This window comes from Pseudomonas tumuqii, from assembly GCF_013184545.1.
GTDB lineage: Bacteria > Pseudomonadota > Gammaproteobacteria > Pseudomonadales > Pseudomonadaceae > Aquipseudomonas > Aquipseudomonas tumuqii.
This window is the reverse complement of the sequence record NZ_JAAOJA010000009.1, coordinates 167,802-223,762: the sequence shown is the minus strand read 5'-3', so window position 1 is coordinate 223,762 and position 55,961 is coordinate 167,802. Positions and strand designations below refer to the sequence as shown.

The 55,961-nt window shown below is 64.4% G+C and carries 50 protein-coding genes and 1 pseudogene (2 of these 51 cut by a window edge); 30 read left to right on the top strand and 21 right to left on the bottom strand.

Annotation, left to right across the window (positions count from 1 at the left end; all coding sequences use genetic code 11):
* On the bottom strand, nt 1-375 hold the 5' portion of the coding sequence (locus tag G9C89_RS17420) for a DUF2946 domain-containing protein (RefSeq protein WP_172150288.1). 12 nt of this gene lie to the left of the window's left edge; the window shows 375 of its 387 coding nt (coding positions 1-375); the start codon lies at nt 373-375; the stop codon falls past the left edge of the window.
* Between the two features lie 319 nt (nt 376-694).
* Between G9C89_RS17420 and G9C89_RS25565 the strand changes: the two genes are divergently transcribed.
* The 3 genes from G9C89_RS25565 (at nt 695) to G9C89_RS17405 (ending at nt 3,283) form a co-directional block, all read left to right on the top strand.
* A complete protein-coding gene (locus G9C89_RS25565; RefSeq protein WP_390623836.1) occupies nt 695-862 on the top strand; it encodes a DUF2790 domain-containing protein in 168 nt (55 codons plus the stop codon).
* Nucleotides 863-1,155: 293 nt separating this feature from the next.
* Entirely contained in the window at nt 1,156-2,988 is a 1,833-nt protein-coding gene (locus tag G9C89_RS17410; protein WP_172150284.1) for a bifunctional diguanylate cyclase/phosphodiesterase, read from the top strand.
* A 115-nt stretch (nt 2,989-3,103) separates the two neighbouring features.
* A complete protein-coding gene (locus G9C89_RS17405; RefSeq protein ID WP_172150282.1) occupies nt 3,104-3,283 on the top strand; it encodes a hypothetical protein in 180 nt (59 codons plus the stop codon).
* Between the two features lie 185 nt (nt 3,284-3,468).
* Here G9C89_RS17405 and G9C89_RS17400 read toward each other — a convergent pair whose 3' ends face one another.
* The 3 genes from G9C89_RS17400 to G9C89_RS17390 form a co-directional block, all read right to left on the bottom strand.
* Complete coding sequence (locus G9C89_RS17400) at nt 3,469-4,659, bottom strand: Bcr/CflA family multidrug efflux MFS transporter (protein WP_172150280.1); 1,191 nt, start codon at nt 4,657-4,659, stop codon at nt 3,469-3,471.
* Nucleotides 4,660-4,781: 122 nt separating this feature from the next.
* Nucleotides 4,782-7,910, bottom strand: coding sequence for an efflux RND transporter permease subunit (locus G9C89_RS17395; RefSeq protein WP_315852830.1), 3,129 nt, complete (start codon nt 7,908-7,910; stop codon nt 4,782-4,784).
* 12 nt (nt 7,911-7,922) lie between these two features.
* Nucleotides 7,923-9,071: an efflux RND transporter periplasmic adaptor subunit gene (locus G9C89_RS17390; protein WP_172150278.1), complete on the bottom strand. Its 1,149-nt coding sequence runs from the start codon at nt 9,069-9,071 to the stop codon at nt 7,923-7,925.
* 146 nt (nt 9,072-9,217) lie between these two features.
* Here G9C89_RS17390 and G9C89_RS17385 point away from each other — a divergent pair, with 146 nt between their 5' ends.
* Nucleotides 9,218-9,844 (top strand): TetR family transcriptional regulator, encoded by a 627-nt coding sequence (locus G9C89_RS17385; RefSeq protein ID WP_172150276.1) that lies wholly within the window; start codon nt 9,218-9,220, stop codon nt 9,842-9,844.
* Nucleotides 9,845-10,033: 189 nt separating this feature from the next.
* Here the strand turns inward: G9C89_RS17385 and G9C89_RS17380 are convergent, their stop codons facing one another.
* Nucleotides 10,034-10,246: a heavy-metal-associated domain-containing protein gene (locus G9C89_RS17380; protein ID WP_172150274.1), complete on the bottom strand. Its 213-nt coding sequence runs from the start codon at nt 10,244-10,246 to the stop codon at nt 10,034-10,036.
* Between the two features lie 151 nt (nt 10,247-10,397).
* Here G9C89_RS17380 and G9C89_RS17375 point away from each other — a divergent pair, with 151 nt between their 5' ends.
* Both G9C89_RS17375 and cueR read left to right on the top strand, forming a co-directional pair.
* Entirely contained in the window at nt 10,398-12,785 is a 2,388-nt protein-coding gene (locus G9C89_RS17375) for a heavy metal translocating P-type ATPase (RefSeq protein WP_172150271.1), read from the top strand.
* Nucleotides 12,786-12,917: 132 nt separating this feature from the next.
* Entirely contained in the window at nt 12,918-13,316 is a 399-nt protein-coding gene (cueR, locus tag G9C89_RS17370) for a Cu(I)-responsive transcriptional regulator (RefSeq protein WP_172150269.1), read from the top strand.
* 112 nt (nt 13,317-13,428) lie between these two features.
* Here the strand turns inward: cueR and G9C89_RS17365 are convergent, their stop codons facing one another.
* Genes G9C89_RS17365 through G9C89_RS17355 form a run of 3 tightly spaced genes read right to left on the bottom strand, consistent with a single transcriptional unit; the run spans nt 13,429 to nt 16,524 of the window.
* Nucleotides 13,429-14,016: an HAD family hydrolase gene (locus G9C89_RS17365; RefSeq protein ID WP_172150267.1), complete on the bottom strand. Its 588-nt coding sequence runs from the start codon at nt 14,014-14,016 to the stop codon at nt 13,429-13,431.
* A gap of 16 nt (nt 14,017-14,032) precedes the next feature.
* Nucleotides 14,033-14,902 (bottom strand): acyl-CoA thioesterase II, encoded by an 870-nt coding sequence (tesB, locus tag G9C89_RS17360; RefSeq protein ID WP_172150265.1) that lies wholly within the window; start codon nt 14,900-14,902, stop codon nt 14,033-14,035.
* Entirely contained in the window at nt 14,899-16,524 is a 1,626-nt protein-coding gene (locus G9C89_RS17355) for a SagB/ThcOx family dehydrogenase (RefSeq protein ID WP_172150263.1), read from the bottom strand. The genes tesB and G9C89_RS17355 overlap by 4 nt, the downstream gene beginning before the upstream one ends.
* A gap of 69 nt (nt 16,525-16,593) precedes the next feature.
* Here G9C89_RS17355 and G9C89_RS17350 point away from each other — a divergent pair, with 69 nt between their 5' ends.
* Entirely contained in the window at nt 16,594-17,523 is a 930-nt protein-coding gene (locus G9C89_RS17350) for a histone deacetylase family protein (RefSeq protein WP_172150261.1), read from the top strand.
* Between the two features lie 293 nt (nt 17,524-17,816).
* Here G9C89_RS17350 and G9C89_RS17345 read toward each other — a convergent pair whose 3' ends face one another.
* The gene (locus tag G9C89_RS17345) at nt 17,817-18,749 is read right to left on the bottom strand and encodes a LysR family transcriptional regulator (protein WP_172150259.1); all 933 of its coding nucleotides are present in this window, start codon (nt 18,747-18,749) and stop codon (nt 17,817-17,819) included.
* Between the two features lie 222 nt (nt 18,750-18,971).
* Between G9C89_RS17345 and G9C89_RS17340 the strand changes: the two genes are divergently transcribed.
* From G9C89_RS17340 to G9C89_RS17305, 8 genes are all read left to right on the top strand, one after another.
* Nucleotides 18,972-20,039, top strand: a complete 1,068-nt coding sequence (locus G9C89_RS17340; RefSeq protein ID WP_172150257.1) for a 4-oxalomesaconate tautomerase — start codon at nt 18,972-18,974, stop codon at nt 20,037-20,039.
* 96 nt (nt 20,040-20,135) lie between these two features.
* Nucleotides 20,136-21,461 (top strand): OprD family outer membrane porin, encoded by a 1,326-nt coding sequence (locus G9C89_RS17335; RefSeq protein ID WP_172150255.1) that lies wholly within the window; start codon nt 20,136-20,138, stop codon nt 21,459-21,461.
* A 129-nt stretch (nt 21,462-21,590) separates the two neighbouring features.
* A complete protein-coding gene (locus G9C89_RS17330; RefSeq protein WP_172150253.1) occupies nt 21,591-22,574 on the top strand; it encodes a Bug family tripartite tricarboxylate transporter substrate binding protein in 984 nt (327 codons plus the stop codon).
* A gap of 53 nt (nt 22,575-22,627) precedes the next feature.
* A complete protein-coding gene (locus G9C89_RS17325) occupies nt 22,628-23,083 on the top strand; it encodes a tripartite tricarboxylate transporter TctB family protein (RefSeq protein WP_172150251.1) in 456 nt (151 codons plus the stop codon).
* Between the two features lie 3 nt (nt 23,084-23,086).
* Entirely contained in the window at nt 23,087-24,598 is a 1,512-nt protein-coding gene (locus tag G9C89_RS17320; protein ID WP_172150249.1) for a tripartite tricarboxylate transporter permease, read from the top strand.
* A 51-nt stretch (nt 24,599-24,649) separates the two neighbouring features.
* Nucleotides 24,650-25,636, top strand: coding sequence for a D-2-hydroxyacid dehydrogenase family protein (locus G9C89_RS17315; protein ID WP_172150247.1), 987 nt, complete (start codon nt 24,650-24,652; stop codon nt 25,634-25,636).
* Nucleotides 25,637-25,898: 262 nt separating this feature from the next.
* Nucleotides 25,899-26,384, top strand: a complete 486-nt coding sequence (locus G9C89_RS17310; protein ID WP_172150245.1) for an adenosine-specific kinase — start codon at nt 25,899-25,901, stop codon at nt 26,382-26,384.
* A gap of 60 nt (nt 26,385-26,444) precedes the next feature.
* Entirely contained in the window at nt 26,445-26,933 is a 489-nt protein-coding gene (locus G9C89_RS17305; protein ID WP_172150243.1) for a SixA phosphatase family protein, read from the top strand.
* Between the two features lie 65 nt (nt 26,934-26,998).
* On the opposite strand, the gene G9C89_RS17300 is transcribed toward G9C89_RS17305, so the two are convergent.
* The 3 genes from G9C89_RS17300 to G9C89_RS17290 form a co-directional block, all read right to left on the bottom strand.
* The gene (locus G9C89_RS17300) at nt 26,999-27,265 is read right to left on the bottom strand and encodes a hypothetical protein (protein ID WP_172150241.1); all 267 of its coding nucleotides are present in this window, start codon (nt 27,263-27,265) and stop codon (nt 26,999-27,001) included.
* Nucleotides 27,266-27,308: 43 nt separating this feature from the next.
* Nucleotides 27,309-27,707 (bottom strand): carboxymuconolactone decarboxylase family protein, encoded by a 399-nt coding sequence (locus G9C89_RS17295; protein ID WP_172150239.1) that lies wholly within the window; start codon nt 27,705-27,707, stop codon nt 27,309-27,311.
* A 214-nt stretch (nt 27,708-27,921) separates the two neighbouring features.
* Nucleotides 27,922-29,895: a DEAD/DEAH box helicase gene (locus G9C89_RS17290; RefSeq protein WP_172150237.1), complete on the bottom strand. Its 1,974-nt coding sequence runs from the start codon at nt 29,893-29,895 to the stop codon at nt 27,922-27,924.
* Nucleotides 29,896-30,522: 627 nt separating this feature from the next.
* Here G9C89_RS17290 and G9C89_RS17285 point away from each other — a divergent pair.
* Complete coding sequence (locus G9C89_RS17285) at nt 30,523-32,619, top strand: autotransporter family protein (protein ID WP_172150235.1); 2,097 nt, start codon at nt 30,523-30,525, stop codon at nt 32,617-32,619.
* A 118-nt stretch (nt 32,620-32,737) separates the two neighbouring features.
* On the opposite strand, the gene G9C89_RS17280 is transcribed toward G9C89_RS17285, so the two are convergent.
* Entirely contained in the window at nt 32,738-33,079 is a 342-nt protein-coding gene (locus G9C89_RS17280) for an FKBP-type peptidyl-prolyl cis-trans isomerase (RefSeq protein ID WP_172150226.1), read from the bottom strand.
* A gap of 52 nt (nt 33,080-33,131) precedes the next feature.
* A complete protein-coding gene (locus tag G9C89_RS17275) occupies nt 33,132-33,644 on the bottom strand; it encodes a MarR family winged helix-turn-helix transcriptional regulator (RefSeq protein ID WP_172150224.1) in 513 nt (170 codons plus the stop codon).
* Between the two features lie 81 nt (nt 33,645-33,725).
* On the opposite strand from G9C89_RS17275, the gene G9C89_RS17270 reads away from it, so the two are divergent.
* Both G9C89_RS17270 and G9C89_RS17265 read left to right on the top strand, forming a co-directional pair.
* A complete protein-coding gene (locus G9C89_RS17270) occupies nt 33,726-34,658 on the top strand; it encodes a DMT family transporter (RefSeq protein WP_172150222.1) in 933 nt (310 codons plus the stop codon).
* A gap of 5 nt (nt 34,659-34,663) precedes the next feature.
* Complete coding sequence (locus tag G9C89_RS17265; RefSeq protein WP_172150220.1) at nt 34,664-35,680, top strand: DUF4917 family protein; 1,017 nt, start codon at nt 34,664-34,666, stop codon at nt 35,678-35,680.
* Nucleotides 35,681-36,139: 459 nt separating this feature from the next.
* Here G9C89_RS17265 and G9C89_RS17260 read toward each other — a convergent pair whose 3' ends face one another.
* Entirely contained in the window at nt 36,140-37,342 is a 1,203-nt protein-coding gene (locus tag G9C89_RS17260; protein WP_172150218.1) for an NAD(P)/FAD-dependent oxidoreductase, read from the bottom strand.
* A gap of 67 nt (nt 37,343-37,409) precedes the next feature.
* Between G9C89_RS17260 and G9C89_RS17255 the strand changes: the two genes are divergently transcribed.
* Nucleotides 37,410-38,411, top strand: coding sequence for a GlxA family transcriptional regulator (locus tag G9C89_RS17255; RefSeq protein WP_172150216.1), 1,002 nt, complete (start codon nt 37,410-37,412; stop codon nt 38,409-38,411).
* 89 nt (nt 38,412-38,500) lie between these two features.
* Here G9C89_RS17255 and G9C89_RS17250 read toward each other — a convergent pair whose 3' ends face one another.
* A complete protein-coding gene (locus tag G9C89_RS17250) occupies nt 38,501-39,472 on the bottom strand; it encodes an AraC family transcriptional regulator (RefSeq protein WP_172150214.1) in 972 nt (323 codons plus the stop codon).
* Between the two features lie 165 nt (nt 39,473-39,637).
* Here G9C89_RS17250 and G9C89_RS17245 point away from each other — a divergent pair, with 165 nt between their 5' ends.
* The 4 genes and pseudogenes from G9C89_RS17245 to G9C89_RS25265 all read left to right on the top strand — a co-directional run.
* Complete coding sequence (locus tag G9C89_RS17245; protein ID WP_172150212.1) at nt 39,638-40,687, top strand: NAD(P)-dependent alcohol dehydrogenase; 1,050 nt, start codon at nt 39,638-39,640, stop codon at nt 40,685-40,687.
* Nucleotides 40,688-40,726: 39 nt separating this feature from the next.
* On the top strand, nt 40,727-41,749 hold the full coding sequence (locus tag G9C89_RS17240; RefSeq protein ID WP_172150210.1) for an alpha/beta hydrolase: 1,023 nt from the start codon (nt 40,727-40,729) through the stop codon (nt 41,747-41,749).
* A gap of 319 nt (nt 41,750-42,068) precedes the next feature.
* Nucleotides 42,069-43,280, top strand: a complete 1,212-nt coding sequence (locus G9C89_RS17235) for an MFS transporter (protein WP_172150208.1) — start codon at nt 42,069-42,071, stop codon at nt 43,278-43,280.
* 1 nt (nt 43,281) lies between these two features.
* Nucleotides 43,282-43,413, top strand: a pseudogene (locus tag G9C89_RS25265) (hypothetical protein); the annotation flags it as partial.
* Here the strand turns inward: G9C89_RS25265 and G9C89_RS17230 are convergent.
* Nucleotides 43,413-44,303 (bottom strand): LysR family transcriptional regulator, encoded by an 891-nt coding sequence (locus G9C89_RS17230; protein WP_172150206.1) that lies wholly within the window; start codon nt 44,301-44,303, stop codon nt 43,413-43,415. The pseudogene G9C89_RS25265 and the gene G9C89_RS17230 overlap by 1 nt on opposite strands.
* A gap of 143 nt (nt 44,304-44,446) precedes the next feature.
* Here G9C89_RS17230 and G9C89_RS17225 point away from each other — a divergent pair, with 143 nt between their 5' ends.
* Entirely contained in the window at nt 44,447-45,874 is a 1,428-nt protein-coding gene (locus G9C89_RS17225) for an MFS transporter (protein ID WP_172150204.1), read from the top strand.
* A 245-nt stretch (nt 45,875-46,119) separates the two neighbouring features.
* On the opposite strand, the gene G9C89_RS17220 is transcribed toward G9C89_RS17225, so the two are convergent.
* Complete coding sequence (locus tag G9C89_RS17220; RefSeq protein ID WP_172150202.1) at nt 46,120-48,258, bottom strand: NosR/NirI family protein; 2,139 nt, start codon at nt 48,256-48,258, stop codon at nt 46,120-46,122.
* A 90-nt stretch (nt 48,259-48,348) separates the two neighbouring features.
* Complete coding sequence (locus tag G9C89_RS17215) at nt 48,349-48,528, bottom strand: hypothetical protein (RefSeq protein WP_172150200.1); 180 nt, start codon at nt 48,526-48,528, stop codon at nt 48,349-48,351.
* 81 nt (nt 48,529-48,609) lie between these two features.
* On the opposite strand from G9C89_RS17215, the gene G9C89_RS17210 reads away from it, so the two are divergent.
* The 3 genes from G9C89_RS17210 to G9C89_RS17200 all read left to right on the top strand — a co-directional run bounded on the left by G9C89_RS17210 (nt 48,610) and on the right by G9C89_RS17200 (nt 52,184).
* Nucleotides 48,610-48,822 carry a DUF3079 domain-containing protein gene (locus G9C89_RS17210; protein ID WP_172150198.1) on the top strand — a complete coding sequence of 71 codons (213 nt, stop codon included), beginning with the start codon at nt 48,610-48,612 and terminating at the stop codon, nt 48,820-48,822.
* Nucleotides 48,823-49,120: 298 nt separating this feature from the next.
* Nucleotides 49,121-50,449 (top strand): TIGR03862 family flavoprotein, encoded by a 1,329-nt coding sequence (locus tag G9C89_RS17205; RefSeq protein ID WP_172150196.1) that lies wholly within the window; start codon nt 49,121-49,123, stop codon nt 50,447-50,449.
* A 328-nt stretch (nt 50,450-50,777) separates the two neighbouring features.
* On the top strand, nt 50,778-52,184 hold the full coding sequence (locus G9C89_RS17200; RefSeq protein WP_172150194.1) for a CSLREA domain-containing protein: 1,407 nt from the start codon (nt 50,778-50,780) through the stop codon (nt 52,182-52,184).
* 44 nt (nt 52,185-52,228) lie between these two features.
* On the opposite strand, the gene G9C89_RS17195 is transcribed toward G9C89_RS17200, so the two are convergent.
* Nucleotides 52,229-53,566, bottom strand: coding sequence for a DEAD/DEAH box helicase (locus tag G9C89_RS17195; protein ID WP_172150192.1), 1,338 nt, complete (start codon nt 53,564-53,566; stop codon nt 52,229-52,231).
* Nucleotides 53,567-53,737: 171 nt separating this feature from the next.
* On the opposite strand from G9C89_RS17195, the gene G9C89_RS17190 reads away from it, so the two are divergent.
* Genes G9C89_RS17190 through G9C89_RS17180 form a run of 3 tightly spaced genes read left to right on the top strand, consistent with a single transcriptional unit; the run spans nt 53,738 to nt 55,709 of the window.
* Complete coding sequence (locus tag G9C89_RS17190; RefSeq protein ID WP_172150190.1) at nt 53,738-54,340, top strand: LemA family protein; 603 nt, start codon at nt 53,738-53,740, stop codon at nt 54,338-54,340.
* Nucleotides 54,340-55,065, top strand: a complete 726-nt coding sequence (locus G9C89_RS17185) for a TPM domain-containing protein (protein ID WP_172150188.1) — start codon at nt 54,340-54,342, stop codon at nt 55,063-55,065. Before G9C89_RS17190 ends, G9C89_RS17185 begins: the two co-directional genes overlap by 1 nt.
* 26 nt (nt 55,066-55,091) lie before the next feature.
* Nucleotides 55,092-55,709, top strand: coding sequence for a TPM domain-containing protein (locus G9C89_RS17180; RefSeq protein WP_172150185.1), 618 nt, complete (start codon nt 55,092-55,094; stop codon nt 55,707-55,709).
* A 122-nt stretch (nt 55,710-55,831) separates the two neighbouring features.
* Here the strand turns inward: G9C89_RS17180 and G9C89_RS17175 are convergent, their stop codons facing one another.
* Nucleotides 55,832-55,961 carry the 3' end of a 3'-5' exonuclease gene (locus G9C89_RS17175; RefSeq protein WP_172150183.1) on the bottom strand. It continues 488 nt past the right edge of the window, so only the last 130 of its 618 coding nucleotides appear in the window; the start codon falls outside the window, past its right edge; the stop codon is at nt 55,832-55,834.

Genomic DNA, 55,961 nt, shown 5'->3' with positions numbered 1-55,961 from the left:
CGGGGAGGCGCGGGGGTTGGCCGAGGGCCACAGATAGCGGACGGGACGCGGGACCAGGGCCGGTGCAGCCAGCGGCGGGCGACTGGCCGCGAGCAGCCCGAGCAGGCCGAAGAAGGCGGCGAGGATGATGGCGCTAAAGGTCGAGCTGAGCGAGCAAGCGGAACCCGTGGCCGGGTTGAGGACGGGAATGCCGGAACCGGTCAAATCTGAGCCGGCGCCGAAATCGCCCGCGAAGGAGCAGTACTGGCCATCCAGGCCGCTGAGTTGCAAACCGGCCATCTGGCCGTGGCCGATGCTGCAGGCGAACGCGCTGAACAGGACGCAGCAATACAGCGTCCAGGCGATCAGCGAGCGGTCGGTGCGAGTCGGTTTCATCGGGCGACTCTAGCAGTTGCTGGCGGCGCAACACCAGCCACCCCCTGTGGTCGATTGCCGCAGTTGCGCCGGAGGCACAATCAACGGCGGTGAAACTATTCAATATCGTGGCCTTGCCGGCACGCCAGAGCCGCCGACCAGCGGCAGGTCAGGCGTGTAACGCCATGCCGGCTCATCGGTCAATTGAGACGTGAAGCATCCTTACGAGGTCAGCATCATGCAACGTCTCATTCCCCTCACTCTCGCTGCTGCTTTTGCCTGCGCTGGCGCAGCTTGGGCACAAACCCCACTCGACCAACAAGCTGAAGCAGTGCAAGCGGTGGACTATCACTACGGCATGTCCCTGGATATCCAGAAAGTCATCCATATCACCGACAACTCGGACAAGGTCGGCGTGGTGCCCGCGACCATCACCTTCCTCGATAGCAACGGCAAGCTGCACAAGGTCAACTACCTGGAACTGGGTCGCTACGACAGCAGCGACTGAACCCGCCCCCCGCTGGCGCCTGACCGAGCAGTGCAGGCGCCTGATGTCGGGTTGTTCGCCGGCATATGGGCTGCCAGCACTGCTGGCAGCCATTTCCCCAACAAGCGGTCGGCAGCCGACTAGACTGCAATTACGCTCAAAGCTTGTGAAAATATCGAGTGCAACGTCAGCAGCGGACGCCTGGGGGGAGCGGTCGCAGTAGGCGAGAGTTTTCACACGCTCTCAGGGCATGCGCTGCAGGGTGCGGTATGCTCCGCGGCCTCTCGCGAACCCGCGACTCATCGGTGGTAAGGATGCGTTCCGATCTAACAGTCCCGTTGCGTCTGGCCGGCGCCTACATCCTGTTCAGCAGCATCTGGATTCTTGCCAGCGACTCCCTGCTGCTGGCCGTGGTCAACGACAGCGTCTTGAGCAGCCAGCTGCAAACCGTCAAGGGCATGCTCTTCGTACTGCTCAGCAGCCTGCTGATCTTCTACCTCAACCGCCGTGACCGCCGCGCCCAGCGCGAGCTGCTCAACGCCCTGACGCGCAACACCCGCCTGCTGCAACAGACCCAGCGCAACGCCGCCCTCGGCAGTTGGGAATATGACGGGCGCCTGCACTGGAGCCCCGAGGCCCTGCAATTGCTCGGCCGCGACCCCGGCAGTGAATGCAGCAGCGTCGAGCAACTGCTCAGCTGGCTCTACCCCGCCGAGCGACCGGCCCTGCAGCGTGCCTTGCAGGCCCTGTTCGAACGGCACCAGCCGATGGCGATCAGTGCGCGCCTGCATCAACCGCAACAGCAACAGATCACCTGGCTGATGCTGCGGGGCGAGGCGGACGCCAACGGCCAGATCCTCGGCACCGTGCAGGACATCAGCAGCCAGAAACGCGACGAAAGCGCCCTGCGTGAAAGCGAGCAGCGCTTCCGCCAACTGTTCGAGCAAACCCCGCGGATTGCCGTGCAGGGTTACGACCGCGAACGCCGGGTGATCTATTGGAACCAGGCCAGCACCCAGCTCTATGGCTATAGCCTGCAGGAGGCCATGGGCCGGCGCCTGGAAGAGCTGATCATCCCGCCGGCCGCGCGCAACCAGGTGATCAGCGCGATCAACCACTGGCTGCTCGGCGGCCCGCCGATTGCCGCAGCAGAGCTGCCATTGCAACGCAAGGACGGCAGCCAGGTGTGGGTCTATTCCACCCATTCGATGCTGCGCAACAGCCGCGACCAGCTGGAGCTGTACTGCATCGACATCGATCTCAGCGAACAGAAACAGATCAATCTCGAACTGCAAGCCAGCGAGGCGCGTTACCGCGAACTGGTCGAGCAGCTGAGCGATGTGATAGTGCTGACGGACGCCAGCGGGCACCTGGGTTTTCTCAATCCGGCCTGGGAAAAGCTCAGCGGCTATGCCTGCTATGAATGCCTCGGCCGACCACTGACGCAGTTTCTCGACAGCGCCGACGCGGCGCGCTTCCACCAGCAGATCAGTGCCATCGACAAGGGCCAGCAAACCGGCGTGCGCGGCGAATTCCGCCTGCTCACCCGCCAGGGCCAACTGCGCTGGGTAGACATTCAGCTGAACCACAACCCGTCGAACGACATGCTCAATGGCAGCCTGCATGACATCCATGACCGCCATCAGGGCCAGCAACTGCAGCAAGCACGCAATGCGGTGCTCGATGAACTGCTCGCCCGCCGGCCCCTGGCGCATATCCTCGACGACATCAGTCGGCGCCTGGAGGATCTCAATCCGCACATGCAGGTGTCGATCATGCTGCTGGACCAGCAGCAGTGCCTGCATCTGGCCGCCGCGCCCAGCCTGCCCGAGCCTTATCGGCAGGCCATCGATGGCCTGCAGGCGCAGCTCGAACTCGGCTCATGTGGCCACGCCGCGTGCAGCGGCGAACTGGTGATCGCGGAAGACCTCGATACTCACCCCTACTGGCAGGCGTTTCGCACCCAGGCGCTGGCCGCCGGCCTGCATGCCTGCTGGTCGCTGCCGTTCAAGGACGACAACGCTCGGGTGCTTGGCACCTTCGGCATCTACTACGACCAGCCCAGGCGACCGAGCAAGGCCGATATAGACCAGGTCACCGAGTTCACCCGCCTGGCCAGCCTGGCGGTGCAACAGCTGCAACGATGAACGGCACGCGCCCGGCAAGGCAGCAATCGACCACCAGTCGCCCACTTGACTGCGGTCAGGAAAAATTCATCCGCGAGGACTAGACTGAGCCGCCTAACTAGTGGAGGTGTCGCTCATGAACATCCGTATTCAGCCGTTGCAGAAAGCCGCAGGTGCCTGCTGGCAAGTGCGTTTCGCCAGCCATAGCGTGACCTTCCGCAGCGAAGCCGAAGCCCGTCAGTTCGTCGCCACCCTCGAAGCGCGCCTGCAGGCCCCGCATCAATGGCCGAGTCAGGTGCAGCGCGCCGCCGGCTGAGTCGCAGAACCTAGTGCGGTCCGGGCGGCGGTCCGTTCGGCGCGCAGCGACAGCCCGTCGAGATTTGTGTCGCGCCGATAAGGTGCAACGCAGGGATATTGCCTGGTGGGTTGCTCGAGGTAATGGGCCAGCGCGCAGGGTGTTTGCAGACTCCCGCAGCAGGCGGGCGTTTTTTTCACAGCCGCTCACCAACCCGGATGGCCGCCCCGCCGCTCCGCCCAGCGCGTGAAGCGCGAGCAGAGCACGGCCAGCGCCGCGCAAGCGCAGATCACCAGGGCCATCGGCCAGGCACTGCCGTCATGCAGCACACCGACCAGCGCGGCGGCGCTGGCGGCTATGCCGAACTGCAGGCTGCCGAGCAATGCCGAGGCGCTGCCGGCATGTGTGCCCTGCCCGGCCATGGCGCAGGCCGAGGCATTGGGCAGGAGAATGCCGAGGCAGGCGATGCAGCCGAACAAGGGGATCAGCAGCGGCCACAACGCCGCCGGGCGCGAGGTCGCGACCGCCAGTAGCAGCAGGCCGCAGGCCAGGTAGAACCACACCGTGCGCCGCAGCCAATAGCCCGGCCCATGCCGCGCCACCAGCCAGGCATTGAGTTGCGCCACCAGAATGAAACCCAGGGCATTGCTGCCGAACAGCCAGCCGTAGTGCTCGGCCGGTATGCCGTACAAGTCGATGAAGACGAAGGGCGAACCGGCGATGTAGGCAAACATCCCGGCGATGGCCAGGCCGCCGGTCAGCGCATGACCGAGAAACGGCAAATCGCCGAGCAGCCGCCGGTACTCGCCCAGCGCGCCACGCAATGGCGCCCTCGGCAAGTCGGCCGCCAGGGTCTCCGGCAGCCACAGCGCCACGCCGAGCCAACTGAGCACGCCGAAGGCGAACAGGCAGACGAAGATCGACTGCCAGCCGAGCAGACTCAGGAGCAGGCCACCGGCCAGCGGCGCGAGGATCGGCGCCAGGCCCATGACCAGCATCAGCTGGGAGAACACCTTGGCCGAGGTGATCGGGTCGCACAGGTCGCGCACCACGGCACGGGTCACCACCATGCCGGCGCAGCCACCGAGGGCCTGGACAAAACGCGCGGCTATCAGCCATTCCAGGCTCGGCGCCAGGGCACAGACCAGCGAGGCCAGGCTGAACAGCAGCACCCCGGCGAGCAGCGGCGTGCGCCGGCCGAAACGATCGGCCAAGGGCCCGTAGATCAGTTGTCCCAGCGCCAGGCCGATGAAATAGGCGGCCAACGACAACTGCACATGCTCGACGTCGGTGGCGAAGACCCGCGCCAGGGTCGGGAAACTCGGCAGGTAGAAGTCGATGGCCAGGGGGCCGAACGCGCTCAAGGCGCCGAGGATCAGCAGAAGGCGTAATGGCATGGGGTTCCAGATAAGTAGGGGCACGTAGGGGCCGTTGTAGCCCGGATGCAATCCGGGGACATCCGGCGCCTGCCAAACCGCTCCCGGATTGCATCCGGGCTAAGGTCTGCACGGCCCCGGAATCAAACCGGGGCGGCGACCTTCTTGCGTCCCTTCGCGAGCTTTTCCGCCCACGACTCCACCAGCAGGTAGAACATCGGGATCAGGAAGATCGCCAGCACGGTCGCCGCGAGCATGCCGCCGATCACCCCGGTGCCGATCGAGTGGCGGCTGGCCGAACCGGCGCCGCTGCTGATGGCCAGCGGCACCACGCCGAGGATGAAGGCCAGCGAGGTCATGATGATCGGCCGAAAACGCAGGCGCGAGGCCTCCAGTGCCGAGTCGAAGATGCTCATGCCCTGCGCCCGGCAGAGTACGGCGAACTCGACGATGAGGATGGCGTTCTTCGCCGCCAGGCCGATCAGGGTGATAAGGCCGACCTGGAAGTACACGTCGTTCTCGATGCCGCGCAACCACACCGCGAGAATCGCGCCGAACACCGCGAAGGGCACCGCGGTGACCACCGCCAGCGGCAGGGTCCAGCGCTCGTACTGGGCGGCGAGAATCAGGAACACCATGATCAGGCCGAAGATGAAGGCCGTGCCGCCGGAGCCCTGGGTGGCCATTTCCTGGAACGCGGAGCCGGTCCAGCCGATGCTGTAGTCAGTGCCGAGGATCTCGTCGGCCACCTCCTGCACCGCCGCCAGGGCTTGCCCGGAACTGTAGCCAGGCGCCGGGCCGCCGAGGATCTTCGCCGCCGGATAGACGTTGAAGCGCGCATAGCTGTCCGGGCCGAGGATGCGTTTGACCGTGACCAGGCTGGACAGCGACACCAGTTCGCCGCCGATCGAACGCACATAGACCTGGGACAGGTCTTCCGGCTTGCGGCGGAACTCCGACTCCGATTGCAGGCTGACCTGGAAGGTCCGCCCGTACAGGCTGAAGTCGTTGACGTAATAGCTGCCGAAGGTCGCCTGCATGGCGGTGAACACATCGCTGACCGACACGCCGAGGGCGCGGGCCTTGGTGCGGTCGAGGTCGATGTAGTACTGCGGCACGTTGGCGCTGAAGGTGCTCTGCACCCCGGCCAGTTCCGGGCGCTTGCCCGCGGCCTCGATAAAGGCCGCGACCTTGGCCGCCAATTCCTGGGTGCCGCCGCCACTGCGATCCTGGATATAGCCCTCGAAGCCGCCGGTGGTACTCATGCCGGTGATCGGTGGCGGGTTGAAGGTCATCACCACGCCGTCCTTCTGCTGCGCGCCCATGGCCATGAATTCGCGGGTCAGGTTGCGCGCATCCAGCTCCGGCGTGGTCCGTTCGCTCCAGTCTTTCAGCGGCACGAAGGACACCCCGGCATTGCTGCGGGTGCCGAAGGTCAGCACGTCGAAACCGGCGAAGGTCACCACATTGTCCACCGCCGGGTGCGCCATCAACTGCCGGGTCACCTCGCTGGTGAGCTTCTCGGTACGGGTCAGCGAGGCGGCCGGCGGCAGGAAGTAGGCATTGATCACATAACCCTGGTCTTCGTTGGGCACCAGGGAGCTGGGCACCCGGCCGAACAGCACGGCCATCAGCGCGATCATCAGGCCGAACAGCAGCAGGCCCACCGCCGAACGCTTGAGGAAGAAGCGCACGCCGCTGGTGTAGCCGTCGGTCAGGCGCTCGAACAGGCGGTTGAACCAGCGAAACGGCGCGGCCGGCTGCTGATGGCCGGGCTTGAGCAACAGGGCGCACAGCGCCGGGCTCAGGGTCAACGCGACTATGCCGGAGATCACCACCGACACGGCGATGGTGATGGCGAACTGTTTGTACATCTCCCCGGCCAGGCCGCCGAGGAAGCCCACCGGCACGAACACCGCGCAGAGCACTAGGACGATGGCGACGATCGGCCCGGTGACCTCTTGCATGGCCTTGATGGTCGCCTCGCGCGGGCCGATCTTGTCGCTGTTCATCACCCGTTCGACGTTCTCGATCACCACGATGGCGTCGTCGACCACGATGCCGATCGCCAGCACCATGCCGAACAGGGTCAGCAGATTGATCGAGAAACCGAGCAGGTACATGCCGGCGAAGGTGCCGATCAACGACACCGGAATCGCCAGCAGCGGAATCAGCGTGGCCCGCCAGTTCTGCAGGAAGATAAAGACCACCAGCACCACCAGCACCAGGGCCTCGAAGAAGGTGTGGATCACCTCCTCGATCGACACCCGGACGAACTTGGTGGTGTCGTAGGGAATCTTGTAGGTGATGCCCTCGGGAAAGCGCTGCGACAGGCGCGCCAGGGTACTGCTCACGGCATCGGCGGTGTCCAGGGCATTGGCCCCCGGCTGCAGGTAGATGCCGAAGGCGGCATTCTGCTGACCGTTGAGCGAGGTCATCAGCGAGTAGTCCTGGGCGCCCAGTTCGATCCGCGCGACATCCTTGAGCAACAGGCTGGCGCCGGTCGCGTCGGTGCGCAGAATGACGTTCTCGAACTCCGCGGGATCGGTGAAACGGCCCTGGGTGGTCACCGTGTAGGTGAAGTCCTGTTCCTGCTCCAGCGGTTGCTGGCCGAAGCTGCCGGCGGCGAACTGCGAGTTCTGCTCGCGGATCGCGCTGACCACGTCGGTGGGCGTCAGGTTGTACTGCGCCAGCTTGTCCGGGCGCAGCCAGATGCGCATGGAATAGTCTTTCGAGCCGAACTGGCGGGCATCGCCGACGCCGGGCAGGCGCTTGAGTTCGTCGATCACGTTGATCAGCGCGTAGTTGCTGATGTACACCGGGTCGCGCGAGCCGTCCGGGGAAAACAACGTGACCACCTGGAGGATGTCGGAGGATTTCTTCTCCACCCTCACCCCCTGCCGGCGCACCTCTTCCGGCAACTTGGCCAGGGCGGCCTGGACCCGGTTGTTGACGTCGATGGTGGCCTGGTCCGGGTCGGTGCCGACCTGGAAGTAGATCGACAGACTCATGGCGTTGCCGCCGGAGTTGGACTGCTGGTAGATCATCCCCTCGACGCCGTTGATCGACTGTTCCAGCGGCGCCGCCACGGTTTCGGCGATGACCTGGGCACTGGCACCGGAGTAAGTGGCGCTGACCGATACCTGCGGCGGCAGGATCTGCGGGTACTGGGCAATCGGCAACGCCCCCATGGCCATCAGGCCGGCGAGAATGATGACGATGGAGATGACCGCGGCGAACACCGGGCGGTCGATAAAGAAGCGTGAGATCACCGGCGACGCTCCTTAGGACTGCTTGGCGGGTTGGACGGGCGCTTCAGCCACTTTCACCGGGGTATCCGGGCGTACCTTGGGCAGCCCTTCGACGATCACCCGGTCACCGACACTGATGCCCGACTCGACCACCCAGCGACCCTGCGCCGTGTGCCCGGTGCTGACCTGGCGCATGCGCGCGATGCCTGCGTCGTCCACCACATAGACGAAGGTGCCGCGCGGCCCCTGGGCCACCGCGCGCTCAGGCACGGTAATGGCGTTGGGCAGGCTGATGCCCTTGACCAGCACCCGCACGAACTGCCCGGGCAACAGTTCCTGCTCGGGGTTGGGCACCACGGCGCGGGCACTGATGGTGCCGGTACCGCGGTCGATCAGGCTGTCGGTGAAATCCACGTCGCCCGCCAAGGGGTAACTGTCGCCGTTGCCGAACTTGACCTCGACATTCAGCTTGCCGCCTTCCGGCAGCAGCATGCGGCCAGCCTGCACGCCCTGGCGCAGGCGCTCGGCCTCGCTGTCCGGGTAGGCGAAGTTGACGTAGATCGGATCGAGCTGGGTGATATTGGTCAGCAGGCTGGCATTCGGGTCGCCGGCCACCATCAGGCTGCCTTCGGAGACGGTTTCCTTGCTGGTCATGCCGGAAATCGGCGCCGTCACCGTGCAGTAGTCGAGGTCGATCTGCCTGGACTGCACGTCGGCCTCGGCGGCCTGGATATTGGCCTTGCTCTGCTCGAAATTGGAGATCGCGTTATCCAGCTCGCTCTCGCTGGCGAAGCCCTTCTTCTGCAGCTCGCGGATGCGTTTGAGGTCGCGCTCGGTCTGCCGGTAGCGCGCCTGCTCCTGGGCCAGCGCGCCCTTGGCGCGGGCCAGGGCGGCCTGATAGGTGCGCGAGTCGATGCGGAACATCACCTGGCCTTTGCTGACCCGGCTGCCTTCCAGGTAGGTACGCTCCTGCAGGATGCCACTGACCTGGGCACGCACCTGCACCTCGCGAAAACCCGCGGTGCGTCCGGAGTACTCGAATACCAGCGGCAGCGGCACGGCGCGGGCGGTCTCCACCAGCACTTCAGGCGCAGGCGGCGCGTCGGCGGCCTGGAGTACAGGCGTCAGGGCGCCATAGGCCAGAATCCCCAGGACGAGAGGGAGGTGACGGGCAAAAAACATAGGGTTCTCCGGAACAACGGGATGCGCGCAGCACTGAGGCGATGATGCTAGTTACATACACCACTGTCTGTAAATAGAACATCGTGCTTAAAATCATTACACTCTGTTCCCCAAACCAGAGCCTAGCCAGAAATCACCCTACTGCCATGCGCCGAACCAAAGAACAAGCCGAACAAACCCGCTGCGCCATCCTGGTCGCTGCCGAGGCCTTGTTTCTGGAAAAAGGCGTGGCCCATACCAGCCTGGAACATATCGCCCGCCACGCCGGGGTCACCCGGGGCGCGGTGTATTGGCATTTCGAGAATAAGGCCCATCTGTTTCACGAACTGCTCAGCCAGGTACGCCTGCCACCCGAGCAACTGGCCGAGCGTCTGAGCGCCTGCGCCGAGCGCGATCCCTTGCTGGCGCTGCGCGAGCTGTGTATCGAGGCCATCGAAAACCTGGCGTGCAACCCGCAGAAGCAGCGCATCTTCACCATCCTCCTGCGCCGCTGCGAATTCACCGACGAGCTGCGCGAGGCGGAACTGCGCCACGCCGCCTTCATCGCGCAGTTCATCGCCCTGTGCGAACAGCAGTTCGACCTGCCCGGCGTCAGGCCGCGCCTGCAACCGGGCATGAGCCCACGCCTCGCGGCCCGCACCCTGCACGCGCTGATCATCGGTCTGCTCCACGACTGGCTACGCGACCCGACGCTGTTCGACCCGCTGAGCGACACCGCGCCCATGATCGATGCCTGCTTTCGCGGCCTGGTGCGCGACTGGCAGCAAGCATAGGCAGCGTCATCCACCCTACCCGGCTACGCCGAGGCACCTGTGTAGGGTGCGCCGCGCGCACCGGCAGCCGAGGCCGGGGCGCAGATTCATCGCTACGCAGGGCGATAGCGGACCCAATCAAAAACATCGCGCCGGGTCAGCCCGCCCACACAGCAGTCAACAGCTGCGCAACCATGGCCGAATCAAACCTTACGCCAGCCCTACCCCGTAGCCCGCCTCGGCAATCGCGATGATCAGCTCGTCGCTCGACAGGCTGCTGCTCACCCGCACTTCGCCACCTTGCAACTTCACCTTCACATCGGCCGCCGGATCACGCGCCAGCAGGGCTTCGCTGATCGTTTTGACGCAATGCTCGCAGGTCATGCCTTCGACCCTGAATGTGTGAACCTTTGTTGTCTGCATCTGCAACCTCCTGATTGAATGTCTGTCCCTTTTTACGGGAGGCGCACAGTGTCAGGCTTGCCCCATGGGTAAGGTCAAGGCATAAAACAGCGCTTGACCTTACCCATGGGTCAAGGTTGATCCTGTAGCGGAACTCAACGGAGGCTCCCGCATGTCCGATCTGACCACTTTCGACCTGCCGATCAGCGGCATGACCTGCGCCAGCTGCGCCGGCCGGGTCGAGCGCGCCCTGCGCAAAGTGCCCAACGTCGCCAACGCCACGGTCAACCTGGCCAGCGAACAGGCGCGCATCGAAGCGCCGGCGGACAGCCTGAAGCAGTTGCTCGCCGCCGTCACCGGCGCCGGCTATCAGGTGCCCAGCGAACGCCTGGAACTGGCCATCGACGGCATGACCTGCGCCAGTTGCGTCGGCCGCGTCGAGCGTGCCCTGGCGCAACTGCCGGGTGTGCTCACGGTCAGCGTCAACCTGGCCACCGAGCAGGCGCTGCTGCAGGTCACCCCGGGGCTCGACGCGCAAAGCCTGTTGCAGGCGGTTGCCAAAGCCGGCTACACGGCCACCCTGCTGGATCTCGACAAACCCGTCCAGCCGGCCGCCGAGCGTCACCTGCACCGCGAACGCTGGGCCCTGGCACTGGCCCTGCTGCTTACCGCGCCGCTGCTGATCCCGATGCTGGCGCAACCATTCGGCGCCCACTGGATGCTGCCGGCCTGGCTGCAGTTCGCCCTGGCCACGCCGGTGCAGTTCATCTTCGGCGCGCGCTTCTACCGCGCCGCCTGGCTGGCCCTGCGCGCCGGAGCCGGCAACATGGACCAACTGGTCGCCCTGGGCACCAGCGCCGCCTATGGCCTGAGCCTCTATCAATGGTCGATCACCCCGAGCGGCGCGATGCCGCACCTGTACTTCGAGGCCGCGGCGGTGATCATCAGCCTGATCCTGCTCGGCAAATACCTGGAAAGCCGCGCCAAACGGCAGACCACCAGCGCCATCCGCGCCTTGCAGGCCCTGCGCCCGGAGCAGGCACTGCGCCTGCGCGATGGCGTCGAGCAGTGGGTGGCACTGAGCGCCCTGGTCCTGGGCGATCAGGTGGTGGTCAAGCCCGGCGAGCGCTTTCCGGTCGACGGCCAGGTGCTGCAAGGCCAGAGTCACGCCGACGAAGCCCTGATCAGCGGCGAGAGCCTGCCGCAACCCAAGCAGCCCGGCGACAAGGTCACCGCCGGGGCGATCAACGGCGAAGGCCGCCTGCTGATCGAGACCACCGCCCTGGGGGCGGAAACCGTGCTGGCCACGATCATCCGCCTGGTCGAGGACGCCCAGGCCGCCAAGGCGCCGATCCAGAAGCTGGTGGACAAGGTCAGCCAGGTCTTCGTGCCGACCGTGCTGCTGCTCGCCCTGGCCACCCTGCTCGGCTGGCTGCTGTTCGGCGCCACGCTGCAAACCGCGCTGCTGAATGCCGTGGCGGTGCTGGTGATCGCCTGCCCCTGCGCCCTCGGCCTGGCCACGCCGACGGCGATCATGGCCGGTACCGGGGTGGCCGCGCGCCACGGCATTCTGATCAAGGACGCCGAAGCCCTGGAAGTCGCCCATGGGGTCACGGCCGTGGCGTTCGACAAGACCGGCACCCTGACCTCCGGCACGCCGCGGATCGCCCACATGACGGCACTCGACGGCGACACCGCGACCCTGCTGCAACTGGCCGGCGCCCTGCAGCGCGGCAGCGAACACCCGCTGGCCAAGGCGGTGCTGAACGAATGCACGGCCCGCCAGTTGCCGCTGGCCGAGGTGGTCGACAGCCAGGCCCTGGCCGGGCGCGGGATTGCCGGGCAGATCGGCGAACGGCAACTGGCCCTGGGCAACAAACGCCTGCTCGAGGAGCGCTGGCTGCACAACCCGAGCCTGGCCGCCGAGGCCCTGGCCTGGGAAGCCGAGGGCCGCACCCTGTCCTGGCTGATCGAACAGGCGCCGACGCCGCAGGTGCTGGGGCTGTTCGCCTTCGGCGACACCCTCAAACCCGGCGCCGCCGAGGCCATCGCCCAGCTCAAGGCGCAAGGCATCGACAGCCACCTGATCAGCGGCGACAACCGCGGCAGCGTCAATGCGGTGGCCAGCGCCCTGGGCATCGACGCCATACACGCCGAGGTATTGCCGGCAGACAAGGCGGCGATCATCGGCGAGCTGAGGAAGACCGGGGTGGTGGCGATGGTCGGCGACGGCATCAACGACGCCCCGGCGCTGGCGGCCGCGGATGTCGGCATCGCCATGGGCAGCGGCACCGATGTGGCCATGCATGCCGCCGGCATCACCCTGATGCGCGGCGACCCGCGCCTGGTGCCGGCGGCGCTGGACATCAGCCGGCGCACCTACAACAAGATTCGACAGAACCTGTTCTGGGCCTTCGTCTACAACCTGGTCGGCATCCCCCTGGCCGCGGCCGGCCTGCTCAACCCGATGCTCGCCGGCGCCGCCATGGCCCTGTCCAGCCTCAGCGTGGTGAGCAACGCCCTGCTGCTGAAGACCTGGAAACCCAAGGATCGCCACTGACCCCGCATGAAATTCGTAGGAGCGGGCCATGCCCGCGAAGCTTTTGCTCGAAAGGCTTTCGCGGGCATGAACTAGGCGTCCCCGCCGCTCCTACAGGTTGCGACGCCCACAGGACCCATTCGGAGACCGCCCATGAATATCGGCCAAGCTGCCCAAAAAACCGGCCTCAGCGCCAAGATGATCCGCTACTACGAGAGCATCGAACTGCTGCCGGCCGCCGGCCGCAGCGACAGCGGCTATCGCCAGTACGGTGCCCAGGACCTGCACCGCCTGGCCTTTATCAAGCGCGCGCGGGACCTGGGTTTCTCCCTGGCCGAGGTGGCCCAACTGCTGACCCTGTGGCAGGACCGCCAGCGCGCCAGTGCCGACGTCAAGGCCCTGGCCGCCGGGCATATCGCCGAGCTCAACCACAAGATCGCCGAACTCAGCAGCCTGCGCGACACCCTGCAGGACCTGATGCAACACTGCCAGGGCGACGACCGCCCCGACTGCCCGATCCTCAAGGACCTGGAGTCCGGCGGCTGCCATTGAACGGCAGCGCGAGCATCCGGGCTACGGGAAACGCAAACAGACGTAGGGTGGATGACGCTCTTTTCATCCACCAGGACGACGAGCTTGGTGGATGGGTGAAGCGTCATCCACCCTACAGCGCCCGCCGCAGCGCCGCGCAATCCACCGCGAAATGATCGGCCAGTTCCGGCCAGGGGTTGTCCAGCAGATTGACCAGCACGCTGCAGGCACCGGCGGCGCGGGCGCATTCCAGGTCGAAGCGGTAGTCACCGACCATCACCAGTTCGCCCGGCGTTACCTGCCAGCGCTCGGCCAGGTGCAGCAAGCCGCCGGGATGGGGCTTGGGCGGAGCCTCGTCGCGCCCGAGAATGTCGCCACTGGCGAAGCAGTCGCCCAGGCCGATCGCCTGCAGGGTCACCAGCGCCAACTCGTGGGCGTTGCGGGTGAGGATGCCGAGCCGGCAGCCGCGTCCGTGCAATGCGCGCACCAGTTCGATGGCCCCCGGCGCCGGTTCGGCGCTCAGCGCCAGTTCGCGCTCGTGCTCCAGCAGCCAGGCGTACTTGGCCGCCGCGACCTCCTCGGGCAAAGCCGCCAGGTGATGGAGGATGTCGTGGTCCAGGGGGATGTCCAGCGACCGCTTGATCGCCTCGAAGTCATGCACCGCCAGGGTCAGGGTGCCGTCCATGTCGAACACCCAGTGGCGCGCCGTGCTCAGCTTCATTTCCAGTCCTCGCGGCTCACTTCCAATCCTCACGGATTCGGGTCAGGCCTTCCTGGGCGACCGAGGCGACCAGCTGGCCCTGACGGTTGAAGATGCTGCCGCGGGAGAAGCCGCGGGCATTGCCTGCCCAGGGGCTGTCCATGGCGTAGAGCAGCCAGTCGTCCATGCGCAGGTTGCTGTGAAACCACAGCGAATGGTCGAGACTGGCGACCTGCATGAATTTCTGGAACACCGAGACGCCATGGGGCTGCATCGAGGTGGTCAGCAGATTGAAGTCGCTGGCGTAGGCCAGCAGCAATTTGTGCAGCTGCGGCTCGTCCGGTAGCGCACCGGCGGCGCGGAACCAGACATGCTTGACCGGCTCGCAGGCTTTCGGGTCGAAGGGATTGATCCGGGTCACCGGGCGGATCTCGATGGGCTTGTCGCTGGTCGCCCGTTCGCGCATACGCTCGGGAATCATGGCCTCGACCATGCGCGCCAGTTCGGTTTCCGACTTCAGCCCCTCCGGCCCCGGCACATCCGGCATGGCGATCTGGTGCTGGAAGCCTTCCTCGTCGTACTGGAACGAGGCGCTGCAGGTGAAGATCGGCTGGCCCTTCTGCACCGCCGTGACCCGCCGGGTGCTGAAGCTGCCGCCGTCACGTACCCGGTCGACCTGATAGACCACCGGCAGCGCCGCATCGCCGGGGCGCAGGAAATAACCGTGCATGGAATGCACATGACGATCCGCCTCGACCGTCTGGCTGGCCGCCGAAACGCACTGGCCGAGCACCTGACCGCCGAACAACTGACGGAATCCCAGATCCTGGCTGACGCCACGAAAGAGGTTCTCTTCGATGACCTCCAGGCTCAACAGGGCGACCAACTCGTCCAGTACCTGACTCATGCTTGTTCTCCAATAACTGCCCCAGCGGGCGGCAAACGTAATTCGGGATAGGCCGGTAGCGAGCTGAGGCGCTCATCCCACACCGCCCGGCCCAGGGTGAAATGGTAAAGGCTTTGCCAGCGGCTGTCGGCAAGTCCGAGCAATTCATGCACCGAATCGTCGAAATAACAGCCGATCCCGGTGGCGGACAGCCCCGCCGCCTCGGCTTCCAGATAGAGCAACTGGCCGATCTGCCCGCACTCCCAGTACAGCCTTGGGTAACGCCAGGCGCCGGCCTCGAGGGCCGTGTCGAAGCGCGCCAGCATGGCCAGGGCCACGCAGCCATCGCTGGCGATGTCCTGACCGCAGGAGAGAAATTCCGCCAGGCCGCGGGCGTCGCCGGCGAGCAGGCGGTACAGCGGCAATTCGGCATGCACCCGCTGCCAGAGAAAGTCCTCGCGCAGGCCGCATTGCGCCTGCCCGTCGACCCGCGCCAGCCAGTACAGGCCGGGGTCCAGGCCCTGCACGCGGTGGACGAACAGCAGCAGGTCGACCTGCGCCGCCTCCCCGGTCAGGGCGAAAGGCACCGGCGAATGGGCCGGCATCAGCCGCTGCAGCCAGGCAAACAGCAGCTCGGCGTGAATCCCGCTGTTGCCGTCCATGGCTTGCGCGCTACGCCGGCGATGCAGGATTGGCCGCAGCGCCAGGCCCGGATTGTCCGCCTGCACGCGACCGGCTTCGGCCAGCCAGGGCTGCGCGGGCAAGGCAGGGGCGCGACAGAGCGCCTGCACCCGGGCCAGTTGCGGCCAGTCGCGCTGCTGGCGCGACAGGCGATTGGGCACGCCACTCAGTTCCAGTGCGGCCAGGCCATGCAACAGGTCCTCCGGCAGGGCGAACTCGCTGGCCTGGGCCGGGCCGATCCAGAGCAGGCAGTCGACATGCTCGGCCTCGGCAAAGCCCGCGCGATCCAGGCCGAACACGCCGTCCAGGCGCGCCTCGGCCACCCCGCGCAGCTGGCGCACCTGCCAGCCCAGCGCGCTGGCGGCGATGGCCAGGCCAGCCAGGGCATGGCCGAGGTCATGCTGGCAGTAGCGATAGGCGCGCTCGCCGTATTTCCACGCCTCGCGCCAGGCAATGCTGGTCAGCGCCAGCAGGCAGCCGTCCGCCGGCAACGCCTGGGACAGTTGGGCGGCCAGTGGCGCCGGCAGTTCGCCACGCACCTCCAGGGCATGGACGTCGGCCGTGTAATGGGCCAGCAAAGCCTCGTCCTGCAGGCTGCCGGCCGGCAGCAGCAGATAGACCTCGGTCGGGTGCAGATTGCCCGACGACGGATTGACCCGCAGCGCCCAGCGGCTGCCGCCGGCTTCCTTCCAGGCCGACAGCGCCAGGCTGTCATACAGCAGCTGCGACAGGCTGGCCCGATTCAGCGGCGCCGGCGCGCCCAGCGGCGCGGCGAACACCGCGTCGTAGTCGGGCGACTCCTCCTGCGGCCGCTGCCACAACTCGATCAGCCGCGCACCGGCGTAACGGCGAAAGGCGGCGGGCTGGGTCGCCCACTCCAGCTGCCCGGGTCCGGGGGCGAAGCGTTGCGGCTGGTGCTTGCTCAGCTGGTGATAGGCGCGCACGGAGTCCTGCTCGGTCATGAGTGTCCCACTTGAGTCGGCCCAAGCAGCGCCGCCATACTCAGGCGCTGCATTAAAGAGTGCCATTGTATGCGCCTGCCGCTGGTCTATCACGACGACTACAGCCCGCCCTTCCCGGCCGGCCATCGTTTCCCCATGGAAAAATTCCGCCTGCTGCGCGATCACCTGGTGGCCAGCGGCCTGACCAGCGACGCCGAGTTGCTGCGCCCCGCGCTGTGCCCGCCGGAGGTGCTGGCCCTGGCCCACTGCCCCGCCTACATCGCGCGCTACATGAGCGGCGAACTGCCCCACGAAGACCAGCGCCGCCTCGGCCTGCCCTGGAGTGCGGCCTTGGCCCGACGCACCCTGCGTGCGGTGGGCGGCTCGCTGTTGGCTGCCGAGCAGGCCTTGCAGCATGGCCTGGCCTGCCACCTGGCCGGCGGCACCCATCATGCGCACTACGACCACCCGTCCGGCTTCTGCATCTTCAACGACCTGGCGGTGATCGCCCGCTACCTGCTCGAGGCCGGCAAGGCGCAACGGGTGCTGATCTTCGACTGCGACGTGCACCAGGGCGATGGCAGCGCCCGCCTGCTGGCCGATGTCCCGGAGGCGATCACTGTCTCCCTGCACTGCGAAAAGAACTTCCCCGCACGCAAGGCCGCCAGCGACTGGGACATCCCCCTGCCGATGGGCATGGGCGACGGCGCTTACCTGAAGGTGGTGGACGACGCGCTGAACTACCTGCTGCCGCTGTACCAGCCGGACATCGTCCTGTACGACGCCGGGGTCGACGTGCACCGGGACGATGCCCTCGGCTACCTGCAACTGACCGACGCCGGCATCGCCGCCCGCGACCAGGCGGTACTCGAGCACTGCCTGGGCCGCGACATCCCGGTGGTCGGCCTGATCGGCGGCGGCTACGACCAAGACCGCCACGCCCTGGCCCGCCGCCACGGCATCCTGCATCACAGCGCGGCCAAGGTCTGGGTCAGCCGTGGGTTAGCTGGGGCCTCGTAGGACGAGTTCCGCGAAGCCCAAGATTTAGTTCCCGAGCGTGACCACAGCCCGGACTCACTCAGAGCTTGTGAAAATATCGAGCGCCGTAGCGAGAACGTCTCCAGGCGTTCGCAGCAAGGCGCGCTGCGTGAAAAGCAGGGGAGTTTAGTGAGCTAAATGACCCTGCTTTTCACGTAGCGCAACGCCGCAGCGGATGTTTGGAGGCGTTCGCAGTAGGCGAGAGTTTTTTCACAAGCTCTCAGGGCAAGCCGAAATCCATTGCACCTGGCACAGACCGGCCCCATAGGGATGGCCTAAGAAAGATTCGCCAGTTTGCCGCTGGAGCCTAGCGAGGTGTAGCCAGGCCATTGCCGCAGCAAGGTATCGACGAACTGCTCGGCCGCGGGCGACAGCGACGAGCCATGTCGACGGACCAAACCCAGGGTGCGGCTGATGACAGGGTCAACCAGGGGGCGCTGAATCAGAATTGGATGATCGTCCGCCGGCATCGCCAGGCTGGGCAATGCCGCCACTCCTAGCCCGGCCTCGACCATACCCAGCGAGGTCGATAGGTGCTGCACCTCATAAAACCAACTGGGCCGCCAATCCAGGTGAGCCAGACCGTGGTCGAGCAGTACCCGGTTGCCACTCAAGCGACCGACGCCGATCAGGCGGTAATCGCTGAGTTCACGCCAGGCCACTTGAGGCTGTGTGGCCAGAGGATGGTCACGGCGGCAAGCGAGCACGAAAGGTTCCTCAACCAACGGGGTGAAGTCGATCTCCGCGCTCTGGCCGCTGAGCATATTGATGCCGAAATCGGCCTCGCCACGCAGTACCGCCTCCAACCCTTCATGGGCACTCAGGTCGAGGATGCGGATGCGAATCTTCGGGTACTGCAGGTTGAATTCGCGGATCACCGTCGGCAGGAAGTAGAACGCCGCCGTGGGGATGCAGGCCAGGGTCACCTGGCCTGACTGGCGCTCGGCCAGTTCGCGAATGCCGAGGATTGAACGCTCGAAATCGTCCAGCAAGCGCCTGGCCTTGGGCAAGAAGTCGCGCCCCACCGCGGTCAGGCTGACGCGACGCGTGGTTCTGTCGAGCAACTGGGTGCCCAGCCCTTCCTCGAGCTTCTGCATGCGCCGGGTCAATGCCGGCTGTGAGAGGTGGATCGCGTTGGCGGCTTCGTGAAAATTACCGAATTCGGCAATTTTTACGAAGGCCCGGAGGTCCTGCAGCTCGTAATTCATGCGTGACACCTATTAATCGACGTTATTTTTACAATTCACAAATCGAATGTAGTCGGCCAATCCCGCGACGCGCCTGTTGCGACCCTGTAAATGGGGTTGTGCGGTCTGCATTAATGCGTAACACACATTAATAAAGTAAATATATGCATTTTACAAATTAAACGGAGTCGCTCAATAATTATTCAACGCAACAATAAACATATTTATTGCACCGGAGACATCATGCAGGCAATACCTTGTGTCCTTATGCGCGGCGGCACCTCCCGAGGGCCGGTGTTCCTGGCCAACCACCTGCCCAGCAATCCTGCTCTGCGCGACGAGCTTCTACTGAAGATCATGGGCTCGGGGCATGAGTTGGAGATCGATGGTATCGGCGGTGGCAGCCCGCAAACCAGCAAGGTGGCGATCGTCAGCGCTTCCAGTCATCCGGACGCCGATGTCGACTACCTGTTCGTACAGGTGATGGTGGCGCAGCGCCGGGTCGATACGGCGCCGAACTGCGGCAACATGCTCTGCGCCATCGGGCCTTTCGCCATCGAGCATGGCCTGGTCAACGCCACTACACCGGTCACCCGGGTGCGCATTCGCAACGTCAACACCAATACCCTGATCGACTCCGAAGTGCTGACCCCCAACGGCCGCGTGCGCTACGAAGGCGATACCAGCATCGATGGCGTACCCGGCACCGCGGCGCCGATCAAGCTGACCTTCCTCGATGCCGCCGGCGCCAAGACCGGCCGCTTGCTGCCCACCGGCCAGGTACGCGATCGCTTCGATGGCGTCGAGGTCACCTGCATCGACATGGCCATGCCGATGGTGCTGATGCATGCCGAGGCCCTGGGCAAGACCGGCTATGAAACGCCCGCCGAGCTGGATGCCGACGCCGAACTGCTGCAGCGCCTGGAAAGCATCCGTCTGCAGGCTGGACGAGCTATGGGGCTTGGCGACGTGTCGCAGATGGTCATTCCCAAGCCGGTGCTGTTGTCCTCGCCGCGTAACGGCGGCGCGCTCAACACCCGCTACTTCATGCCGCACAACTGCCACCGCGCCCTGGCCGCCACGGGGGCCATCGGCCTGGCCAGTGCCTGTGCTTTACCGGGAAGCGTGGCCCACGACCTGGCACCGGTCAACGGCCCCACTCTGGTCAAGCTCGAGCACGCCGGTGGGCAAATCGAGGTATCGCTGGAGCCGGCCGCGGGTGACTCGCCAGAAGCCATGCGTGCCTCGCTGATCCGCACCGCGCGCCGCCTGTTCACCGGCGACGTGTACGTACCCAGCTCACGTCGGTAAACGCGAGCCATTCAAAGGCGGCTGCTGACGCCTGACCTGGTTACCACAGACTCGACCCAGCCTTGGCGGGGTCATTACCCGTAACGGAGAGTATCGATGCGTTCCAATAAGAATAAGATCACCCTCGGGCAGACCGCGGCGCTTACCGCCAGCTTGATTTTTCCACTCAGCGCCATGGCCCTGGACACCAGCGGTCACTCCCTGGAACTGAAGGCGCGCGGCATTCACTTCGATCGCGATTTCGAAACCGACAGCAACGACCGTACGCAGTCGGCGCTAGGCCTGCAACTCAACTACGAGTCGCCCTATTTCGCCGATATGATCGGCGTCGGCATTTCCGGCTACAGCGTCAACAAGCTGGATAACAGCGGCAGGAATACCTCCGACGTGCTTTCGGTCGACAACAGCGGCGAGCTGCATGACTCCTTCGGGCAGGTCGCTCAGGCCTTCGTCAAGCTCAAGTATCAGGATCTGGCCACCGCCAAACTTGGCCGCCAGCTGCACAAGTCCATGCTGCTTTCCAGCTCGGGTAGCCGCGCTGTGCCGAACACTTTCTCGGGCGGCAGTTTCCAGCTCACGCCGCTCAAGGGCCTGAGCCTGTACGGGGCGCGCTATAACGAGTGGTCGTCGCGCTCGGACAGTTCCTTCGAGGAATTCAAGACCGACAACTCCGCCGATGGCGCCATCGACTACATCGACAGCCTGGGCGCCAGCTATGTGGCCGGCCCCTTCAGCATCAACCTGGAACACCTGCGGGCCCAGGACTTCCTGAAGAAGACCGGCCTGGTCGCCTCGTACAACTTCAAACTGGCCGGCCAGTCCAGCCTCAAGCTGACCGGCGGTATCCACACCTCCAGCGATGACGGCAAGCTCTTCGTCACCGGCTCCGAAAGCGCCGAACTGGACGACGAGGATCTGCCGGGAGCGATCAACGGCGTGACAGCCAGCGACAACGACGGCCAAGGCATTTATCTTGCCGCCAACTGGAAGCTGGGCAACGTGGAGCTGGGCGCCGCAGTGGCGAAGTTCGACAGCGCCTGGATCGAGGACAACTTCGCCGGCGATCATGGTACCAACCCCTTCCCAACCGGCGGGGTGCTGGCCGACTTCAGCAACGACAACGAACAGGTCTGGATGCTCTCCGCCGGCTACGACTGGCAAGACCATATCAAAGGCCTGAAAACCGTCGTCAGCTACAAGGACGGCAGCGATGCCAAGAACAGTGCCAACGCCGCCCTCGGCGAAGCGGACGAGAACGAACTGGCCTTCGACCTGACCTATCAGGTGCCCGTGATCAAGGGGCTGGCGGTTCGTTACACCTATCTCGACTACCACTCTGCCAAGACCGGCCGCCTGGATGGCGTGAAGGAAGACGATACCGACCACCGTTTCTACGTCGACTACACCTATCGCTTCTTCTGATCGAAACCGCCTGGAACCAGGCTCCTGGCTGGGGGCCGACGAAAGTCACTTGACTCCCAGCCCAATCGTGGCGTGCTGGTAATACTGCGCCCAACTCCTGCAAACAAATCCAAAAACAGGAACGCAACCATGAAAACAATCACCTTCAGCAAACTCCTGCCCCTCGCCTGCGCCTTGATGCTGGGCAGCGTTAACGCTCAAGCCGGCGAGCCGTCGCGCCCCGAGTGCATCGCCCCGAGCAAGCCCGGCGGTGGTTTCGACATGACCTGCAAGCTGGCTCAGGCCGGCCTCAAGGACCATGGCCTGCTCGACTCGCCAATGCGCGTCACCTACATGCCCGGCGGCATCGGTGCGGTGGCCTATAACGCCATCGCGTCCAACCGCCGTGGCGAGCCGGGGACCCTGATCGCCTTCTCCGGTGCCTCGCTGCTCAATCTGGCCCTGGGCAAGTACGGTCGCTACGACGAAAACGCGGTGCAGTGGCTCACTACCATCGGCACCGACTACGGCACCCTGGCAGTGCGCGAGGATTCGCCGTTCAAGAGCCTCGACGACGTGATCCAGGCGCTGAAGAAAGACCCCAAGAGCATTACCGTCGGTGGCGGTGGCAGCATCGGAGGCCAGGGCTGGGCCAAGATTGCCCTGCTGGCCAAGGCAGCGGGCGTCGATCCCCGCGAACTGCGCTATGCGGCCTTCGAAGGTGGCTCCGAGCATTACATGGCATTGATGGGCAAGCACGTCGACCTGGTGACCGGCAGTGCCAGTGAAATACGCGCGCAACGCGGCAACAAGATCCGCGCGCTGGTGGTCTACAGCGAGGAACGCCTGCCGGGCGAACTGGCAGACGTCCCCACCGCCAAAGAACAAGGCTATGACATTCAATGGCCGCTGATCCGGGGCTATTACATGGGCCCTGAGGTCAAGCAAGAAGAACTCGACTGGTGGAAAGCGGCCTTTGCCAAATTGCAAAGTTCGGAAGAGTTCCAGCAGTACCTGCAAGATCGCGATGTGCTCCCGCTGAATGTCACTGGCCAAGCGTTGAACGACCTGGTGAAAAAGCAGGTTGAGGATTATCGCAAGCTGGGCGAAGAGTTTGGCCTGGTCGCCGAGTAAATCCATCGACGGTGTGGGTTGCCGCTGCGGGCAGCCCAGCCAGGAGCAGAATGATGCACGATCGAATTTTTGCAGGCGTTAACCTGCTGATCTGTGTGGCTTTGATAGCGTTGTCCTGGGGCTATCAGGCCCCCTTCGCTTACGAGCCCGTGGGACCACGTGCCTATCCCTTGCTGTTGTTATCACTGCTTGTACTGGGTGCGCTTTACCAAATGTTAAAGCCAGCCAAACAGACCGAGTCCAGGGAAGAGCCGCCGCTGAATCGTCAGGTAATCCGCAAGATCGCGCTCTGTATCGCGGCGATGGTGGCCTACGCGGCTTTGTTCGATGTGCTCGGTTTCATCCTCAGCAGCGCGCTGTTCGCGGTCGCCATGGCTTATCTGTATGACGCAACCCGCGTACAGAGCACTGTCGGCGGCATAGTGATCGCCGTTGGGCTCTATCTGCTGTTCGACTATGGCCTCGATGTGCCTCTGCCACTCGGCATGCTCGCGAAACTGGGGAGCTGACCTATGGACACTATTCATTATCTGGGCCTCGGCTTCGGCGTGGCCCTGACACCCTACAACCTGATTACGGCTTTTTGCGGCACCCTGATTGGCACCATCGTCGGCCTGCTGCCTGGTTTAGGGCCGGTCAATGGCGTCGCCCTGTTGATCCCGATTGCCTTCGCCCTCGGCCTGCCGCCGGAAACCGCCTTGATTCTGCTCGCGGCGGTCTATCTGGGCTGCGAATATGGCGGACGAATTTCCTCGATCCTGCTGAATATTCCCGGCGAAGCCTCGGCTGTGATGACCACCCTCGATGGCTACCCTCTGGCCCAACAGGGCAAGGCCGGTATCGCCCTGTCGCTGTCGGCCTGGAGCTCGTTTATCGGCGGCACCATCGCGACTATCGGCGTGGTGCTGTTCGCGCCCCTGCTGGCTAAATGGGCCGTGGCCTTTGGGCCGGCGGAGTACTTCGTGTTGATGGTGTTCGCGATTACCTGCCTGGCCGGCATGGCCGACAACAAACCGCTGAAAACTGCCATGGCTGCGTTCATCGGCCTGGCCCTGTCCTGTGTCGGCATCGATGCCAACAGCGGCGTGTATCGCTTCACCTTCGGCAGCCTGGGTTTGGCCGACGGCATTCAGTTCATCGTCCTGGTGCTCGGGTTGTTCAGCATCAGCGAAATCCTGGTGCTGCTGGAAAGAACCCACCATGGTCACAAGGCGGCCAAAGCCACCGGACGCATGCTGTTCAACTTCAAGGAAGGTGCCTTCGTACTGGCCACCAACCTGCGCAGTGGTGTGGTCGGCTTCGTCCTGGGCGTGCTGCCTGGCGCCGGGGCGACCCTGGCCAGCGCAGTGGCTTACATGTCCGAGAAGCGCATGGCGAGCAAGGACAACCAGTTCGGCAAGGGTGACCTGCGCGGCCTGGCAGCCCCGGAGACCGCCAACAGCGGCGCGGCCTGTGGCTCCATGGTGCCGATGCTGACCCTCGGCGTACCCGGCTCCGGCACCACCGCGGTGATGCTCGGCGCGCTGACGCTGTACAACATCACGCCAGGGCCGATGCTGTTTCAGAACCAGCCCGAAGTGGTCTGGGGCCTGATCGCCTCGTTGTTCGTCGCCAACGTCATGCTGCTGGTGATGAACGTGCCGATGGTGCGCATCTTCACCCGCATCCTCGCAGTGCCGACCTGGGCGCTGGTACCGGCAATTGCCATCATCACCTCGATTGGCGTGTATGCGGTGCATTCGACCACCTTCGATCTGTTCCTGATGATCGGCATCGGAGTGTGCGGCTACATCCTGCGCAAGCTGGACTACTCGCTGTCTGCAGTGCTGCTGGGCTTCATTCTCGGCGGCATGATGGAAGACAACCTGCGTCGAGCACTTTCGCTGTCCAATGGCGAGCTGGGTATCCTGTGGGGCAGCCCAATTACAGTCGCTGTATGGGCGCTGGTTGCGGTGATGGTGGCCTTGCCGATATTGCGCGCCTGGCGCGGGCGCAAACCAGCACCCCTTGCAGTCACTGACTGATCGATCATCGAAGCGGCGTGGAGGGCATTGTGCGCTCCTGGAGAACTGCACTTGAATATCGTGATTCCCGATGACTACCAGAACGTCATCCGCTCGCTCGACTGCTTCGCGCAGTTGAGCGGCCACAAGGTCAGCCTGTATCACGATGTGCAGAAAGACCCCAAGGTACTGGCGCAACGCTTCGCCGATGCCGACGCGCTGGTACTGACCCGCGAGCGCAGCGTGATCGACGAAGCCCTGCTGGCGCAGTTGCCCAGGCTCAAGTTGATCAGCCAGACCGGCAGGGTCGGCCCTCACCTGGACCTGGACGCCTGTAGTCGTCACGGCGTGGCGGTGATGGAAGGTCGGGGTTCGCCGATTGCCGCCGCCGAACTGACCTGGACCCTGATTCTCAATGCACGCCGGCAACTGCGTACGGCGATCGATGGGCTCTACGCCGGGCACTGGCAGGTCAATCTCGGCGAGCGCTTATGCGGCCAGACGCTGGGCATCTGGGGCTACGGCAAGATCGGCCAGCGGCTGGCGCGCTATGCCCAGGCTTTCGAGATGCCGGTGCTGGTGTGGGGCAGCGAGGCTTCACGCCTGGCGGCGCAGCGTGATGGCCATCGTGCGGCCGAGTCGCGTCAGGTGTTCTTCCGCGAGGCCGATGTGCTCAGCCTGCATCTGCGCCTATTCGACAGTACGCGCCACGCGGTAACCCTGGACGATCTGCTGTGGATGAAACCCGGTGCCTTGCTGGTCAATACCAGCCGCGCCGAGCTGATTGCCCCGGGGGCCCTGCTGGCGGCCATGAGCCAGGGACGGCCAGGCTTTGCCGCCCTCGATGTATTCGAGGACGAGCCGCTGCTGGACCAGGCGCACCCGTTGTTGAACCACCCCAGAATTCTCTGCACACCGCATCTCGGCTATGTCGAGCGGCACAGCTATGAGCTGTATTTCGGTGATGCCTTCGCCAACCTGCTGGCGTACTTCAATGGAGACAGTTGCACCCTGGTCAATCCCGAGGTGCGTCAGGGCGATGCAACGCTGTCTGACTGAGCGCAACCCAGGCGAGCCAAGACACCACAACGTGGGCCGGGTGGCGATTCGCTTCAGCCCAGCGGCTGCCCGGGTAATTCACCTTGATGATCTGAATTTGATCACCATGCTGCGCAGACCAGGCAACGACTCGCAAGTCGCCATAAACAGACCGCCGACAGAACCCCGCCCCATCCATGGCTATGCTTATCCCAGTGCCGAAAGCGTTTCCCAGCCAGGGATTTTCCAGGCTGCCGACCCCTCGGCCCAGGAGACCCGCGCCATGCAACTGCTCACGGTGAACATCGACAAGCCGGAAGAGATCAACTTCATCTTCGGCCAGACCCACTTCATCAAATCCGTCGAGGACATCCACGAGGCGCTGGTCGCGGCCGTGCCCGGGATCAAGTTCGGCATGGCCTTCTGCGAGGCCTCGGGCAAATGCCTGGTGCGCTGGTCAGGTACCGATAGCGCGATGATCGAGCTGGCCCAGCGCAATGCCCAGGCCATTGGCGCCGGCCATTGCTTCATCATCTTCCTCGGCGCCGGCTGCTTCCCGCTGAGCGTGCTGAACAGCATCAAGATGGTTGCCGAGGTCTGCCGGATCTTCTGCGCCAGCGCCAATCCGACCGAGGTGATTCTCGCCGAGACCGAGCAAGGCCGCGCCGTTCTCGGTGTGGTCGACGGCTACTGCGCCCGTGACCTCGAAGGCGACGACGACATCCTCTGGCGCAAGAACCTGTTGCGCCAGATCGGCTACAAGCTTTGAGTAACGACCAGGCCGCCAGGTTGAGGCCCGGAGCCATCGATGGGGACAGCGAGGGGTGGCATGAAAAGGCTATTTCTCATTCGCCATGCCAAGTCGAGTTGGGATGACGCCGCGCTGGCCGACCGCGAGCGCCCCTTGAACGAGCGCGGCAAGCGTGACGCACCGAAGATCGGCGAACGCCTGGCCAGGCGCGAGGTCAAGCCCGACTTGATCCTGGCGAGTCCGGCCGTGCGGGCGCTGATGACGGCAAAAATCATCGCCGGCAAGCTCGATTACAAGCGCAAGCACATCGGCGTCGATGACCGGCTGTATGCCGCCCAGGCGGATGACCTGCTCGAGATCATCCACGCACTCGACGATCGGCTGCAGTGCGTGATGATCGTCGGCCACAATCCCGAATTGAGCGAGCTCGCCCAGCGCCTGTGCGGCGAGATCGGCCACCTGCCGAGCGGCGCCGTCGCCGAGTTCGGCTTCGCGGCGAAGTCCTGGGCGGACATCGGCGCCTGCCCCATCGCGACAGTGGCGCTCGATTATCCAAAGAAATCGTAGCGGCGATCAGAGCTTGTGAAAATATCGAGCGCCGTCGCAGTAGGCGGGAGTTTTTTCACAAGCTGTCAATGCTCCCCGCCTCCCGCCTCGGCTCTTTCTCCGAGCAGGCTGGCGGTCTCCACTTCCAGCATGAGCAGCAGCATTTCCGTCAACTCGGCGTCGGACTTTTGTCCTGGGTAAATCTCATGCAGGGCTTTGGCGAAGGGAATGCGCAGGTCCTGCTCTTGCTCCCCAACGCTTGGGTTGTCTTGCATCAACTCGCTGACGGCGCGCAGTACGGCTGCCTGCCACCGCGCGGTGGTCCGCAGACCACCGCTGCCGATGGCCAGCAACTTATCCTTCGTCAGCTGGCGAAGGGCTCGTTCCCGTGACGGCCTAAGCGGCCTGGGACTGCGAGTGATCTTTGACATACCGGACGATATCCAGCGTCTCCTTGCGGAACTGCTCGTAATCGATCTGCTGGGCGTTGATAAAGGTGCTGCCCATCATGGTCAGCGCGCCCATCAAGCTGGCTTCGGCTATTTCCTCGTCGCTCGCGCCGAACAAGCGCGCGGCTTCGGTATGGAACAGGGCGCAATACCTGCAGCGCGTCGCGCCCGACACGGCCAGGCCGATCAATTCCTTGTACTTGTTCGGAATCCGGGTATCTGCCAGCCAGAAATCTCGGGCCACGCCCCAGAATCCGCTCGCGCCACCTTCCGGCATCTGCTTGATCCACTCCGGGACTCGACCGAGGGTTTGCTCGATTTCCCGGTAGGTATCTTGAATGGCCATCTGCCACCTCCTTACCCCTGAAACCATCCGATTCAGAGATACTGAAAGTATAATTCTCCGCCGCTCAGGCAAGCGGCCACAGCGGCAAAAACCCTGGAAGCCCAGCAAAAACAACAAGCTAGATTTAGATTTTTTGAGCGCAAGGGCATCCGGCTAAGCACCTGGCGTTATTTTTGCCGGCACCGTGCCCGGGGCCCTGCCGCCACCAATAGACTCACAGGGGACCGCCGCGCCGACTGGCGCGCCCCGCCAACACCCGGGTCGCGCCCTGGGTCTTGCCGGTGAACCAGAGCACCCGGCTCACGCCCCGGGTGATCGCCACATAGGCCAGGCGCAAGCCTTCATCGCTTATCGCCTGGTCGTAGCTGTTGCGGAAGAATCCCGAGTAGGCATACAGCGCATTGCGCAGCGGGTGCGGCTGCGCCGGCGAACAATCGTCGACGATGATCGCCACTTCTGCCTGCAGGCCCTTGGCGCGGTGGATGGTATAGGCCTTGACCGGCAGCTGCTTGTCCAACTGGGCCTGAATCGCCCGCAAGGGTTCGTTGCGCCGGCTCAGCAGCAGCACCGCGCTGCGGTCGGCCATGCTGCGGCTGGCGACGTGGGCGCACTGGGCCTTGATCGCCTCCAGCAGCTCCGGCATGCGCGTCTTGATATCGAAGCCCTGCACCAGCTTGACCCCGTGATCGCCCGGCTGCATGGCCTTGAACGCCTTGCTGGTCTTGGCTTGCTTGCAGGCGACGGCGGCGAGCACCGCCTCGCCGTCGCGGATCACCGGCTCGATGCAGCGGTAGTTGGTGGCCAGCATCAACAGCGCGCTGCTCTTCGCCTTGCCCTTGCCCGGGAAGTGCCGGTCGAAGTCCATGAACAGCTCCGGCGAGCTGCCGCGCCAACCATAGATCGACTGCCAGTCGTCGCCGATCGCCATCAGGCTGACCGCCGTGCCCTGGCGCGCCAGGCAGCGATGAAGCGCTTGCAGCCACTGGACGATCTGCGGCGAGATGTCCTGGAATTCATCGATCAACAGGTGATTGAACGGCGCCAGCGCCTCGGCCGAGATCCCCGGCGCGTCGGCGGCCAGGCGTTCGCCGAGACTCTGGAAGGCGCCGTCGAAAGTCATCAAGCCCTGCTCCTGCAGGCAGCCCGCGAAGGCCTTGCAGAACAGCACCAGGGCCTCGATAAAACTGCGCTCGCGGACGCAGCAGGACAGCGCCTGGACCTCTATCCGCTCGGGACGGATGCCGATGCTCTGGATAAAGCCGGCCTGCACATAAAAGGCCTCGAACAGCGGCAAGGCAGTGAACTCCCCCGCCAGCTTGAAGCCATCCAGCGGCGCCTTGGCCACTCGTGGCCGCTTGCCCGCGGTGGTGTCCGCCGGCGGCGGCAACCCCAACAGGCTGTGCACCAACTCGCGAAACACCGGCTCCTCGGCGTAGCACTGCTGGTAGGCCTGCTTGAGCAGGCGCTGCTGGGCCGGCCGCAGGCGCGCGGCGGTCAGCGGGTTATCCAGCTCACGGGGCGCGCCGGGCGGATCGTCCAGCTGCTCGAACCAGCGCGGGCTGTGCAGCGCCTGCTTGGCCAGCACCCCCATGGCCGAATGGAAGGTGCGTACGCACTGGCGGGCCTGGCCGGCAGCGAACGGGTATTGCCAGAAGCCCAGCACCCTGAGCAGTTGCTCGCGCAGCTCGGCGCAGGAGGCGTTGGTGAAGGAAATCACCGTCAGCCGCCCCGGCTCGATGCCCAGATGACAGAGCATGAACACCACGCGCAGCACCAGGGTGGTGGACTTGCCCGAGCCCGCCCCGGCGAAGATCCGCGTGAGCGGATGACGACCGAGGATCATCGCCCACTGCTCGTCCGACGGCGCGCTGATCACCCCCGCCGCCACCGCCTGGGCGACCCGTGCGCGCATCGCCTCGACCTGCACCGCATCGACCGCCAGCAACGCCGGCCCATAGATGGCCGTGCTAGCCGGCTTGCTGGGCTTGCCACGGGGCCGGGCAGGCTTTTTCCCGGCGCCCGCCTTGCTTTTTCCCGCCGCAGCCCCGGCCTTCTTCGTCCGGGCCCGCGGCTTTTTCTGCGGCACCCCCGCCTCGCGCTCGGCGCGCAGATAGGCGGTGGTGCGCGGGAAATAACGCGCCAAGGCCCCGGAGAGGAGCAACTTGTAGCGCTCGACGGCAGACAACATTCGACGATTACCACCCTGGGCATGATGTATATGGCTGAATGATAAGTGTTTTTTGCCGGGGGCTGGCAAGCGTTGGGGGAGACGGTGCGAATAGAGGGGTGGGCCTGCGGCTGCCGGGGGGCTGCGCGGCTGGGCACCTCTATAAATTAATTCGCTCCCCTTCCCCATTGCTCATAAGCAAAAGGAAGGACCTTGCCCCCTGACCTCCGGATAAAGTCTTGTGGGTGCTGGCGGTGGGCATCGATGAAGGCGGGACAGTCGAGCGAGCAGGTTGTTTTTTGTACAACTTTCACGCAGGGGCTTGGCGGGCTGCGTTAATGCTGTGGAGTAAGCGGTCAAAAGGAGTTCTCTATATGCCCTTATATTATCGCTAATCATATGATTTTTATAGGAAAACCCTTAAGTCGATGACATTGATATAGAACCTGTGCTTCGTTTCATGGCAATTACCGGGGGCTTTTCACGAAACAGGAAAAGTTCCAATTATTCGACGAGCGGCAAGTTTAGATTTGATTGTGATTCGTATTGAATATTTGCCTGGATAATTATTTTATGATTGTTTGCTAATTACAACTATTAGGCCTAATTTGCAGTGTCAATTGTGACAATTTAATCTAAAGGGCCTATATGAAAGCCAGCTTAATTTCTGTAGCTGTGGCGGCTGCCATCGTGGCTTGGGCCCCGATTAGTTTAGCCCGCGAGGCTGTTGCGCTTCCCGGTGTAGTCGGGGCGGAAGGTGAGCTGAATGGTGTCGACACCACGGGTGGCGCCACATTGACCATTAACGATGGTCAGAATGTCAATACTAATAACGATCTCGGTGGGGCTTTTACCACTGCTTCTAATAATACCGGCAATCTTCTGTTTCTTGGCGACTCGATAGTCACCGGGTCTACCGGCCAGCCAGGCGTTCTGTTTCTCAATATCAGTGCCGGTGCTACCGGTAGCACGGTTGACTTTAATGGCGACGTATTCGCCACCACGACCCAGATTAGCGGGGAAGGTACTGTAAATTTCAATGGAGACGTCATATCGGCACCTGTATTCGTCGGCGATGGTTTTCTTAATCTCGGCGCAGGCCAACTGCTGACGGGGGCCGTCACGACCAATACTGCGAATACCGGTACTTTAACCTTGAATAGCGGCAGTAATATAAATGGGGCTATTGGCGGTGCAAACGGGCTGAAGCAAATCAATGTATCGGGCGGTAATGCGTCCATTACCGGTGCCGTACAAGCGCAAGGATTCAATCTCGGCGCTAATACCTTGGCCATCACTGGGGCGTTGACCACTAACGCCAATGGCACGATTGCAACCTCCCTCGCCGGTAATACCGTATACGGTAATATCCAGCCGTCCGGCGCCTCGAATATCAATGCTGCCGGTATTACGGTGATTCCAACCGTAACGGGCGTGCTTACTGCCGGAACGACCTTCAGGATTGTCGGTGGCCTGGCGGGCACCAACGGGGCTACCGTAACCGTCCTCAATTCCAACCCGCTTTACACCTTCTCCAGTGTGCCGACCACTACTGGCGATGTGCTCATCACCGTTGAATCGGTCTCCTTGGGCGTACCTGTTGCCGATGTGGTTGCGGGAGCATTGCTGGGTTCAGCTGCTCCAGCGGGTTCCGATTTGCAAGTCGTGCAGGGCGCCGTGCTTGCTCTTCCCAATGCCGCGGCCGTTACCGATGCCCTGGCTCAATTGGCCCCCAGCAGTACCAACCTGGCAGCACCCTGGGTAGCAGGGCAGGCGACGCGCCTGATGGAGGACATGTTGCAAGCACGTGTGGACGAGATCCAGAGCATGTGTTGCGACACCAGCTGTGGGGCCGATAGACCCCAACCAGAAGTACGCAAGTGCAAAGGTGACGAGCAACCGAGCAATTGGTGGGCTAAGACCTTTGGCAATGCAGGTAGCCAGGGCGATGTCGATAATAATTACGGCTACGACACTAAAACCTACGGTTTGGTACTGGCTTACGACCGACCTGTGAGCGAGAACACCCGAGTTGGTGTCAGCGCTGGTTATGCGAATAGCACCATTGACGGCAACAACTCCTCTGGCGAGACCACAATCGATTCTTACCAGCTGACGGGTTATCTCAATTACACCCCGGGCCCTTGGTATGTACAGGGCGCTTTGACTGCCGGGATGGATCGTTATGAAGGGGAACGCCAGATCATCTTCCCAGGTGTTAATCGTGTGGCTAAATCTGACTACGATGGGCAGCAGTACACTGCTCTTGTTTCGGCCGGAAAACACTTCTACTTTGATCAAGAAGTCACTGTTACACCCTTCGCCTCATTGCAGACGTCGCTTCTCAAAGTTGACGGTTATAACGAGCATGGTGCCGGCGGTTTGAATCATCGTGTGGATGACCAAGATTACAACCTGACTCAATCAGGCGTGGGCGTGAAGGTTGAACGCGTCATTCGATCCGGCGCCAGCACCTATTCCCCTGAAGTGCATGTCAAATGGATGCATGATTTCAGCGATACCACCATCGAGCAGACCGCAGTCCTCACCGGCGGCGGATCGGCATTTAACGTGGAAGGAATAGAGCAGAATCGAGATCTCTATAATGTCGGAGCAGGTATTACATTCCTGTCCTGCAATTGCGATAACAGCTCTTGGACGGTCAAGGGGCAGTACGACTATAAGTGGAATGACAGCGAATACTCGTCAAATCAACTGTCACTTATAGCAAGTCTCAAATACTAATAAGCTATTGTTGGCGACGGTTCAAGATCGCTCTGCGCGATCTTGTCCCGTAGTTCATCACAAGAAATCGAAACCGAACGTGGGCCTCGGTAGCAATCGAGGTTAGCCAACGCCCCCGTCAATCATCTCGCGTCAGCACTTCCAGCAACTCGATCTCGAAGATCAGCTTGGAGTTGGGCTTGATATGAGCTCCGAACTCGCGGTCGCCATACCCCAGGTGCGCCGGGACGAAGAGCTTGCGCCTACCGCCGACACGCATGCCCATCATGCCGAGATCCCAACCCTTGATCACCCGACCGGTGCCGATCACGCATTGGAAGGCCTTGCCTCGATCATAGGAGGAGTCGAACTTGCTGCCATCTTCGAGAAATCCATTATATTGGGTGGTGATCAACGCACCTTTGACCACTTCCTTGCCGTCACCCAGCTGAACATCTTCGATCACCAATTCGTTGCTCATCACTCACCTCGTCTAGTCGCCCAGCCTGCTCGCGGCCTGGCTTGCAGGAAAATCATTCGGCAGCCGGTTCCAGAACCGCCAACAGCTCGGAGAGCCGCGCCTCCAGTTGCGTCAGCTCGGTGGCGGCAATCGGGGCCAGCAGCCGCGCTTCGTTGGCCACATGCGCGGTTACCGCGCGGTCGATCAGCTCCAGCCCGGCCGGGGTCAGCTGCACCAGCATGCTGCGCGCATCGCTGGGGTTGGCCAGGCGGCTGACCAGGCCGGAGGCTTCCAGCTGCTGCAACTGCCGGGTCATGGTGCCGGAGGTGACCATCAGGGTCGAGAACAGGGTAGTCGGGGCCAGGCGAAAGGGCTCGCCGGAACGGCGCAAGGTGGCCAGCACGTCGAACTCCCAGGAGGTCAGGCCAAAGCTGCTGAACAGCTTGTCCAGCTCGCGCCGCAGCAGCGCCGAGCAGCGCCCAAGCCGGCCGATCACCCCCATGGGGCTGACATCCAGGTCAGGCCGCTCGCGGTGCCACTGCTGAAGAATTGCATCGACCGCATCCATCTGTCGCTGGATTGCCATTGGCTTACCCCTGAAATTTATCTTGAACTCAAGACAACTTGCCATTAGCCTCGCATTTTATCTTGAATGCGAGACAAATGCATGGGCCGCTCAGCATCCCGTAGCACCTGGCTGGATGTATTGATCACCGCCCTGGCGCCGGCCATCTGGGGCTCGACCTATATCGTCACCACCGAGATCCTGCCGCCGGACCGGCCCTTTACCGCCGCACTGCTGCGCGCCCTGCCCGCCGGCCTGCTGTTGGTGCTGTACAGCCGCTACCTGCCCCGGCGCAGCGAATGGCCGCGTCTGCTGGTGCTGGCGGCGCTGAATATCGGCTTCTTCCAGGCGCTGCTGTTTGTCGCCGCGTACCGCTTGCCGGGCGGGTTGGCGGCGGTGGTCGGGGCCATTCAACCGCTGCTGGTAATGGGCCTGGTGTGGTCGATGGATCGCCAGCGGCCGGCATCTATGGCGGTCGCCGCCAGCGCGCTCGGCATCGCCGGAATGGCCGCCCTGCTGTTGGCACCGGGGGCCAGCTGGGACCCGATTGGGATTGCCGCCGCCTTTGTCGGCACCGCCTGCATGGCCAGCGGCACCTACCTGACGCGGCGCTGGCGACCGACTGTGCCGCTGCTGGCCTTTACCGGCTGGCAGTTGCTGATTGGCGGCCTGTTCCTGCTGCCGGTGGCCTGGCTGATCGACCCGCCGCTGCCGCAGCTAAGCCCGGTGCAGTGGCTGGGTTATGCCTATCTGTCGCTGTTCGGCGCGCTACTGGCTTATGTGCTGTGGTTTCGCGGCATCGCCCGCCTGGCTCCGGTGGCGGTGTCTTCCCTGGGGCTGCTCAGCCCGCTGGTGGCGGTGCTGCTGGGCTGGGCATTGCTGGGGCAGAGCATCACCGGCGTGGCGTTGCTGGGGTTGATTGCGGTGCTCGGCAGCATCCTGGCGGTGCAATGGGCCGCAGCGGCTAAGCCGGCAGTTGTCGCGCCCCATGTTAAAGTCGCGCCCTGCGCAACCACGGCCCAAGGCGACAACTAGCGATTATGGAACTCCCGGCATTTACTGACGAACTGGAAGACTGGAGCACCCTGAACAGCAGCATCGGCTTCCCCGAACTGCTGATCGGCAACGGCGCGAGCCTGGCGGTATGGCGCAAGTTCGCCTACTTCTCGCTGTTCGACGAGGCCCAGACCACCCGTAATCGTCCGCTTAGCGCGACCGAGCTCAGCGTGTTCCGGGCTCTGGACACCAGCAACTTCGAACAGGTGCTCAGCGCCCTGAAGAACAGCATCCGGGTCAATGCCGCGCTGACCATCAACTCGTCTTCGCCGCGCCATCGCTATTTCGCCATCAAGGAAGCGCTGATCCACGCCGTGCGCTCGGTGCATATTCCCTGGAGCCAGGTGCAGGCCGCCAGCCTAAGCCGCATCAACAGCGCACTCAGCCAGTACCAGACGGTCTATTCCGGCAATTACGACCTGCTCAACTACTGGGCCGTCATGCAGGCCCCGGAGGCGTTTGAAGACCTGTTCCGCGGCGCGGACTCGACCTTCGCCCCCGGCGACTGCGAGCGCCATGGCAATGCCACGCGCCTGCTCTACCTGCACGGCGGCATGCACCTGGTGAAGAACATCGATGGCAGCACGCGCATCCTCAATTCATCGGAAAGCACCCTGCTGGCCAGTTTTGCTATCAACCGGCTGGGCGATATCCCGCTGTTCGTCAACGAAGGCAGCAGCGCGGACAAGCTCAAGGCCATCCGCAGTTCCGACTACCTGTCGTTCTGCTACAGCCAGCTGGCGCAACCCAAGGACAGGCTGTGCATTTTCGGCCACAGCCTGGCGGCGCAGGACCAGCACCTGATCCAGGCCTTGCAGCAAGCCGGGCTGAAAACCCTGGCCATCTCGATCTACCCGCACAACCCGGCGTTCATCACGCAGCAGAAGCAGCATTACGCCAGCCTGTTCGCGACACAGAGCGTGCAACTGCGCTTCTTCGATGCCCTGAGCCACCCATTGGGTCATCCCGAGTTGCGTATCGCGGCCACGCCAGCGCAATAAAAACTACTGGCTGATCGCCCGCCCCCGCAACAAAGGGGACGATTTATTTATAGGCTGGACCGGCCGCTTCCTGCCTGTCGCGACAGGCAGCAGCCCCATCCCAACCAGCCGCAGAAGCGGCTGGCCAAGCCCCCCTTCATGATGACTAGCGATGGGTATCGCTGCGCTCATCCTATGCGGCCCGACGGAGCGCCGCCCGCACCATCCTACCGGGCGACGTTTTCTCCGAGGCCGTGATTAACCGCGGGCAGTATTGCCAGCACACAGCCGGTTGATCCCCGCCGGCGCGTGGAGCGCCGACGCCCGAACCGACCCCGCCAGGGGCCTGCTGGTTGCCTGAGAACAACAGGGGACACGATTAATTTCGCTGCTGCTTGATCATTCAAGCCCAAACCCTGGCCCCCTGTTGTCCAATGAGCAAAGCCGCCCAGCGCTGCCCTGGGGGACCGAGCGATCCGCTCAGGCCACCGGGATCGCCGGGTCGGCGGCCGCCAGTGCCACGGCGCGATCGGCCGCTGGCGGATAGATCCACAGGCTGTTGATCTGGGTTTTCAGCGTCTTGGCCTCGGCGCCGACCAGTTTCTGCTGGCGCTCCCAGCCTTCGGTGAACACCGCGCCCCAGGAGCCCAGGTCAAGGCAGGTGACGTACTTGGGCTGGCGGTAGTCCCGCGGCGCGACGCCGATCAGCTCGGCCGCCGCATTGTTGCCGGCATGGCGGCCCTGCGGGATGGCGTGCTGGCAGGACATGACGCTGAAGTTGCCCAACTCGTCGGTGGCGGCGCGCGCGGTATCGCCGGCGGCGTAGATGTCGGCCAAGCCTTCGACCTTCAGGTGGCGGTCCACCTGCAGCCGGCCGAGGGCGTCGCGCGGAGCGGAAATTTGCTGGGTCAGGCCGCTGGCGCGGAAACCGACGGTCCAGATCAGCGTGCTGGCGTCGATGCGCTGGCCGTCGTCGAGCACCACGCCGCCAGCGTCCACCGAGGCGACCGACACGCCCAGGCGCCATTCAACGCCCAGCTCGCGGCAGGCCTCGAGGATGGTCGGGCGGATGCCATCGCCCAGGCTGGCGCCGACCTGGCCGTTGCGCTCGACGACGATGACCCGAACCTGGGCGTCGTCACCGAGAATCGCACGCAGGCGCGCCGGCAGCTCGGTAGCGGTTTCGATACCGGTAAAGCCGCCGCCGGCCACCACCACGGTGTTGCGTGCGACGGAATCCGGCTTGTTGGCCAGGGCGCACAGGTGCTGTTCGAGGCGCGCGGCCTGCTCGATCTGGTCGACATCGAAGGCGTGCTCGGCGAGCCCCGGCACGGCAGGCCGAAACAGCTGGCTGCCGGTAGCCAGGATGAGGCGGTCGTAGCCCAGCGCGGCTTGGTCGCCGGCGGCGTCACGGTAGGTCACCCTGCGGCCTTCGGCATCGATGCTCAGCGCCAGTCCCTGGACGAAGTGCACGCCGGTGACGGCGAACAGGTCCAGCAGCGGTGCGCGCATACTGTGCACGTCCGGCTCGTAGAAGCGCGGGCGAATGCGCAGTTCGGCCTGAGGCGCGAGCAGGGTCACGCGCACGTCGGTGCGCCCGTGCTGATCCAGCAGGCGCACGGCGCTCAGTGCGCTCCACAGCCCGGCGAATCCTGCCCCGATGATCAGAATATGTTGGTCCATGATGACTCCTGGCATAGGTTCGGTTCGTTTTACGGAGCCATGCTAGAAGCGAAAGAGTTCGGCACAAATGACAGATAACCCAGATTTCACGCCAGCCACGCCCCGCACCATTCTGTTCGTCGCCTACCCGCAGGTGGGCCTGCTCGACCTGACCGGCGCGCAGACCGTGTTCTGGGCCGCGACCAAGGCCATGCACGCACGCGGTCTGCCGGGCTACCAGCGGTTGACGGTCAGCCTGGCGGGCGGCCTGGTGCAGACCGCCGAAGGCCTGGCGGTGGATACGCAGCCCCTGTCCGGCTTCGCGGTGAACGGCGTCGACACTCTGGTCGTGCCCGGATCGCCGGCAATCGAACAGGTGGTGGCCGAATCGGCCGAGCTGATTCGCTGGATCGCCGACCACGCCCACCTGGCGCGGCGCACCGCGTCGGTATGCAGTGGCACCTTCCTGCTGGCCGAGGCCGGCCTGCTGGACGGCAAGCGCGCGGCGACCCACTGGGCCATGTGCGAGCGGCTGGGTGCGCGCTTCCCGTCCATCGATGTGGACAACGACGCGATCTTCGTCCAGCAGGGCAGCGTCTGGACCTCCGCCGGCGTCAGCGCCGGGATCGACCTGGCCCTGTCACTAGTGGAAGCCGACTGCGGCCGCGAGGTGGCGATGCAGGTGGCGCGCGAGCTGGTGGTGTTCCTCAAGCGGCCTGGCGGGCAGGCGCAGTTCAGCGAACTGTTGCAGGCCCAGACCCAGGACGTGGCGGTGTTCGACGAACTGCACCGCTGGCTGGCCGACAATCTCGGCCAACCCAATCTCGGGGTGGAAGTGCTGGCCGAGCGCTGCCACATGAGCCCACGAAACTTCTCCCGCCTGTACAAGCAGAAGACCGGCCGCTCACCGGCCAAGGCCGTCGAGCTGTTTCGCCTGGAGGCGGCGCGCCGCCTGCTGGAGGACTCGGAACGCAACATCGAGCAGATCGCCCGAGAGTGCGGATATGGCGACGAGGAACGGATGCGCAGCACCTTCCAGCGCCATCTGGCGATCTCGCCCCGGGATTACCGCAAGCGCTTCTCGCGCTAGCTCCGCTGCCGGCAGCCCATGCCCGCTTTCGGCCCGGGCTGGATGGTCGCGACAGGCAGGAAGCGGCCAGACGGACCGTCGGCAGGCGTCTAATTATGAAGTGCTGCCGGCGGTAAGGTGCCGCTCTTACGCGCATCGGTGTCATTGGTTCGTCCGCGCAACACTGCCAAGTCGCGCTTGGGCGGCACTCCAAACAAACGGCTGTATTCTCGGCTGAACTGGGAGGGGCTTTCGTAGCCGACCTTGAAGGCCGCGCTCGATACGTCCAGGTGCTCGTTCAACATCAGGCGTCTCGCCTCGTTCAACCGCAGCCATTTCTGGTACTGCAGCGGGCTCATCGCGGTGAGCTGGCGGAAATGGTGATGAAAGGTCGGCGGACTCATCTGCACACGGGAGGCGAGTTCCTCGACGCGAAGCGGCATGGCGTAGTTCAGCTTCAGCCAGTCGATGGCCTTGGCAATCCGATAGCCCTGACCATCGACGGAGGTGATCTGCCGCAGCCTGGCTGCCTGGTCACTCATCAGCAGCCGGTAGTGAATCTCACGCTGGATCAATGGCGCGAGTACCGGGATGGCTTCGGGTTCATCCAGCAGCGCCAGCAGACGCCCGAACGACGCTAACAAAGCCGGGGTCGCCGAACCGATTCCCACACTCGTCCCAACGGATCGGTCACGACTTGGCGGCAGGCCACCCTGGGCGATCAGCTCAGCCAGCATGCGCAGGTCGAGCTTCAAGGTCAGCCCCAAACAGGGCTGCTCCGGGCTCGCCACCATCACCTCGGAATTGGCGGGCAAGTCTAACGAGGTGATCAGAAATCGCGAGGTGTCATACAGATACCCCTCGCCGCCTACCCACAGCCGCTTCTCGCCTCGAGCGACGAGGACGATGCTCGGCTCGACCATGCAGACGACCGGAGGCGAAGGGTGTTCACGGCGAAAGAAGCCGAGGCCGGCGATAGCTGTTCCGGCGTCACCCGGTTGGGTGATCCGGGTGCCAATGATCTGCGCCAGCGCCTCTTGTGGCGATGTGCTCTGAGTTGCGGTGTCGTGTCTGCTGGTCATGTTTGCTTGCACCTCGTGGCCGAACTCTAACGCGGCCGTCGGCCCCTTCCCAGCAAAAGCCTGCAGGCTCAGCGGATCAGGCAAGTAATCCAGCGAAACTCGCTACAGGGCATCCGGGCATAGCCGGAGAATGTGCCTCTAACCTAATGCAGGAAGGGGTCTTCAATGCTAGTAAAAGCCTACGGTGCCCATGCGGGCGACAAACCACTCGAGCCGCTGCAGATCACCCGCCGTGCACCTGGAGCCCATGACGTTCAGATCGACATCGCCTTCTGCGGCATCTGCCACTCGGATCTGCATCAGGTGCGCGCCGAGTGGGAAGGCACGCAGTTCCCCTGCGTTCCGGGCCACGAAATCGTCGGCCGCGTAAGCGCGGTCGGCGCACACGTCTCGGGGTTCAAAGCCGGTGATCTGGTCGGGATCGGCTGCATCGTCGACAGTTGCCAGCACTGCGACGACTGCGACGCCGGCCTGGAAAACTACTGCGACGGCATGATCGGTACCTACAACTTCCCGACCGGGGACGCACCCGGCTGGACGTTTGGCGGCTATTCGCAAACCATCGTGGTACACGAGCGCTACGTGCTGCGCATCCGCCACCCCGAGGAGCAACTGGCCGCTGTCGCGCCGCTGTTGTGCGCAGGCATCACCACCTATTCGCCGCTGCGTCACTGGAACGCGGGGCCGGGCAAGAAGATCGGTGTCGTCGGTATCGGTGGCCTGGGTCATATGGGCATCAAACTGGCCCATGCGATGGGTGCCCAGGTGGTGGCGTTCACCACCTCCGAAACCAAGCGCGAAGCGGCCAGGCAGCTGGGTGCCGACGAGGTTGTCGTCTCGCGCAATGCCGACGAGATGGCCGCGCAGGCCAAGAGCTTCGACTTCATCCTCAACACCGTCGCAGCCCCCCACGATCTCGATGACTTCCTGGTCCTGCTCAAGCGCGACAGTGTGCTGACCCTGGTCGGTGCGCCCGCCTCGCCGCACCCGTCGCCCAACGTGTTCAACCTGATCATGAAACGACGAACCCTTGCCGGCTCGATGATCGGCGGCATCCCCGAGACCCAGGAGATGCTGGATTTCTGTGCCGAGCACGGCATCGTCGCCGACATCGAGCTGGTGCGGGCCGATCAGATCAACGAGTCCTACGAGCGAATGCTCAAGGGCGACGTCAAGTATCGCTTCGTGATCGACAACGCCACCTTGGCCGGCTGATCGCGCGAGGCCAAACAACTCAACAGAAGGAATTATCACGTGAAAAGAATGCTGCTTGCCTTAGGGCTGCTCATCACCTCGTTCTCATCAATGGGAGCCGATATGTCGAACGGCGCGGACAACTTCTACAACAGCGACAAGGTGACTGTGGCAAAGGTCTCCTTCAACAATCAATACGGCATGAAGGTGGCCGGTAACCTGTTCACCCCGAAGGGCCTCGCCCCCGAAGCCAAGAGTGCCGCCATCATCGTCGGCCACCCGATGGGGGCGGTGAAGGAGCAGAGCGCGAACCTCTACGCCAGCAAAATGGCCGAGCAGGGTTTCGTCACGCTGTCGCTGGACCTATCCTTCTGGGGTGAGAGCGAAGGACAGCCTCGCCAAGCAGTGTCGCCGGACATCTACGCGGAAGACTTCAGTGCCGCGGTGGATTTCCTGGGCACCCGGCCTTTCATCGATCGGCAGCGCATCGGCGTTCTCGGCATCTGCGGCAGCGGTAGCTTCGCCATCAGCGCGGCCAAGATCGATCCGCGGCTGAAAGCCATCGCGACCGTCAGCATGTACGACATGGGTGCGGCCAACCGCAATGGCCTTCAGCACGCCGTTACCCTGGAGCAACGCCAGCAGATCATCCGCGAAGCGGCCGAGCAGCGTGACCTGGAGTTCCAGGGCGGCAACAGCAAATACACCAGCGGTTCGCCGCTAAAGCTGACTGGCAACCCAGTCGGCGACGAGTTCTACGACTTCTATCGCACACCGCGGGGCGAGGTCACGCCTGCCGGCGCGTCGCCGCAAACCACCACCATGCCGACGCTGACCAGCAACGTGAAGTTCATGAACTTCTATCCGTTCAACGACATCGAGTCCATCTCGCCACGTCCACTGCTGTTCATAACCGGCTCCGCTGCGCACTCGCGCGAGTTCAGTGAAGATGCCTTCAAGCGCGCCGCCGAGCCCAAGGAGTTGTTCGTTGTTCCCGGTGCCGGCCATGTGGATCTGTACGACCGGGTCAACCTCATCCCGTTCGCCAAGTTGACCGAGTTCTTCCAAAGCAATCTGCAGTAGCACTGATCAGTGCCTTAGTTGGGCACCGCATCTCCCGCGGCGGCACCGATCCCGGTGCCGCGTTTCTGCCTCTGCGCCTGGACCTGAGTCGCCTCTTGATCAGAGGTGCGGCTGACAGGCTGAGATCGCTTGTTGGTCGATGGCAACGAGGCCGCATTGTTCCCCCATCACGCAGCGCATGACGCTGGCTTGCAACGCAAATTGCCAGTTGAGCCTCAATGCACGTCGAGCATGGCGCTGCCGCGCGCTCCGAGGTGTCTGTCGACGTTGCTCGGTGCAACGGCGAATGCGCTTCAAGAAGCACAGGATCCCTCTATCCATGACCGATACATTTCTCTCAGCCCCTCAAAAGAGCCAGCAGTCATGGGGCGCTGTTCTCGCCATGTCGCTCGCCGCGTTTGCGCTGGTGGCCGCGGAATTCATGCCAGTCAGCCTGCTGACGCCGATTGCGACAGACCTCCAGATCAGCGAAGGCCAGGCCGGCCAGAGTATTTCCGTCTCTGGGCTGTTCGCGTTGCTCACCAGTCTTGTCATCGCATCAGTGGCGGCACGGGTTGATCGCAAACGGCTGCTCCTGTCCCTGACATTGCTGATGCTCGTTTCCGGAACGCTGGTGGCATTCGCGCCGAACTACACGCTGTTCATGGCTGGGCGCGCGCTGATCGGCGTCGCGATCGGCGGTTTCTGGGCGCTGTCGGCGGCAACGGCCATGCGGCTGGTGCCGGATGACCAGGTGCCGCGTGCGCTGGCAATCGTCAACGGCGGCAACGCCTTGGCGACAGTGATTGCGGCGCCCCTGGGAAGCTTCCTCGGTGCGTTGATCGGCTGGCGGGGCGCTTTCTTCTGCATCGTGCCAGTCGCTGCAGTCGCCGCCGCGTGGCTCCTGTTGAGCCTCCCCGCCATGAGGACGGAACGTAGCGCCGGAAGCGGCAATGCCTTCAGGTTAATGAAGAGCGCGCCGGTAGCGTTGGGCATGGTCGCGGCCAGCGCCTTTTTCATGGGCCAGTTCATGCTGTTCACCTATCTGCGCCCGTTCCTGGAAACGGTCACCCACGTCAGCGTTTCCATGCTTTCGCTCATGCTGCTCGTTTTGGGGGTGGCCGGTTTCGCGGGAACCTTCTTGATTGAAGTGTTCTTGAAAAACGGCCTGTATCGGACGCTGATCGCCATCCCGATGCTGATGGCAGTGATCGCACTGGCGCTCGCTGCGTTTGGAGGCTCCGCGGCGACTACCGCCGTCTTGCTGGGCTTCTGGGGGCTGGTTGCGACCGCAGCGCCGGTTGGCTGGTGGACATGGCTGGCGAGGACCCTGCCTGACGATGCGGAGGCTGGCGGTGGATTGATGGTGGCGATCATCCAACTGGCGATTGCCACGGGTGCAACCGTAGGCGGCTTCGTATTTGATCTGAGCGGTTACCGGGCGACATTCGAATTGAGCGCGGCCGTGCTTGCGGTAGCAGCCGTCCTGGCCTTCCTGGCTTCGCATACAGCGCCACGAGTGCCGCTTATGAAATCGAACGTGGCTGCCTAACATAGCCAACTTCCGCAAGGATAACGGCACGGCAATCCGCGGCGTCTGTAGGCCGCTCGTGGTGCTGTGCCAGCAGCTTGGCCTGTTCTCTGAAGCGCTTGCGACCATCGACGGCAGCAGGTTCAGGGCGATCTACTGCGCACAAACTTCCCGCAGACACCCGCGCAACCAGCGATGCGCCGGATCGGCGTCCATTCGCGGGTGCCAGAGCATGGCGACCGTGAATGTCGGCAGGGTGAACGGTAGCGGGAAGCTGTACATGCCGGCGCGCAGGCTGGCGGTGTGCCGTTCCGGGACGCTGACGATCAGTTCGGTGGCGCGGGCCAGGGCGAGTGCGGTGGAAAAGCCGGCGACAATCGTCACGACCTCCCGCGCAAGGCCTAGCGACTTCAGGGCTTCATCGATCGGGCCCTTATCGAGCCCGCGGCGGGAAACGTAGATGTGCCCGCCAGCCGCATAACGGGCCGGCGTGACCTCGCCCTGGCTCAGCGGGTGGCCCAGGCGCACGACGCCGATGAAGCGGTCGCGGAACAAGGCCTGGGTCCGCAATTCCGGACTGGCGTCCTGGCCCACGACACCGGTTTCCAGGTCGACGGTGCCGTCGCGCAGGGGCGTGCTGTCTTTATCCGGTTTTTGCATGAAGCACAGGCGTACGCCAGGCGCTTCCTGTGCAATGCGCGCAATCAGCGCCGGCCCGAAGTTCTCGGCAAAGCCTTCGCTGCTGCGCAGGGTGAAGGTTCGCACCAGCTGTTTCAGGTCGATCTGTGCGGCGGGGCGCAGCACCGCTTCGGCGTCCTGCACCAGTTGCGCGACCCGCTCGCGCAGTTCGAGCGCTCGGGGCGTGGGCACCAGGCCGCGTCCGGCCCGGACCAACAGCGGGTCGCCCATGGTGTCGCGCAAGCGTGCCAGCGCCCGGCTCATCGCCGACGGGCTCAGCCGCAAGCGCTTGGCGGCGCGTGCCACGCTGCCTTCGGCGAGCAGCACATCGAGGGTGACCAGCAAATTGAGATCGGGTGTGGACATCGGTCGGCCCTGGAATGGCGTGATTTTGATAGCGCGTCAAACGCACGAATAACCTGCAAATGCTGCGCCTTCCGCCAGGTTACCCGCCGGCGTAGATTTCCGACAGCTCCGCTTCGGGAGTGGCCAGAACAAAGGAGGGCCTGATGAAGCCGGTTATTGCAGGACAAGCTGAGGCCGTAGCGGACAGTGCGCAACGGACGCCTGCGGTTCGCTTGGCGCTCGCCAGCCTGTCGCTATCCATGTTGCTGTCCTCGCTTGGCATCAGCATCGCCAATGTCGGCTTGCCGACCTTGGTCCAGGCGTTCGACGCCTCCTTCCAGGACGTGCAGTGGGTGGTTATCGCCTATCTGCTCGCCATCACCACCCTGATCGTCAGCGTCGGCCGGTTCGGCGATCTGATTGGCCGGCGGCGCCTGCTCCTGGCCGGGATATTCCTGTTCACGCTGGCCTCGGCGCTGTGCGGCTTCGCGCCCACCTTGTGGCTGCTGATCGGCGCGCGGGCGCTACAGGGGCTCGGTGCGGCGATCATGATGGCCCTGACCCTGGCCTTTGTTGGCGAGACGGTGGCGAAGGCCAAGACCGGCAGCGCCATTGGCTTGCTCGGGACCATGTCGGCGATTGGTACCGCGCTGGGGCCGTCGCTCGGCGGCGTGCTGATCGCCAGGTTCGGCTGGCAGGCCATCTTCCTCGTCAGCGTGCCGCTGGGCGCCCTGACCTTGCTGCTCGCGCAGCGCTACTTGCCCGTCGATCGGCACACGCCGAAGGCCGGGCGTGGCGGCTTCGACCCGCTGGGCACGCTGCTGCTGGCGCTGACGCTCGCGGCCTACGCGCTGGCCATGACGATGGGCCGTGGGCTCGACATGGCCCTGCTGCTGGCTGCTGCCGTCGGCGTCGGCCTCTTCGTCTTTGTCGAGGCGAGGGTCGCATCACCGCTGATTCGCTTGGCGCTGTTTCGCGATCCGCTGCTGAGTGGCAGCCTCGCCATGAGCGCGCTGGTCTCGACGGTGATGATGGCGACTCTGGTGGTCGGGCCTTTCTATCTTGCGCATGGGCTCGGGCTCGACGCCGCTCGGGTGGGACTGGTTTTATCGGTCGGGCCGTTCGTTTCTGCGCTGACGGCCGTGCCGGCAGGTCGCATCGCGGACCGTTTTGGCGCCCAACGCATGACCATCGTCGGGCTCGCCGGCATGGCGGCCGGTTGCCTGCTGTTATCGGTGATACCGGAGAGGCTCGGCATCGGCGGCTACATTGCCCCGATCGTTATCCTCACCATGGGCTACGCACTGTTCCAGACAGCCAACAACACCGCGGTCATGACCGCTGTGGCCTCGGACCAACGCGGCGTCATCTCCGGCATGCTCAACCTGTCGCGCAATCTCGGGCTTATCACCGGCGCATCCGCGATGGGCGCGGTGTTCGTGCTCACCTCGGCGACGAGCGACATCGCCACGGCGCATCCCCAGGCCGTTGCCAGCGGTATGCGCAACACCTTCGCGGTCACCCTGGTGCTGAGCGCCGCCGCGCTGGCCATCGCGGTTGCAAGCCGTGCGCTGGCCCGCAGGATGGGCTGAGCGCTAGCGTTCATGAGCATCCGCAGGGGCAGAGGTGCGGGTCTTGTCTTTGCTTATGAGAAAAGGGGCCGTGCATTTATCTTCATGGCCCTTAGCCAGAATGATGGAGCGAATGGCCAAGCAACCCCTTCATGATGACTCGCGATGGGTATCGCTGCGCTCAACCTACGTGGCCCGACGGATCGCCGCCCGCACCATCCTACGGGGCGGCATTTCCTCACCGGCACGCGGCGAGCCGCCCTGCCCTAGCCGGCTTGTTCCGGCTGCCAGTCGCTGACGATGATCCTGTCCCGGCCGCCCTGCTTGCCGGTCTTTTCCGCCTTCTTGCGCGCGCTGATGGTGGCCACGCACTGGTCGTCGTTGTTGAGGCTCACGATGCATTCCAGGCACTGGATGCACTCGTCGTAGTCGATGCGGCCATCGCGCTCGATGGCGCCGATTTCGCAGTGGTTCTTGCAGTGCTGGCAGGGGTTGCCGCAGGCGTCGATGCGCTTGAGCCAGGCGAACAGGTGGTACTTGCCGAGCACGGCCAGGCCGGCGCCGAGCGGGCAGAGGTAGCGGCAGTAGAACTTGTGCACGAACAGGCCCAGGCCGAGCAGGATCACGGCATACAGCACGAACGGCCAGCTGCGCACGAAGAACAGGGTGATCGAGGTCTTGAAGGGTTCCACTTCGGCCAGGCGTTCGGCCAGGCTCAGGGAGTAGAAGGCGCTCAGCAGCAGGCCGAGCAGGATTGCATATTTGAGCTTCTGCAGGCGCTGGTGGCTACGATCGGCGATTTTCCACTGCCTGATCCGCAGGCGCTTGGCGACCCAGCCGAGCATTTCCTGCAGGGCGCCGAAGGGGCAGAGCCAGCCGCAGAACAGGCCGCGGCCCCAGATGAACAGGCTGACGAAGGTGAAGCTCCAGAGGATGAAGATCAGCGGGTCCATCAGGAACACGCGGATGTCGAAGCCGTCCCACAGGGTCTGCAGCAGGGTGAAGATATTCACCACCGACAGCTGGCCCTGGGCGTAGAGCCCGATAAACCCCAAGGTGAACAGCAGGAAGCCGCCACGCAGCAGGTGAAAGCCGCGGCTGTGTGCGCTGATGCGGTGCTGGAAGACGAATACCCCGCTCAGCAGGATCAGCGCCCCGACCAGCAGGGCGATCTGCCACCAGCGCTCCAGCCACATGCGCAGCCAGATGGGCACCGGTTCGGCCGGGGCGACGGCCTGCTGGATATCGAACAGCTGCTGGTCGAGCTGGAACGCCCGGCTGAAGTGGCTGTTGCTCTCCACCAGGTGATTGCGCCGCAGGCTGACGTTCAGTTGCAGGGCGGCGGGCTGCGCCGGGTTGAAGGCGGCGTGGGGCTTGATGCGGAAGATGTGCGCGTCCACCTCCTGCAGCGGCGTGGCGAGCGTCGCCAGCACTTCGCCGTTATTGAAGTGCATGTCGTACAGCTCGATGGCCTGGCCGTTTTGCACCAGCACCAGGCGACTGGCCGCGGTGGCAGGCGTGAAATCGGCCGGGACATGCCGATACAGGCCGCTGGACAGCACCAGCAGCGCCTGCTCGCCGGGCTGCAATTGCTCGCCGAGCTGCTGAAAACCAGCCGCCCCGAGCAGGTTGCGGCCAATGCTCGGGGCATTGAGGTAGGCGAAATGCAGTTCGCTGAAGGGGCCGCCGTCGTCCTCCAGCGCGAACTCGGGGTAGTCGCTCAGCGCATGCCCCAGCTGGGCCTCGACCTCCTCGCGGCCCAGCGTCCAGCGCTGCACATAGCCGTTGTCGAGCAGGCGCTGCCAGTCCATGGGCTGGTACAGCTCGCTTTTCGGCGTGGCCAGCGGGCCGCTGGCGAAGCCGTCGAGCAGTTGCCGGGCGACGCTCAGCGCCGCCTGCAGCACGGTTTCATTGAGGATGACCACCGACACCGTGGCCTTGCTGACGCCGTCGAACTGGATGGTCGACTCGCCGTCCGCGCTGTCCGCACGGCGACCGCCGACGATGATCGGCCGGCTGATGGGGTGCTGCCGGTACTGCTCGACGAAGTCCAGCAGCGGCTGCACCCCCAGGCCATAGAGAAACACCGGCTCGTGGTGTTCGAGCACCCTCACCCCGGCCAGCACGCCCTGCGGGTCCATGCCGATGAGCAGGCGGATGGGTTTGCCGGAAAAACCCTGGAGGCTGGAGTAGTCGCTGGACTCGAAGGCGTAGCCGAGCAGTTCGTCGAGCTGGTAGACGCTGTAGACCGGCGGCGCCGCCTGCTTGGGCTCGACCCGCGTGGCCTTCGGGAACAACTGCAGGATCTCGCCCTGCAACGCCTCGGCGGCCAGCGGCTGGCTGAACAGCGCGCACACCAGCATCAGCACCCGCAGGCAGGGGAAGCGGCTGAAGCAGGATGGCATGGCGCGCCTCGGCGGTTTTGTCCTTATCGAACCATGCTATCCAGCGTGCAGCCGGGCGCCATGCGACTTGCCGGCAGTTCGACCGCTACTTCAGTCGTAGAACAGCGGGATCTGCAGCCGCGCCTGGGCTTCTTGCGCGGGATCAAGCGCTTCTTTCGGCGACAGGAGTAGCCTTGCTGCAACGGCCGCAACAGGCTGTTGAAAAACGTAGCGAGCGACGGCTAGGCAAGGCGAAAGCAGCCGAGGAAGCGCAGTGTACGAGTTGTACATGAGCATTCCGAGGCTGCTTTCAACGCCGCATAGCCGAGCGCAGTAGTTTTTCAACGGCCTGTTAATACCCAGGAGGCGAGCATGGCCAAAAAGTTTCCCTTACATCCACCGCATCCCGAGCGCGTCTGCTGGGGCTGCGACAGGTATTGCCCGGCGGGGTCGCTGGATTGCGGCAATGGTTCCGACCGCACCATGCACCCGGCCGAAATGCTCGGAGAGGACTGGTACCTGTTCGGCGACTGGGGTATCGAGCCACCGAGCGAGCCGCAGAAGCCGGAGGACGAAGCGCTCTGAGTCGTAAACACAGGAACGCCGCGGTGTAGCACCATTTGGGTAATCCTCCGCATCCCCTTAGCAGCGGATTGCGCTAAGTGCAGGGCCATAGCCCGGGAGTGGTCGCCGCCTGCAACAGGCTTCTCGGGTTGCATCCGGGCTACATGCCTGACCCTGATGCCTATGATGGGTATCGCTGCGCTCAAGCCTAGGCGGCCCGCACCATCCTGCAAAGTTCGAGCTTATCCACTGCCTGCTGCTGGTGGATGGCGCCCTCGGGTAGAATGCGCCCTCTCCCGCCATTATCAGCGCCTCGCCCATGACCGACCCGGCCCAGCACATCGTCCCTCGCGTCGCCATCATCGGTGGCGGCCCGGCCGGGCTGATGGCCGCCGAGGTGCTGGCGTTGGCCGGGGTCCGGGTCGAGCTGTATGACGCCATGCCTTCGGTCGGGCGCAAGTTCCTCCTGGCCGGGGTGGGCGGGATGAACATCACCCACTCGGAAGCCAAGCCGGCGTTCCTCGCGCGCTACGGCGAGCGCCGCGAGGAGATCGCCCGGCTGCTCGCCGAGTTCGATGCCGACGCCTTGCGCGCCTGGATTCACGGCCTGGGCATCGACACCTTCGTCGGCACCTCGGGGCGGGTCTTCCCAACCGACATGAAGGCCGCGCCGCTGCTGCGCGCCTGGCTCAAGCGCCTGCGCGAACTGGGCGTCACGCTCCACACCCGCCAGCGCTGGCTGGGCTGGACGGCCGACGGCGCCCTGCGCCTCGCCACGCCCGCCGGGGAAACCGCCGTGCAGGCCGATGCGACCCTGCTGGCGCTGGGCGGTGGCAGCTGGCCGCGGCTCGGTTCCGACGGTGCCTGGGTGGCGCTGCTACAGGCACGCGGAGTCGAGATTGCGCCGCTGCAGGCGAGCAACTGCGGCTTCGAGGTGGCCGGCTGGAGCCCGTTGCTGCGCGACAGGTTCGCCGGCGCGCCGCTGAAGAACGTCAGCCTGCGCCTGGACGACGAAACGCCGCGCCAGGGCGAGTTCGTGCTCACTGCCGGCGGCGTCGAAGGCAGCCTGGTTTACGCATTGTCGGCGTCCATCCGCGAGCGGATCAACCGCCAGGGCACGGCCAGGGTCCATCTCGACCTGCTGCCGCAGAGCCCGCTGGCCAAGCTGCAAGCCGCACTGGCCAAGCCGCGCGGCTCGCACTCGCTGGCCAAGCACCTGCACCGCCAGGTCGGCATCGACGGGGTCAAGGCCGCGCTGCTGCGCGAACTGGCGCCGGCCGACTGCTTCGCCGATCCCGCCCGCCTGGCCGCCGCGCTCAAGGCGTTGCCGCTGACCCTGGTCAGGCCGCGACCACTGGACGAGGCGATCAGCACGGCCGGCGGCGTGCCCTTCGAGGCGCTGGATGCGCGGCTGATGCTCAGGCAACTGCCCGGGGTGTTCTGCGCCGGCGAGATGCTCGACTGGGAAGCGCCGACCGGCGGCTACCTGCTCACCGCCTGCTTCGCCAGCGGCCGGGCGGCCGGGCTGGGCATGCTGGAGTGGTTACCCACCGCAGGGTGCGCCGCGCGCACCGAATACACTGATCATCCAGAGTCCGATCATGCACCCCGTCACCCTGGTGCGCACGGCGCACCCTACGACGATTGAGCGCAGCGATAGCCCTGCGGCCTTCAGCATCGCGCGCCCTGCCCCACCGCAAGTGCTGAGGGCCCGCGGGTGTAGGTTGGCGCTGAGACTGCGAAGCCCAACGAAGAGCACGTAGCGCTGCCCGGACACTGCGTCGAATTCTGTTGTTGGGCTTCGTCGAGCTCAGCCAGCGTGGCCCGGCCCAACCTAGGTATTCGAAGCAGCGGATCGCCGAGCACACAGGAACTAGGCCACAGCAATCCCGGTCTCTATTCAGCCAAGCATTGACCGCCAGCACGCGCAAACCTGCCCGCTTCGCTCGGCCCTCGATCTGAGCCGGAGAATCACCATGCCTATCCAGCGTTTCAGCCTTTGCCTGGGCGCCGTCGCACTCTGTAGCTGCGCCTTGTCGCTGCAGGCCGCCGAATGGCGTGTCACCACGACGATGGATGAGCATGACAGTTTCTGCGATGCCCACTGTTCGCTGCGCGATGCGGTGAGCACGGCCAATCGCGAGCCCGGCGCCGACCTTATCCTGCTGCCAGCCGGGCGCTATGTATTGAGCCTGCTCGCCGAATTTGGCGAACCGGGAATTCGCTATGACGAGGATGCCAACCTCAATGGCGACCTGGATATCGGCGACGCCCTGAGCATCCGCGGCGCCGGCAGCGAGTCGACCATCATCAGCGGCATCGACCCAACGCAGCCGCCCTACCGCAACGACCGTTTGCTGGAAGTATTGAGCGGCGCCAGCCTGAACCTGCAACGCCTGGCCCTGGAAAACGGCCGCACGGCGTTCAACGGCGCTGCGGCGGAGAACCATGGCCTTCTGCGCCTGCAATCTGTCAGGGTGCAAGGCAACCATGCCGCGACCATCAATCCGGACTTTCGCGAAATCGTCGGCGAGGAAGGCTATAGCTACGGCCAGGGCGGCGGCATCGCCAACTACGGCAGCCTGGAGGTCTACTCGTCGGACTTTCTGGAAAACCGCTCGCGCGGCGATCTGGAAGACAATCTCGGCCGCGGCGGCGCCATCTTCAATCGCGGCAACCTGCTGGTGCGCGACAGCAACTTCCTGCGCAACCAGGCCTCGGACGAAGCCGAACGCTCCGTCGGCAGCGGCATCTTCAACGGCGGGCTGGCCGATATCTCCCGCAGTGCCTTCGTCGCCAACAGCGGCTCGGAAGGCGGTCGCGGCTTTGCCATCGGCAACGACGACAACGGCGAGCTGAAGCTGAGCAATAGCACCCTCAACGGCCACGTAGGCACCGGCGGCGCGCTGAGTAACGGCTACTACAGCAACCCACCGGAAAATGATCCCAAGGCCACGCTGATCAACGTCACCATCGCCGGCAACAACGGCTACGGCGTGCAGAACAGCGGCCAGTTGCTGATCCGCAACAGCCTGATCGCCGGCAATCTCGGTTTTTTTGGCGACGAGGTGACCAACTGCCGCAACCAAGGCCCCAGGTATCGTTATCAAGCCATCGGCCTGCTGCTCAATAGCGAGCCGAGCAACTGTTCGGCCGATCTTTACCTGCCCTACGAGCAGACGTTCACCCAGTTGCTGCTGCCCTTGGCCGACAACAACGGCCGCACCCAGAGCTATGCCCTGCGCCGCGGTAGCCTGGCGCTGGACAGCGGCGTTGGCTCCTGCACCCAGCACGACCAGCGCCGCCTGACCCGACCGCGCGACGGCGATGGCGACGGGGTGGCGGTTTGCGACCTGGGCGCGTTTGAGCGGGCCAGACCGTAGGGTTCGCGACTGTATGGCGGGTTAGGCGCGCTACCTGGCCCAACCTACGTTTTGCGGCCGCCCTTGACCGGTTTGCCGCCGAAGCTCGGCACCTTGCGTACGGCCTTGACCGCGGGGGCGGCGGGCTCGTCGCTTTCCAGCCAGCGGCCGAGGCTGCCGCCTTTGCCGCCGCCGACCACTTTCGGCTTCTTGGCTTTCTTCGGTTTCTTCACCACCTGGCCGCCGGCCAGGGTCTGCGGCACGCGGTGGTCGGGGATGAAATCCGGCTCGTCGATGCGCTGCAGGACCTGCTGGGTCAGGGTCTCGATGGCCGACAGGTGCTGCACCTCGTCGGCACACACCAGCGACACCGCCTGGCCCGTGGCGCCGGCACGGCCGGTGCGGCCGATGCGGTGCACGTAGTCTTCGGCGACGATCGGCAGGTCGAAGTTGACCACCAGCGGCATGTCGTCGATGTCCAGGCCGCGGGCCGCCACGTCGGTGGCCACCAGCACCTTGATCTCGCCATCCTTGAACCGCTGCAGGGCGCGCAGACGGGTGGCCTGGGGCTTATCGCCGTGGATCGCATCGGCGCTGATGCCGTGACGCTGCAGCTCGCCTTCCAGCTCGTCGACGCCCTTGCGGGTCTTGACGAACACCAGCGCCTGGCTCCAGCGCTTGCTCTGGTACAGGTGCAGGAACAGTTCGGTCTTGCGCTTCTTGTCCACCGGGATCAGCCACTGCTTGACCGACTTGGCCGCGGCGTTACGCGGGCTGACCGAAATGCTCAGCGGGTCGTGCAGCATCTCGCTGGCCATGGCGCGGATGGCCTCGGAGAAGGTCGCGGAGAACAGCAGGGTCTGGCGCTTTTTCGGCAGCGCGGCGAACACGTCCTGCAGCTCGCGGGCGAAGCCCAGGTCGAGCATGCGGTCGGCCTCGTCGAGCACCAGCACCTGCAGCTGGTTGAACTTGACCGCGTTCTGCCGGTACAGGTCGAGCAGGCGCCCGGGCGTGGCGACCAGCACGTCGAGGCCCTTGCGCAGCGTCATCATCTGCGGGTTGATGCTGACCCCGCCGTACACCGCATAGCTGCGCAGTGGCAGGTTCTGGCCGTAGGTCAGAAAGCTCTGCTGCACCTGCTCGGCCAGTTCGCGGGTCGGCACCAGCACCAGGGCGCGCACCGAGTTGCTGGTCACCACCGGGCCTTCCATCATCAGCCGCTGCAACAGCGGCAGGGCGAAACCGGCGGTCTTGCCGGTGCCGGTCTGCGCCGCGGCCATCAGGTCGAGGCCCTTGAGGATCGGCGGGATGGCCTGGGCCTGCACCGGGGTGGGGGTGGCATAGCCGAGGCCGTCGAGGGTGCGCAGCAGGGGATCAATCAGGCCGAGGGAAGCGAAGGTCATGAGGGTAACCGGAACGTGGGACACGAAAGTGCGAATGCGCGCAGTTTACCCTGCCCCGGGCTGGCCATCGCGTTTCTGTTGCGCGGGCGGCGCGATTGGCTTATCGCCAAGGGGACAGGTAGGGTGAGCGTCTATAATTCATGACTGAACGGAAATCGACGGACCATGCAGATGACATCGAGATACGGCTTCGGCGGGCGCATGGCGACCTTGCTGGTCATGGCTGCGCTGCTCAGCGGCTGCGGCATCAACAACATTCCCACCTACGACGAACAGGTCAAGGCCGCCTGGTCCCAGGTGGAGAACCAGTACCAGCGGCGTGCCGACCTGGTCCCCAACCTGGTGGAAACCGTCAAGGGTTTCGCCAAGCAGGAGCAGGAAACCCTGGTGGCGGTGATCGAGGCGCGGGCCAAGGCCACCTCCATCCAGGTCGATGCCAGCACCCTGGACCAGCCGGAGAAGATGCGCCAGTTCCAGCAGGCCCAGGAACAGCTGACCGGCGCCCTGAGCCGCTTGATGGCGGTTTCCGAGCGTTATCCGGACCTGAAGTCCAACCAGAACTTCCTCGCTTTGCAGTCCCAGCTGGAAGGCACGGAAAACCGTATCGCCGTGGCCCGACGCGACTTCATCACCGCGGTCGAGCGCTACAACACCGAGATCCGCACCTTCCCCGGGCGCATCTGGCATAGCCTGATGTACAGCGACATGCCGCTGCGCGAGAACTTCGAGGCGACCACCCCGGAGGCGGATAAAGCGCCGGAAGTGAAATTCTGATGGCAGCCACGCTACGCCTGCCACTGTTCCTGCTGCTGTGCGCCTGGGCCTGGATGGCCCAGGCGCAACCCGAGTTCCCGCCGCTCAGCGGGCGGGTGGTCGATCAGGCCGAGTTGCTCGATACGCCAACCGAAGCGCGCCTGAGCCAACTGCTGGCGGCGCACGAGCAGGCCAGCAGCGAGCAACTGGTGGTGGTCACCGTGGCGAACCTGCAAGGCGTTGCCATCGAGGACTACGGTTACCAGCTGGGCCGGCACTGGGGCATCGGCCAGAAGGGCAAGGACAACGGCGCCCTGCTGCTGGTCGCCCGCGACGAACGCAAGCTGCGCATTGAGGTCGGTTACGGCCTCGAGGGTCGCCTGACCGATGCGCAATCCTCGGTGATCATCAACCAGATCATCACCCCGGCCTTCAAGGCCGGCGATTACGCCAAGGGCATCAACGACGGCGTGGCGGCGATCCTCCAGGTGCTCGGCGGCGAGCCTCTGGCTGCCAGCAGCGCGCCAGAGGACAAACAGGCCAAGGCGATCCCCTTCTTCGTCTTGCTGCTGATCGTCATGGGCCTGATCGGCGGTGGCCGCGGCGGGCGACGCGGCCTGCTGCTCGGCGGGCTGCTGGCTGCCGGGCTGGGCCGCGGCGGCTCGGGCGGCGGCTTCGGCGGCGGGGGCGGATTTGGCGGTGGCGGCGGTGGTTTCGGTGGCGGTGGTGCTTCCGGCGGCTGGTAATTCAATTCAACGAGTAGACAGACCCCATGGCTTTATTGAGTGAAAGCGAACAACGCCAGGTCGCCCAGGCGATCAGCGCGGTCGAGCGCGAGACCGATGCCGAACTGGTCACGGTGCTGGCGGCCCGGGCGGACGATTACACCTATATCCCGCTGCTCTGGGCCAGCCTGGTGGCGCTGCTGCTGCCCGGCGCGCTGAATTACTTCTTCGCCTGGCTGAGCGCCCAGGAACTGCTGCTGGTGCAGTGGCTGACCTTCGCCGGCGTCAGCCTGCTGCTGCGCATTCCCGCGCTGACCAGCCGCCTGATCCCGCCCGCGGTGCGCCACTGGCGCGCCTCCAACCTGGCGCGCCGGCAGTTTCTCGAGCACAACCTGCATCACACCACTGGGGCGACCGGCATGCTGATCTTCGTCTCGGAGGCCGAGCACTATGTGGAGATTCTGGTCGACCGGGGGATTTCCAACCGGCTGCCCGACGCGACCTGGCAGGCCATAGTCGCGGACTTCACCCAGCGGGTGAAACAGGGCCAGACCCTGGAAGGTTTTCTCGGTTGCATTCAGGCCTGCGGCGAGCAGCTCAAGCAGCACGTGCCGGCCACCCACGAGCGCAACGAACTGCCCAACCGCCTGGTGATCCTGCCCTGAGGGGCTCCACGGGAAAGCGCAACGCGTAGATCCTGTGCTCAGTGCAGGTCCACCGCTCCTACGGCTCCTACGTCCTGCGAGGCTTGCGCATAAACATAGGATTCACAGGACTCTCCAACCTGCTAGAACCCGCGCAGCCGCTGCAGTGCCTGGGCCATCTTGGCCGCCGGCACCTTCTGCAGACTGCAGAGCAACTCGTGGGAAACTGCGGCAATGCCGTGGCGCTCGCGCAACAGCGCGGCCATGAAGCAG

What these genes read in the sequence shown, in the direction of transcription:
- G9C89_RS17410 (WP_172150284.1), top strand. Translation starts at nt 1,156, where the DNA reads ATGCGTTCCGATCTAACAGTCCCGTTGCGTCTGGCCGGCGCCTACATC.
- G9C89_RS17405 (WP_172150282.1), top strand. Translation starts at nt 3,104, where the DNA reads ATGAACATCCGTATTCAGCCGTTGCAGAAAGCCGCAGGTGCCTGCTGG.
- G9C89_RS17400 (WP_172150280.1), bottom strand. Translation starts at nt 4,659, where the DNA reads ATGCCATTACGCCTTCTGCTGATCCTCGGCGCCTTGAGCGCGTTCGGC.
- G9C89_RS17390 (WP_172150278.1), bottom strand. Translation starts at nt 9,071, where the DNA reads ATGTTTTTTGCCCGTCACCTCCCTCTCGTCCTGGGGATTCTGGCCTAT.
- G9C89_RS17385 (WP_172150276.1), top strand. Translation starts at nt 9,218, where the DNA reads ATGCGCCGAACCAAAGAACAAGCCGAACAAACCCGCTGCGCCATCCTG.
- G9C89_RS17380 (WP_172150274.1), bottom strand. Translation starts at nt 10,246, where the DNA reads ATGCAGACAACAAAGGTTCACACATTCAGGGTCGAAGGCATGACCTGC.
- G9C89_RS17375 (WP_172150271.1), top strand. Translation starts at nt 10,398, where the DNA reads ATGTCCGATCTGACCACTTTCGACCTGCCGATCAGCGGCATGACCTGC.
- cueR (WP_172150269.1), top strand. Translation starts at nt 12,918, where the DNA reads ATGAATATCGGCCAAGCTGCCCAAAAAACCGGCCTCAGCGCCAAGATG.
- G9C89_RS17365 (WP_172150267.1), bottom strand. Translation starts at nt 14,016, where the DNA reads ATGAAGCTGAGCACGGCGCGCCACTGGGTGTTCGACATGGACGGCACC.
- tesB (WP_172150265.1), bottom strand. Translation starts at nt 14,902, where the DNA reads ATGAGTCAGGTACTGGACGAGTTGGTCGCCCTGTTGAGCCTGGAGGTC.
- G9C89_RS17355 (WP_172150263.1), bottom strand. Translation starts at nt 16,524, where the DNA reads ATGACCGAGCAGGACTCCGTGCGCGCCTATCACCAGCTGAGCAAGCAC.
- G9C89_RS17350 (WP_172150261.1), top strand. Translation starts at nt 16,594, where the DNA reads ATGCGCCTGCCGCTGGTCTATCACGACGACTACAGCCCGCCCTTCCCG.
- G9C89_RS17345 (WP_172150259.1), bottom strand. Translation starts at nt 18,749, where the DNA reads ATGAATTACGAGCTGCAGGACCTCCGGGCCTTCGTAAAAATTGCCGAA.
- G9C89_RS17340 (WP_172150257.1), top strand. Translation starts at nt 18,972, where the DNA reads ATGCAGGCAATACCTTGTGTCCTTATGCGCGGCGGCACCTCCCGAGGG.
- G9C89_RS17335 (WP_172150255.1), top strand. Translation starts at nt 20,136, where the DNA reads ATGCGTTCCAATAAGAATAAGATCACCCTCGGGCAGACCGCGGCGCTT.
- G9C89_RS17330 (WP_172150253.1), top strand. Translation starts at nt 21,591, where the DNA reads ATGAAAACAATCACCTTCAGCAAACTCCTGCCCCTCGCCTGCGCCTTG.
- G9C89_RS17325 (WP_172150251.1), top strand. Translation starts at nt 22,628, where the DNA reads ATGCACGATCGAATTTTTGCAGGCGTTAACCTGCTGATCTGTGTGGCT.
- G9C89_RS17320 (WP_172150249.1), top strand. Translation starts at nt 23,087, where the DNA reads ATGGACACTATTCATTATCTGGGCCTCGGCTTCGGCGTGGCCCTGACA.
- G9C89_RS17310 (WP_172150245.1), top strand. Translation starts at nt 25,899, where the DNA reads ATGCAACTGCTCACGGTGAACATCGACAAGCCGGAAGAGATCAACTTC.
- G9C89_RS17305 (WP_172150243.1), top strand. Translation starts at nt 26,445, where the DNA reads ATGAAAAGGCTATTTCTCATTCGCCATGCCAAGTCGAGTTGGGATGAC.
- G9C89_RS17295 (WP_172150239.1), bottom strand. Translation starts at nt 27,707, where the DNA reads ATGGCCATTCAAGATACCTACCGGGAAATCGAGCAAACCCTCGGTCGA.
- G9C89_RS17290 (WP_172150237.1), bottom strand. Translation starts at nt 29,895, where the DNA reads ATGTTGTCTGCCGTCGAGCGCTACAAGTTGCTCCTCTCCGGGGCCTTG.
- G9C89_RS17285 (WP_172150235.1), top strand. Translation starts at nt 30,523, where the DNA reads ATGAAAGCCAGCTTAATTTCTGTAGCTGTGGCGGCTGCCATCGTGGCT.
- G9C89_RS17280 (WP_172150226.1), bottom strand. Translation starts at nt 33,079, where the DNA reads ATGAGCAACGAATTGGTGATCGAAGATGTTCAGCTGGGTGACGGCAAG.
- G9C89_RS17275 (WP_172150224.1), bottom strand. Translation starts at nt 33,644, where the DNA reads ATGGCAATCCAGCGACAGATGGATGCGGTCGATGCAATTCTTCAGCAG.
- G9C89_RS17270 (WP_172150222.1), top strand. Translation starts at nt 33,726, where the DNA reads ATGGGCCGCTCAGCATCCCGTAGCACCTGGCTGGATGTATTGATCACC.
- G9C89_RS17265 (WP_172150220.1), top strand. Translation starts at nt 34,664, where the DNA reads ATGGAACTCCCGGCATTTACTGACGAACTGGAAGACTGGAGCACCCTG.
- G9C89_RS17260 (WP_172150218.1), bottom strand. Translation starts at nt 37,342, where the DNA reads ATGGACCAACATATTCTGATCATCGGGGCAGGATTCGCCGGGCTGTGG.
- G9C89_RS17255 (WP_172150216.1), top strand. Translation starts at nt 37,410, where the DNA reads ATGACAGATAACCCAGATTTCACGCCAGCCACGCCCCGCACCATTCTG.
- G9C89_RS17250 (WP_172150214.1), bottom strand. Translation starts at nt 39,472, where the DNA reads ATGACCAGCAGACACGACACCGCAACTCAGAGCACATCGCCACAAGAG.
- G9C89_RS17245 (WP_172150212.1), top strand. Translation starts at nt 39,638, where the DNA reads ATGCTAGTAAAAGCCTACGGTGCCCATGCGGGCGACAAACCACTCGAG.
- G9C89_RS17235 (WP_172150208.1), top strand. Translation starts at nt 42,069, where the DNA reads ATGACCGATACATTTCTCTCAGCCCCTCAAAAGAGCCAGCAGTCATGG.
- G9C89_RS17230 (WP_172150206.1), bottom strand. Translation starts at nt 44,303, where the DNA reads ATGTCCACACCCGATCTCAATTTGCTGGTCACCCTCGATGTGCTGCTC.
- G9C89_RS17225 (WP_172150204.1), top strand. Translation starts at nt 44,447, where the DNA reads ATGAAGCCGGTTATTGCAGGACAAGCTGAGGCCGTAGCGGACAGTGCG.
- G9C89_RS17220 (WP_172150202.1), bottom strand. Translation starts at nt 48,258, where the DNA reads ATGCCATCCTGCTTCAGCCGCTTCCCCTGCCTGCGGGTGCTGATGCTG.
- G9C89_RS17215 (WP_172150200.1), bottom strand. Translation starts at nt 48,528, where the DNA reads ATGTACAACTCGTACACTGCGCTTCCTCGGCTGCTTTCGCCTTGCCTA.
- G9C89_RS17210 (WP_172150198.1), top strand. Translation starts at nt 48,610, where the DNA reads ATGGCCAAAAAGTTTCCCTTACATCCACCGCATCCCGAGCGCGTCTGC.
- G9C89_RS17205 (WP_172150196.1), top strand. Translation starts at nt 49,121, where the DNA reads ATGACCGACCCGGCCCAGCACATCGTCCCTCGCGTCGCCATCATCGGT.
- G9C89_RS17200 (WP_172150194.1), top strand. Translation starts at nt 50,778, where the DNA reads ATGCCTATCCAGCGTTTCAGCCTTTGCCTGGGCGCCGTCGCACTCTGT.
- G9C89_RS17195 (WP_172150192.1), bottom strand. Translation starts at nt 53,566, where the DNA reads ATGACCTTCGCTTCCCTCGGCCTGATTGATCCCCTGCTGCGCACCCTC.
- G9C89_RS17190 (WP_172150190.1), top strand. Translation starts at nt 53,738, where the DNA reads ATGACATCGAGATACGGCTTCGGCGGGCGCATGGCGACCTTGCTGGTC.
- G9C89_RS17185 (WP_172150188.1), top strand. Translation starts at nt 54,340, where the DNA reads ATGGCAGCCACGCTACGCCTGCCACTGTTCCTGCTGCTGTGCGCCTGG.
- G9C89_RS17180 (WP_172150185.1), top strand. Translation starts at nt 55,092, where the DNA reads ATGGCTTTATTGAGTGAAAGCGAACAACGCCAGGTCGCCCAGGCGATC.